Origin of the sequence: Granulicella aggregans (genome assembly GCF_014203275.1) — a bacterium.
Lineage (GTDB): Bacteria > Acidobacteriota > Terriglobia > Terriglobales > Acidobacteriaceae > Edaphobacter.
The window spans coordinates 229,670-286,871 of record NZ_JACHIP010000006.1; the positions used below are offsets into that span (position 1 = coordinate 229,670).

The 57,202-nt window shown below is 58.2% G+C and carries 51 protein-coding genes, 1 tRNA gene and 2 pseudogenes (2 of these 54 cut by a window edge); 28 read left to right on the forward strand and 26 right to left on the reverse strand.

Features of this window, described 5'->3' with window-relative positions; genetic code table 11:
• The 3 genes in view from HDF16_RS30290 to HDF16_RS20890 are tightly spaced (at most 47 nt apart) and all read right to left on the reverse strand, a layout consistent with a single transcriptional unit that may run on beyond the window.
• A protein-coding gene (locus HDF16_RS30290; protein WP_221312975.1) for a Gfo/Idh/MocA family protein crosses the window boundary here: on the reverse strand, window positions 1-56 show its beginning. 298 nt of this gene lie to the left of the window's left edge; 56 of the gene's 354 nt are visible here — the first part of the coding sequence; it begins with the start codon at window positions 54-56; its stop codon lies beyond the left edge, outside the window.
• A gap of 24 nt (window positions 57-80) precedes the next feature.
• The gene (locus HDF16_RS20885) at window positions 81-956 is read right to left on the reverse strand and encodes an NmrA family NAD(P)-binding protein (RefSeq protein ID WP_184221228.1); all 876 of its coding nucleotides are present in this window, start codon (window positions 954-956) and stop codon (window positions 81-83) included.
• A gap of 47 nt (window positions 957-1,003) precedes the next feature.
• Window positions 1,004-1,699: an alpha/beta fold hydrolase gene (locus tag HDF16_RS20890; RefSeq protein WP_184221230.1), complete on the reverse strand. Its 696-nt coding sequence runs from the start codon at window positions 1,697-1,699 to the stop codon at window positions 1,004-1,006.
• A gap of 449 nt (window positions 1,700-2,148) precedes the next feature.
• Between HDF16_RS20890 and HDF16_RS20895 the strand changes: the two genes are divergently transcribed.
• Together HDF16_RS20895 and HDF16_RS20900 are read left to right on the forward strand one after the other, a co-directional pair.
• Window positions 2,149-2,778, forward strand: a complete 630-nt coding sequence (locus tag HDF16_RS20895; protein ID WP_184221232.1) for a response regulator — start codon at window positions 2,149-2,151, stop codon at window positions 2,776-2,778.
• A 152-nt stretch (window positions 2,779-2,930) separates the two neighbouring features.
• The gene (locus HDF16_RS20900) at window positions 2,931-3,725 is read left to right on the forward strand and encodes an alpha/beta fold hydrolase (protein ID WP_184221234.1); all 795 of its coding nucleotides are present in this window, start codon (window positions 2,931-2,933) and stop codon (window positions 3,723-3,725) included.
• A gap of 157 nt (window positions 3,726-3,882) precedes the next feature.
• Here HDF16_RS20900 and HDF16_RS20905 read toward each other — a convergent pair whose 3' ends face one another.
• The 4 genes from HDF16_RS20905 to pncB all read right to left on the reverse strand — a co-directional run bounded on the left by HDF16_RS20905 (window position 3,883) and on the right by pncB (window position 7,941).
• Entirely contained in the window at window positions 3,883-5,214 is a 1,332-nt protein-coding gene (locus tag HDF16_RS20905; RefSeq protein ID WP_246409517.1) for a hypothetical protein, read from the reverse strand.
• Window positions 5,215-5,339: 125 nt separating this feature from the next.
• The gene (locus HDF16_RS20910; RefSeq protein WP_184221236.1) at window positions 5,340-5,774 is read right to left on the reverse strand and encodes a hypothetical protein; all 435 of its coding nucleotides are present in this window, start codon (window positions 5,772-5,774) and stop codon (window positions 5,340-5,342) included.
• Window positions 5,775-5,819: 45 nt separating this feature from the next.
• Entirely contained in the window at window positions 5,820-6,647 is an 828-nt protein-coding gene (eutC, locus tag HDF16_RS20915) for an ethanolamine ammonia-lyase subunit EutC (protein ID WP_184221238.1), read from the reverse strand.
• Window positions 6,625-7,941 (reverse strand): nicotinate phosphoribosyltransferase, encoded by a 1,317-nt coding sequence (gene pncB, locus HDF16_RS20920; protein WP_184221240.1) that lies wholly within the window; start codon window positions 7,939-7,941, stop codon window positions 6,625-6,627. The genes eutC and pncB overlap by 23 nt, the downstream gene beginning before the upstream one ends.
• Window positions 7,942-8,231: 290 nt before the next feature.
• Between pncB and HDF16_RS20925 the strand changes: the two genes are divergently transcribed.
• Together HDF16_RS20925 and HDF16_RS20930 are read left to right on the forward strand one after the other, a co-directional pair.
• Complete coding sequence (locus HDF16_RS20925) at window positions 8,232-10,550, forward strand: sodium-translocating pyrophosphatase (protein WP_184221242.1); 2,319 nt, start codon at window positions 8,232-8,234, stop codon at window positions 10,548-10,550.
• Between the two features lie 207 nt (window positions 10,551-10,757).
• Window positions 10,758-12,257, forward strand: a complete 1,500-nt coding sequence (locus tag HDF16_RS20930; RefSeq protein WP_184221244.1) for an NCS1 family nucleobase:cation symporter-1 — start codon at window positions 10,758-10,760, stop codon at window positions 12,255-12,257.
• Between the two features lie 38 nt (window positions 12,258-12,295).
• Here the strand turns inward: HDF16_RS20930 and HDF16_RS20935 are convergent, their stop codons facing one another.
• The 3 genes from HDF16_RS20935 to HDF16_RS20945 all read right to left on the reverse strand — a co-directional run bounded on the left by HDF16_RS20935 (window position 12,296) and on the right by HDF16_RS20945 (window position 14,726).
• The gene (locus HDF16_RS20935) at window positions 12,296-13,186 is read right to left on the reverse strand and encodes an IclR family transcriptional regulator domain-containing protein (RefSeq protein WP_184221246.1); all 891 of its coding nucleotides are present in this window, start codon (window positions 13,184-13,186) and stop codon (window positions 12,296-12,298) included.
• Between the two features lie 332 nt (window positions 13,187-13,518).
• Entirely contained in the window at window positions 13,519-14,043 is a 525-nt protein-coding gene (locus HDF16_RS20940; protein WP_184221249.1) for an SRPBCC family protein, read from the reverse strand.
• A gap of 131 nt (window positions 14,044-14,174) precedes the next feature.
• A complete protein-coding gene (locus tag HDF16_RS20945) occupies window positions 14,175-14,726 on the reverse strand; it encodes a fasciclin domain-containing protein (RefSeq protein ID WP_184221251.1) in 552 nt (183 codons plus the stop codon).
• Between the two features lie 277 nt (window positions 14,727-15,003).
• On the opposite strand from HDF16_RS20945, the gene HDF16_RS20950 reads away from it, so the two are divergent.
• The 6 genes from HDF16_RS20950 (at window position 15,004) to HDF16_RS20975 (ending at window position 21,968) form a co-directional block, all read left to right on the forward strand.
• A complete protein-coding gene (locus tag HDF16_RS20950; protein ID WP_184221253.1) occupies window positions 15,004-15,555 on the forward strand; it encodes a DUF2127 domain-containing protein in 552 nt (183 codons plus the stop codon).
• A gap of 315 nt (window positions 15,556-15,870) precedes the next feature.
• Complete coding sequence (locus tag HDF16_RS20955; RefSeq protein WP_184221255.1) at window positions 15,871-16,305, forward strand: division/cell wall cluster transcriptional repressor MraZ; 435 nt, start codon at window positions 15,871-15,873, stop codon at window positions 16,303-16,305.
• Window positions 16,306-16,353: 48 nt separating this feature from the next.
• Window positions 16,354-17,247: a 16S rRNA (cytosine(1402)-N(4))-methyltransferase RsmH gene (gene rsmH, locus HDF16_RS20960; protein ID WP_184221257.1), complete on the forward strand. Its 894-nt coding sequence runs from the start codon at window positions 16,354-16,356 to the stop codon at window positions 17,245-17,247.
• Window positions 17,248-17,431: 184 nt separating this feature from the next.
• On the forward strand, window positions 17,432-17,947 hold the full coding sequence (locus HDF16_RS20965) for a cell division protein FtsL (protein ID WP_184221259.1): 516 nt from the start codon (window positions 17,432-17,434) through the stop codon (window positions 17,945-17,947).
• A 48-nt stretch (window positions 17,948-17,995) separates the two neighbouring features.
• Window positions 17,996-20,323: a penicillin-binding transpeptidase domain-containing protein gene (locus tag HDF16_RS20970; RefSeq protein WP_184221264.1), complete on the forward strand. Its 2,328-nt coding sequence runs from the start codon at window positions 17,996-17,998 to the stop codon at window positions 20,321-20,323.
• 157 nt (window positions 20,324-20,480) lie between these two features.
• A complete protein-coding gene (locus HDF16_RS20975) occupies window positions 20,481-21,968 on the forward strand; it encodes a UDP-N-acetylmuramoyl-L-alanyl-D-glutamate--2,6-diaminopimelate ligase (protein WP_184221266.1) in 1,488 nt (495 codons plus the stop codon).
• A gap of 264 nt (window positions 21,969-22,232) precedes the next feature.
• Here the strand turns inward: HDF16_RS20975 and HDF16_RS20980 are convergent, their stop codons facing one another.
• A complete protein-coding gene (locus HDF16_RS20980; RefSeq protein WP_184221268.1) occupies window positions 22,233-22,634 on the reverse strand; it encodes a bleomycin resistance family protein in 402 nt (133 codons plus the stop codon).
• Window positions 22,635-22,785: 151 nt separating this feature from the next.
• On the opposite strand from HDF16_RS20980, the gene HDF16_RS20985 reads away from it, so the two are divergent.
• The 5 genes from HDF16_RS20985 (at window position 22,786) to HDF16_RS21005 (ending at window position 26,181) form a co-directional block, all read left to right on the forward strand.
• On the forward strand, window positions 22,786-23,040 hold the full coding sequence (locus tag HDF16_RS20985) for a glutaredoxin family protein (protein ID WP_184221270.1): 255 nt from the start codon (window positions 22,786-22,788) through the stop codon (window positions 23,038-23,040).
• A complete protein-coding gene (purB, locus tag HDF16_RS20990; RefSeq protein WP_184221272.1) occupies window positions 23,037-24,335 on the forward strand; it encodes an adenylosuccinate lyase in 1,299 nt (432 codons plus the stop codon). The genes HDF16_RS20985 and purB overlap by 4 nt, the downstream gene beginning before the upstream one ends.
• A gap of 157 nt (window positions 24,336-24,492) precedes the next feature.
• Complete coding sequence (locus tag HDF16_RS20995; RefSeq protein ID WP_221312977.1) at window positions 24,493-24,867, forward strand: hypothetical protein; 375 nt, start codon at window positions 24,493-24,495, stop codon at window positions 24,865-24,867.
• An 82-nt stretch (window positions 24,868-24,949) separates the two neighbouring features.
• Complete coding sequence (locus HDF16_RS21000) at window positions 24,950-25,519, forward strand: YkgJ family cysteine cluster protein (protein ID WP_246409519.1); 570 nt, start codon at window positions 24,950-24,952, stop codon at window positions 25,517-25,519.
• Between the two features lie 44 nt (window positions 25,520-25,563).
• Window positions 25,564-26,181, forward strand: a complete 618-nt coding sequence (locus HDF16_RS21005; protein WP_184221278.1) for a UbiX family flavin prenyltransferase — start codon at window positions 25,564-25,566, stop codon at window positions 26,179-26,181.
• Between the two features lie 53 nt (window positions 26,182-26,234).
• Here the strand turns inward: HDF16_RS21005 and HDF16_RS21010 are convergent, their stop codons facing one another.
• The 3 genes from HDF16_RS21010 to HDF16_RS21020 form a co-directional block, all read right to left on the reverse strand.
• A complete protein-coding gene (locus HDF16_RS21010; RefSeq protein WP_184221280.1) occupies window positions 26,235-27,185 on the reverse strand; it encodes an alpha/beta fold hydrolase in 951 nt (316 codons plus the stop codon).
• A 27-nt stretch (window positions 27,186-27,212) separates the two neighbouring features.
• Window positions 27,213-27,854 carry a nitroreductase family protein gene (locus HDF16_RS21015; RefSeq protein WP_184221282.1) on the reverse strand — a complete coding sequence of 214 codons (642 nt, stop codon included), beginning with the start codon at window positions 27,852-27,854 and terminating at the stop codon, window positions 27,213-27,215.
• A 105-nt stretch (window positions 27,855-27,959) separates the two neighbouring features.
• Window positions 27,960-29,078 (reverse strand): hypothetical protein, encoded by a 1,119-nt coding sequence (locus tag HDF16_RS21020; protein WP_184221284.1) that lies wholly within the window; start codon window positions 29,076-29,078, stop codon window positions 27,960-27,962.
• Window positions 29,079-29,337: 259 nt separating this feature from the next.
• Here HDF16_RS21020 and HDF16_RS21025 point away from each other — a divergent pair, with 259 nt between their 5' ends.
• The 4 genes from HDF16_RS21025 to HDF16_RS21040 all read left to right on the forward strand — a co-directional run bounded on the left by HDF16_RS21025 (window position 29,338) and on the right by HDF16_RS21040 (window position 34,904).
• Window positions 29,338-30,057: a hypothetical protein gene (locus HDF16_RS21025; RefSeq protein WP_221312979.1), complete on the forward strand. Its 720-nt coding sequence runs from the start codon at window positions 29,338-29,340 to the stop codon at window positions 30,055-30,057.
• 568 nt (window positions 30,058-30,625) lie between these two features.
• Window positions 30,626-33,688 carry an excinuclease ABC subunit UvrA gene (uvrA, locus tag HDF16_RS21030; protein WP_184221288.1) on the forward strand — a complete coding sequence of 1,021 codons (3,063 nt, stop codon included), beginning with the start codon at window positions 30,626-30,628 and terminating at the stop codon, window positions 33,686-33,688.
• Entirely contained in the window at window positions 33,685-34,674 is a 990-nt protein-coding gene (locus tag HDF16_RS21035) for a CPBP family intramembrane glutamic endopeptidase (RefSeq protein ID WP_184221289.1), read from the forward strand. Before uvrA ends, HDF16_RS21035 begins: the two co-directional genes overlap by 4 nt.
• Window positions 34,675-34,812: 138 nt before the next feature.
• Window positions 34,813-34,904, forward strand: a tRNA-Ser gene (locus tag HDF16_RS21040).
• A gap of 352 nt (window positions 34,905-35,256) precedes the next feature.
• Here HDF16_RS21040 and HDF16_RS21045 read toward each other — a convergent pair.
• Window positions 35,257-35,736 (reverse strand): annotated as a pseudogene (locus HDF16_RS21045) (IS66 family transposase); the annotation flags it as partial.
• Window positions 35,737-35,851: 115 nt separating this feature from the next.
• Here HDF16_RS21045 and HDF16_RS21050 point away from each other — a divergent pair.
• Both HDF16_RS21050 and HDF16_RS31940 read left to right on the forward strand, forming a co-directional pair.
• Window positions 35,852-35,999 (forward strand): annotated as a pseudogene (locus tag HDF16_RS21050) (transposase); the annotation flags it as partial.
• Between the two features lie 150 nt (window positions 36,000-36,149).
• The gene (locus tag HDF16_RS31940; RefSeq protein ID WP_432432260.1) at window positions 36,150-36,950 is read left to right on the forward strand and encodes a hypothetical protein; all 801 of its coding nucleotides are present in this window, start codon (window positions 36,150-36,152) and stop codon (window positions 36,948-36,950) included.
• A 221-nt stretch (window positions 36,951-37,171) separates the two neighbouring features.
• On the opposite strand, the gene HDF16_RS21055 is transcribed toward HDF16_RS31940, so the two are convergent.
• Together HDF16_RS21055 and HDF16_RS31605 are read right to left on the reverse strand one after the other, a co-directional pair.
• Window positions 37,172-38,995 carry an ABC transporter ATP-binding protein gene (locus tag HDF16_RS21055; protein WP_184221291.1) on the reverse strand — a complete coding sequence of 608 codons (1,824 nt, stop codon included), beginning with the start codon at window positions 38,993-38,995 and terminating at the stop codon, window positions 37,172-37,174.
• Window positions 38,996-39,206: 211 nt separating this feature from the next.
• Window positions 39,207-40,274, reverse strand: a complete 1,068-nt coding sequence (locus tag HDF16_RS31605; protein WP_221312980.1) for a glycosyltransferase — start codon at window positions 40,272-40,274, stop codon at window positions 39,207-39,209.
• 357 nt (window positions 40,275-40,631) lie between these two features.
• Here HDF16_RS31605 and HDF16_RS21065 point away from each other — a divergent pair, with 357 nt between their 5' ends.
• The 3 genes from HDF16_RS21065 to HDF16_RS21075 all read left to right on the forward strand — a co-directional run bounded on the left by HDF16_RS21065 (window position 40,632) and on the right by HDF16_RS21075 (window position 43,576).
• Window positions 40,632-41,222, forward strand: coding sequence for a phytanoyl-CoA dioxygenase family protein (locus tag HDF16_RS21065; RefSeq protein WP_184221295.1), 591 nt, complete (start codon window positions 40,632-40,634; stop codon window positions 41,220-41,222).
• Window positions 41,189-42,106, forward strand: coding sequence for a glycosyltransferase family 2 protein (locus HDF16_RS21070; RefSeq protein ID WP_184221297.1), 918 nt, complete (start codon window positions 41,189-41,191; stop codon window positions 42,104-42,106). The genes HDF16_RS21065 and HDF16_RS21070 overlap by 34 nt, the downstream gene beginning before the upstream one ends.
• Before the next feature lie 147 nt (window positions 42,107-42,253).
• On the forward strand, window positions 42,254-43,576 hold the full coding sequence (locus HDF16_RS21075; RefSeq protein WP_184221299.1) for a glycosyltransferase family 2 protein: 1,323 nt from the start codon (window positions 42,254-42,256) through the stop codon (window positions 43,574-43,576).
• 444 nt (window positions 43,577-44,020) lie between these two features.
• Here the strand turns inward: HDF16_RS21075 and HDF16_RS21080 are convergent, their stop codons facing one another.
• From HDF16_RS21080 to HDF16_RS21100, 5 genes are all read right to left on the reverse strand, one after another.
• Window positions 44,021-45,682, reverse strand: coding sequence for an ArnT family glycosyltransferase (locus tag HDF16_RS21080; protein WP_184221301.1), 1,662 nt, complete (start codon window positions 45,680-45,682; stop codon window positions 44,021-44,023).
• Window positions 45,683-45,999: 317 nt separating this feature from the next.
• On the reverse strand, window positions 46,000-47,562 hold the full coding sequence (locus HDF16_RS21085; RefSeq protein WP_184221303.1) for an MFS transporter: 1,563 nt from the start codon (window positions 47,560-47,562) through the stop codon (window positions 46,000-46,002).
• A gap of 55 nt (window positions 47,563-47,617) precedes the next feature.
• Window positions 47,618-48,307: a hypothetical protein gene (locus tag HDF16_RS21090; protein ID WP_184221305.1), complete on the reverse strand. Its 690-nt coding sequence runs from the start codon at window positions 48,305-48,307 to the stop codon at window positions 47,618-47,620.
• Window positions 48,308-48,385: 78 nt separating this feature from the next.
• Window positions 48,386-48,769 (reverse strand): YybH family protein, encoded by a 384-nt coding sequence (locus HDF16_RS21095; RefSeq protein WP_221312981.1) that lies wholly within the window; start codon window positions 48,767-48,769, stop codon window positions 48,386-48,388.
• A gap of 43 nt (window positions 48,770-48,812) precedes the next feature.
• The gene (locus HDF16_RS21100; RefSeq protein WP_184221309.1) at window positions 48,813-49,709 is read right to left on the reverse strand and encodes an NmrA family NAD(P)-binding protein; all 897 of its coding nucleotides are present in this window, start codon (window positions 49,707-49,709) and stop codon (window positions 48,813-48,815) included.
• Between the two features lie 232 nt (window positions 49,710-49,941).
• Between HDF16_RS21100 and HDF16_RS21105 the strand changes: the two genes are divergently transcribed.
• The 3 genes from HDF16_RS21105 (at window position 49,942) to HDF16_RS21115 (ending at window position 52,618) form a co-directional block, all read left to right on the forward strand.
• Entirely contained in the window at window positions 49,942-50,832 is an 891-nt protein-coding gene (locus HDF16_RS21105; protein WP_184221311.1) for an alpha/beta fold hydrolase, read from the forward strand.
• Window positions 50,833-50,928: 96 nt separating this feature from the next.
• Window positions 50,929-51,597: a hypothetical protein gene (locus HDF16_RS21110; protein ID WP_184221313.1), complete on the forward strand. Its 669-nt coding sequence runs from the start codon at window positions 50,929-50,931 to the stop codon at window positions 51,595-51,597.
• Between the two features lie 46 nt (window positions 51,598-51,643).
• Window positions 51,644-52,618 (forward strand): nitrilase-related carbon-nitrogen hydrolase, encoded by a 975-nt coding sequence (locus HDF16_RS21115; protein ID WP_184221315.1) that lies wholly within the window; start codon window positions 51,644-51,646, stop codon window positions 52,616-52,618.
• A gap of 72 nt (window positions 52,619-52,690) precedes the next feature.
• On the opposite strand, the gene HDF16_RS21120 is transcribed toward HDF16_RS21115, so the two are convergent.
• The 3 genes from HDF16_RS21120 to HDF16_RS21130 all read right to left on the reverse strand — a co-directional run bounded on the left by HDF16_RS21120 (window position 52,691) and on the right by HDF16_RS21130 (window position 55,362).
• A complete protein-coding gene (locus HDF16_RS21120; protein ID WP_184221317.1) occupies window positions 52,691-53,323 on the reverse strand; it encodes a response regulator in 633 nt (210 codons plus the stop codon).
• A gap of 185 nt (window positions 53,324-53,508) precedes the next feature.
• Window positions 53,509-53,796, reverse strand: coding sequence for a helix-turn-helix domain-containing protein (locus HDF16_RS21125; RefSeq protein ID WP_184221319.1), 288 nt, complete (start codon window positions 53,794-53,796; stop codon window positions 53,509-53,511).
• A gap of 813 nt (window positions 53,797-54,609) precedes the next feature.
• The gene (locus HDF16_RS21130) at window positions 54,610-55,362 is read right to left on the reverse strand and encodes an SDR family NAD(P)-dependent oxidoreductase (protein WP_184221321.1); all 753 of its coding nucleotides are present in this window, start codon (window positions 55,360-55,362) and stop codon (window positions 54,610-54,612) included.
• Window positions 55,363-56,000: 638 nt separating this feature from the next.
• On the opposite strand from HDF16_RS21130, the gene HDF16_RS21135 reads away from it, so the two are divergent.
• Window positions 56,001-56,822, forward strand: coding sequence for an alpha/beta fold hydrolase (locus HDF16_RS21135; protein ID WP_184221470.1), 822 nt, complete (start codon window positions 56,001-56,003; stop codon window positions 56,820-56,822).
• A gap of 111 nt (window positions 56,823-56,933) precedes the next feature.
• Here HDF16_RS21135 and HDF16_RS21140 read toward each other — a convergent pair whose 3' ends face one another.
• A protein-coding gene (locus tag HDF16_RS21140) for an NADPH-dependent FMN reductase (protein ID WP_184221323.1) crosses the window boundary here: on the reverse strand, window positions 56,934-57,202 show its final stretch. 292 nt of this gene lie beyond the right edge of the window; the window shows 269 of its 561 coding nt (coding positions 293-561); its start codon lies off the right edge, out of view; the stop codon is at window positions 56,934-56,936.

The following is a 57,202-nucleotide window of genomic DNA, read 5'->3' on the forward strand; positions in this document are numbered from 1 at the left end:
GTCGCCCAGTTGCCGACACCTACAAGTCCAACTCGAATGGGTCGCTGCTTTGACATAAGGCTTCCTGTTCTACCGCACAGCTAGTAGCGGAAATGGTCTGCATTTCGGCGAACGAACTCCGCGATCTTTAGTGGAGGCCTGCCGGTGATCTCTGGAAAGTTGTTGAATACTTCATCCGCCCTAAGATCAACTCCATTGGTAAGGTCGGCGTAGCTGTTGAAGACGCACTGCATGTATGCCGGTTCCGCGCCTGCAGCAAGGACGTTCTGCAGAAACTCCGATGGTGGTCGTGGCTCATAAGTAAACGGCTGCCCCATTACTTCGCTGAAGGTCTCGGCGAGCTCGTCGTAGGTCTTCGCCTCATACCCAAGTCGATACGTCTTGCCAGCGTGCTTGTCTGGATCGACAAGGCATGCAGCAGCGACTGCTGCAACATCGTCGCAATCGACCCAGCTCAGCCGCGCGCTGCCTACATAATGGCGGATCACACCTTCCTTCACGTAGCGCTCGCCACCATAGCCGAGTAGGTTCTGCATGAATATCTCCGGGCGAAGATGCGTGAACGTCATGCCGGACCACTCGATATAGCGTTCGATAAATTGGTGCCAGCCATAGTGCGCGACACGTGTGTCGTCATCACCACACGCCCCGAGATGCACAATCTGCTTAACGCCTGCGCGCTTCGCAGCGTTCACGAGGTCCTTGCTCTGGCGAAGCATGTCCACGGTGTACCCCGTGGCCATGAAGATGCGATCCACGCCTTCGAGCGCGGTCGCGAACGTTGAGAAATCGTCCAGGTCGAGATGCACAATGGGCACTCCGAGACTCGCAGCTTTCTCGCGATTGCGTGCGGCCGCGACCACCTCAACAGTATCGTTTGCGGCAAGTAGCGGGATCAGAGCTCCGCCAACCTGGCCGGTCGCTCCCATTACAAGCACTCGTGGTTTTCCGTTCATTTCTTCCTCCTGAATACCGATATGAAGTCGTGACACTGTGGTCAGCCTTAGTTGTTGAGAGACTCGGCTGCAAGGGCAATGATGTCAGCAACAGCCTCCGGATGAGACATGAACGGGCAGTGACTGGATGGCACCGATCGAACGGTTGCGTTCATTCGCTTCGCCAGGAACTCCTGAGCCGACGGAGGAATCATCTGATCCTCTGTGCAGACCAAATACCACGATGGAATCGTCTTCCATGCCGGTGCGCCTTCTTGTCCGATGAACGCCGCAACACTCAGAGGCTTTTGAACCGCAGCCATAACAGCAGCTTCATCCACTGTGGCACCACCCGCGAAGGAGTGGTGGAACTTCTCTCGATTGATCCAGAGGAAGCCGTAAGCGTCCGGCTCAATCGCCGTCGAGCCAGGCGAAGGCGGCCCTTGCTTCGATAGCGACTCGAGGCTTTCACGTTCATCGAGTCCAAATGCAGTGATGTACACGAGCGCCTTCACCTGAGGTGCTGCCGCCGCAGCGCCCGTGATGACCGCGCCACCATAGGAGTGGCCTACTAGCACTGTGGGCTCAGGTTGCTCCAAGAGAAGACGGCGGGTCACTTCCATGTCGTTTTCAAGGGACGTAAGCGGAATCTGGGCGGACGTGACGGTGAAGCCCTTTGCCTGCAAAAGCAGAATGACCTTGCTCCAGCAGGAGCCATCGGCCCAGGCTCCGTGTACCAGCATGACGTTTGCGCTTTTACTCATTTCACTCTCCTGTTTGATATCGGTTTTCGCGCCAGGTGCAACGCCGTATGCGGGGTAGTCCGTGGAGCGATGGGTTACACCCCGAATGTAGGGCTAGCGCAACGATTGTCAGAGACTACTTCGGGTGAGCGGGCATGGGCTCTTTAGAGCTACGCTTACGGAACTGCAGGTGAGCGAACGCTGGTGTTCCCTGGAGCGATCGGCGGCGAGTTCATCCAATCCGCTTCTCGGTAGCTCTTTCGGGCTAATCGGGTTCCTTCCCCCAGCGATACACTAAGGCTGCTACTACGAGTCCAGCACCCCATGATGAGTTGTCGCGCCTCTAGAAGATCGCAGGAGCTCTCGCTCGACGTACTCGCGAGTCCGCGCACCTTCTCAGGGCCATATGCCCAGCCTTTTAAGCTATCGTCTAGCGAATCGCCCCAAGAGAGATGTAGAGGTCATCAAAGATGACCGACGTCCAAGAGATTCGCGTAATGATCGTCGACGATCATCCTCTTATGCGTTCCGGCATAGCGGGCGAAATCAACTCGCAGCGAGACATGCAGGTAGTGGCTGAAGCCAGCAACGGCGTGGAAGCCATCGCCGCCTATCGGGTCCATCGCCCAGACGTGACGCTCATGGACATCCGGATGCCTGATATGGGTGGCATCGAAGCAATCACGCAGATCCGCGCGACATATCCCGCCGCGAAGTTCGTCGTCCTTACATCCTCTGCTGGCGACGTACAGGCGATGCGGGCCCTACAGGCAGGCGCTACCGGGTATCTTTTGAAGAACCTTCTAAGGACGGAACTCATCGATACGATTCGCGTCGTTCATTCTGGACGGCGGAAGATCCCGGCGGAGATAGCGCAGCAGATCGCGGAACATGCCATGGAAGACGTGGTTTCGGCGCGCGAGTTGGAAGTGCTTCGAGGAGTGTCTCAAGGCAAGGCCAACAAGATCATCGCCGATGATCTCTGCATCTCGGAACACACAGTCAAGAACCATATCAAGAGCATTCTCTCGAAGCTCGATGCGAGCGACCGCACCGACGCTGTAGTCATCGCCATCCGGCGCGGTTACATCGAGATGTAAACGGCGTACATGCTTGATGACTCCATTGGGCTATCCAGAAAGGAACCAAACGAGACTGTCGCTCCGGCGCAGGCGGCTCTACTTTGGTCCTGGGGACAAGCGCTTCGCAAGCATTGGCGTCGCGCGAGTCCTTCCATTCGAAAGGACACCCTATGACACTTGCTCGTTCTATCGCCACTACTGCGGCAAAGGCCACATTCATCTTTGGTTCTGTTTTCTCAGCGACGGCATTCTCGCAACAGCCAGCAACAGGGGCGATTCGAAACGTCGTGCTTGTACATGGCGCCTGGGCTGACGGCTCAAGCTGGTCAAAGATCATCCCGCTGCTGGAAGCGAAGGGTCTGCACGTTGTATGCGTGCAGAATCCTCTCACCTCGTTCGCTGACGACGTCGCGGCCACGAATCGCGCGATCGATGCCCAGGATGGTCCTGTGCTTCTTGTCGGACATTCCTATGGGGGCGCGGTCATCACGGAAGCGGGCAATAAGGAAAAGGTCGCAGGCCTTGTCTATGTGGCCGCCTTCGCTCCCGACAAGGGCGAATCAGCGGGAAGCCAGAGCAAGCCCTATGGGCCGACTCCTGGCATCGCGGAACTGCGTCCCCTTGAAGACGGTTTCCTGGTCTTGACTCCGAAAGGCATTGCGGAAGACTTCGCGCCAGACCTCTCCCCGACCGAACACTCAATCCTGACTGCGACGCAGACTCCCACGCAGGGCTCGGCTCTCGGCAGCCCCATCACCGAGCCAGCGTGGCGAACGAAGCCGACGTGGTTCATCGTCGCGGCAAATGACCGTATGATTTCGCCCAAGCAGGAGACAGATTCCGCCAAGAAGATGGGTGCCAGGACGTTGACCTTGCAAAGCAGTCACGTGCCCATGCTGTCGAAGCCATCCGAGGTAGCAGCATTCATTATCGAAGCGGCCCATGCGCAAAAGGTCGGCCACTAGCAAGCGACCGCTCCATCCCGCCTATGCCCTTCGTTCACTCTGATCGTTGCTACGAATGCCTCGGGAACGCCATGGATGCGCAAATCCCGAGACACACGCCGTAGATACGACCCACGTGACCGGACATTCGGAGGAGGCGGCACAATCGTGCCGCCTCCTATCGTTCTTTCCCCGAGAACGGACGCAGCCTCACAAACACCGACACGCCCACCGGATGCGAGCCGTAGATCGGCTGCAACGCTTCAGGTACGCCATAGGTCGTTACCTGTGCACCGAGCGCCGTCCGCACATGTGGCAGCACATCGACGTCGCGGTCGTACCCAAACGTATACGCCGCAACGTGGCCAATCGGCCCTTCCTGAAATCCCGCGGGCAAAGGATTTGCACCGTTCACAAGCTCATTCGATCGCCCCGCGTTCTCTATCCGCGTCCACGCATAGTTGCGTGTCTTGAAGCGCAGCAGCGACTCCAGCAGATAGCTGTTCTCTTTCGAATCGTCGGCGAGTGACCTCGTTCGTCCCCACACCAAAGTGTTCGACCAGTTGCCTTCGTGAAATGGCCGGTTGTACATGATCGAAGCCGTTGTCCGCGCCTGGTCTTCGCTGGGGAAGAGCTGCTCCGGGCTCTTCAGCCGCGCATAGGACAACTGCCCGCTCCAGTTCTGCGCAGGCTGTAGCGTCAGCCGCGTCGACCATGAGTCTATCTTTCCCTGGTCGATGTTCCAGCGAAACTCGTCCGGCTCACGTCCATGAAAGCCGCCAACCTCAACGCGCGCGATGCCATGCGTCACTCCGACTGTGACCACGTCGCTGGCAATATGCGTCGAATCTTCCTGATGATGCCCAAGACTGCCCACAGGATCTTCAGACGCCGATGCGCGGTGCGGATACGCCGTCGGTCCAATCGGCGGATCGCCGATAGGCGCGGCATAGAAGGACAGCAAGGTCTTCTCGCCCAGCTTCACATCGTAGAGCGCCGCAAGCTCCATGAAGAAGTCGTGCGGATGCTGTCCGTCCGCGATGGGCTTGCCGAACGCCGTCTCGCCTTGTTGGAAGAGCAGTGGATACTGTCGCTCCGATATGGTCGCGGGCTCCAGGCTGAACATAGCTCGCAACGTAAGCTGTCCAGGCCCAAGGCGGCGTTCCGCCATAGGCATAAACCAATTTGTCGAATAGAACTTGTCCGTGCCGCGCGGCCCGCTCTGCTGGGTATCCGTGATGAATGCGTTGGCGTGAAACATGAGCATCCACGGTCCTTTCATCGTCATCAGCATCGGCGCTGCGGTGGAGTTCGGCTCCGCGCTCGTTCCCGAGGAGGCGTGGTGCATGATCTCTTCGATAAAACTGTGCGGGTGCATGTTCTGCATCATCTCGTCCATGCCAGCATCCATTTTCATGCCCTGCATGGTGTCGGGAGATTTCACTTCCTGCGCCTGGAGCGAGAGGCATAGCGATAAGACAGCGATGGTTATTGCGTAAATCTGTTTCATGAAAAAGGTCCCTGCTTCGCACCTGGAGGTACGAGTCTGCTTTGCCGCTGAACGCAAGCATCGTGCAGAGCCGTACCCGTTACAGGGATCAGGTTTCTACCGATACGACGGAGCGATATGCGGGACTAGACGCGGAGAGTTACGAGCAGAGGATCTCCTACAGGGCGAAGCGGAGACGCCTTTGAATGAGCGACGAAACGATAAGCAGCGACCAAGGGCTGAATCGGTACTGGCTCTACAAAGATCCAGTGGACCGCGGCAACGCTTTCGCTCGTTGGGATGGAGCTCATCGTCGCGAGCGGCAAAGGATGCCGGCACAAGCCCGCATCCGAACTCTCAAATCGAAGGTTCGCTGCGGTGGATGCTGACGAGTGCGGACTGCTCATGCCAGAGCAGTGCATCCCAGCCATAGTCCCATCCGTCGATGCGGTGGCAGCGCCATGACACTGAACTCCGCCGCCGAGACCGCATGCAAGTTCGCACACAGCACTCTGCGTACTCGCGCCCAGCATGAGGCAGGCGAACAGCAATGTGAGCACGGACTGGAGGCGCTGTCTCATCTACTTGAGTTTAGCCGAAGAGGCCGATTGAAGTGTTGGAGCACTTCAATCGGCGCGTTGCGACTCCGCGAGCAGAGGTTGGTCGGTAGGATCTTTCAGCGATGTCCCAGTCGATTGCAGCCGCCGCGCTTCGATTGCGAAGTACGCAATTCGCCGCGCTGCATCCTTCGGCGAGAGGCCTTCGCTACGGATGTTCGAGATGCAGTTTCGTTCGGCGTTTGTGCGGCCCAGGCGCGGCTCCCACGTGATGTAAGCCCCCAGCGAATCTGCAGCGGAGAGACCGGGCCGTTCGCCGATTAGCATCACGGCAAGCTGTGCTCCCAAGGCTGCGCCTATCTCATCGCCGAGGGCGACACGCGCCTGCTCCGCTATCACGACCCGCGTGATGTTCCATTCCGCTTGAACCAGCGGCAACAGAAAATCGATGACTGCAATCGCGTTGCGATCCGCTGCCAGAGCAGAGAGCCCATCCGCGATGATGATCGTAAGCCGCGGCCTTGTTCCTTCACTCACGTCTGCATGGAGCGCGTTCTTCGCCGCCTCGCCCAGCGTGCGGCCAAGGTCTGGCCGTCGCAAGTACGTCGCACGATCTGGAGCCGCGCTTTTCACCGCGACTGCCTCAAGTCCGCGATCATGAAGCTCGCTCAGCAGCGTCGGCAGGCTCAGATGCGCGTGTACCGCATCGCGGGCCTGCGCATGGTCACGGGCAAAGGCGAGATTGTCGCGCGTGGTAATGCTGTTGCCAGTCCTTGCTAACGAGACGCGCGCCGGTGTCAATGCACGAAGGTCTGTCTCCGCGAGAGCGATGTCTCTTGGTTCATCGAGCGAAAGGGCTTCAGACGCCGCCTCTTCAGACAAGGATCGCCGATCCATCCCTCGCCTCGCTTCCGAATACCTTTCGATACCGCGCGATCTCTTCCGCCGGTCCCGTAGCCTTGCGCAGATTATCTGAAAGCTTTACTGCCGGCCTTCCCTCGACCGACTTCAGCTTGCAGACGAGGCTGATCGGTTCCAGCGCTGCATCGCCGCGAGGATGGCAGCCGCGGAAGTCGTTCGTCAGCAGCGTTCCCCATCCGGCGCTGAACCGTATGCGCTCGTTGAAGTACGCATGCAGCTCCAGGATCTGCTCCACATCCAAGCCATCGGAAGCGATGAAGCGCTTCTTCCGCGCATCCCTGCCATGCTTCGTCAGCCACGCAATGTACTCATCGCCCGCGATCAGTGGGTCTTTGCTGTCACAGCGTTGGCCGGTCCAGTCCGCGACCCACTCCGGCGCGCCTTCGAGGAACTGCGTTGTCCCAAAAGTGTCCGGAAGCATTACGAGCAGCTCACCGCCATAACTCTTCTGCCATAGCTCCAATACACGATACTGCGATGCATAGAGTTCTTCGTCGCTGTTCGCCAGCGCGGCAAGCGCCATAGGCAACTCGTGCGCGTTCGTGCCGATCGCTTCCAGGTCGTGCTTGTACGCGAGGTGGGTGTTCGAAGATCCGGTGAAGCTGCTGCCAAGCGACGTATGCAGTGCACCGACGACGTACTCCTGCCATAGAAACGAGTGCCGCCGCCGCGTGCCGAACTCGGAGAGCCGTACTCCCGGTACAGTCCGCAGTCGCTCGATCTTGTCCCAAAGCTTTGTCTTGGCGCGTGCATACAGCACATCCAGCTCCAGCTCTGAGAGCACAGCCAGAGCGGAACGAGTCCGCATCTCGCTCACCAGCGCCAGCGCATAGATCTCCCACATCGTCACCTCGGTCCAAAGACCAGAGAAGCGCAGCATCAGCTGGCCCTCCTGTTCTCCAGTTAGAGCAATGATTTCGTAGTCGGAGAGCTTGAAGCCGTGCTCGAGCCAGTCGAGAAACCCCGGCTCGAAGATGCTCCGTGTGCCGTAGAACGTATTACCCGCCAGCCATATCAGCTCCGACTTGCGAAAGCGCAGCCCACGCACAAACTCCATCTGCTGTCGCAGCAAGTCGATCGGAATGTGCTCGGCCAACTTCACCGACAGTGTTCTGTTGAAGACCTCCGAGGTTACGTGCACCTGCGGAAAGTTCTTCCAGATGAACTGCAGCATCAGCAGTTTGTAGAAGTCCGTATCCAGCAGCGACCGCACAATGGGGTCGAGCTTCCAGTTATGGTTATGGGCGCGCTCCGCGAAGTTAACCTGCATCTGTGGTTTATCTCGTCTCTTTCCGCAAGTTTAGATCATAAAGGCTGGATTTTGATCCGGCGGCGCGTTCGGAGAAGGAGACCGACGCGGTGCCTCTCCACTAACCCTTCGATACCCACAGTGTCGGGTCTAGATGATTGGTTTATAGAAGGGCGACGGTCTAGCTGCGAGGTGTGGGGACGGCTAAGTGGCGGCGGGTTTGACCCTTACGGTTCGCCGTGCTCTAATTGGCGCGCTTGTCTGGCTGGCACCTTCATCGGCCCCAATTAGTCCTATAGGAGCTCCTGTCTATGCAGGTGGTACCTCTTCTCGCACTCGCGCTGCAAGGATCGAACAACTTGTCCACACCACAGACCGGCGATGATGGCCGGTTTTACCTTTGGGTCGCTCTTGGGGTTGCGGTGGTGGCGCTTGGGCTGGCGTTGATGCTGGCACGGGCGGTGATTGCGTCCGACTCGGGGACGGCGGAGATGCAGGCTATCTCGAATGCCATTCGCGAAGGGGCGGAGGCGTTCTTGAAGCGGCAGTACCAGACGATCGGGGCGATTGCACTGGTGCTGGCAGTGGTGGTGTTTGTGGGATATCACCTATCCCCACGGACGGCACCTTATGCGGGCAAGACGGTGGTGAGCTTCCTGGTAGGAGCGGTGTGTTCCGGGTTGGCAGGGTTTACAGGGATGTACTGCTCGATACGAGCGAATATACGAGCGGCTTCGGCGGCGCGGTCAAGTCTCGATCGCGCATTGAAACTGGCGCTGCGGGGAGGAGCTGTGACGGGGTTGGTTGTCGTCGCACTGTCGCTGCTGGGAGTGGCTTCGCTGTTCCTGCTGTTTGGCGGGTTGGATCATCCGGAGCAGGTGCCGTTTCAGCTTGTAGGGTTCGGGTTCGGGGCTTCGCTGGTGGCTCTGTTTGCGCAGCTTGGTGGAGGGATTTATACGAAGGCAGCGGATGTTGGGGCTGACCTGGTGGGCAAGGTCGAGGCGGGAATTCCGGAGGACGATCCGCGGAATCCAGCGGTGATCGCGGACCTGGTGGGCGATAACGTGGGCGACTGCGCGGGGCGTGGCGCGGACATCTTTGAGTCCACAGCAGCGGAGAATGTGGGCGCGATGATTCTTGGCGCAGCCCTGTTTCCGGTCTTCGGGCTCAAGGGAATTCTGTTTCCGCTGATCGTGTTGGCGATCAATCTGATCGCTAGCATCGTCGGCGTGTTTGTGGTGAGCACAAACGAGACGGAAAACCCGATGAATGCGCTGAATCGTGGCTTTTATGTGACGTCGGCGCTGGCTCTAATTGGACTGGCTGGGGCAGTGTACTCGATGCTGAATGGGCCTGGGGTGCATCCGGAGTGGCTGCTGGCCTGCGGTGTTGTGGGGCTGGTGACGGCGTTCCTGTTTGTGTGGATTACGCAGTACTACACGGAGGCGCGGTATCGGCCGGTGCTGTCGATTGTGGAGGCTTCGCTGACCGGGCCGGCGACGAACATCATCAGCGGGCTCGCGGTGGGCATGGAGACTCCGGCGATGCCGGTGGTGGTGATCTCGGCGGCGCTGCTGCTGAGTTACTTCTTCGGCGTAAAGGGGCTTGAGGATGTGACGATCGTGAGCAATTATGCCAAGGGAATCTACGGCACAGCGATTGCGACGATGGGGATGTTGAGCTGTGCGGCGTACATCCTGGCGATGGATACGTTTGGCCCGATCACAGACAATGCGGGCGGGATCATTGAGATGTCGAACCAGCCGGAGAGCGTGCGCGAGCGGACGGACAAACTGGACTCGGCGGGTAATACGACCAAGGCTCTGACGAAGGGATATGCGATCGGTTCGGCTTCGCTGGCGGCGTTTTTGTTGTTCTCGGCTTACCTGGAGGAGATCAAGACACTGGTGGAACAGAAGCTGGCCGTGGCGCACGCGGCTGGACTTGCGACCTCGATGCCGGCGGGGTGGAGTTTTACGAACATTAACCTGGCGCAGATCCCGGTGTTTGTGGGAGCTCTGCTGGGGGCGATGCTGACGTATCTGTTCAGTTCGCTGGCGATCAAGGCGGTGGGGCGGACGGCGCAGATGGTGGTGAAGGACGTTCGTGATCAGTTCCGCGAGAACCCGGGGATCATGGCGGGAACGTCGAAGCCGGATTATGCGCGATGCGTGAATATCGTGACCAGCGCGGCGCTGAAGGAGATGGTGATTCCAGGGCTGCTGGCGGTGGGGTTGCCGGTGGCAGTTGGACTGATCTTCAAGCACTTCAGCTCGGTGTACCAGGCGAATGCGTCGTTCGATTCGGCGGGCGTGGCACTGGTGCCGACGATTGCGGGGCAGGTGGTGAACCTCGCCGGGGCGGAGTCGGTGGCCGGATTGCTGATGGTGGGCACGATTGCCGGCGTGCTGCTAGCGATGCTGATGAACAACGGTGGCGGCGCGTGGGACAACGCGAAGAAGTTTATCGAGACGGGCAAGTATGGCGGGAAGAAGTCCGATGCCCACAAGGCAGCGGTGGTGGGCGATACGGTGGGCGATCCGTTTAAGGACACGGCGGGACCGAGCCTGCATGTGCTGATCAAGTTGCTGGCTACGATTACGCTGGTGCTGGCTCCGCTGTTCGTATAAGAGACGGTTCTGTCCTGCCGGACGGGCCCGCTGCGCGCGGTGCGGTCACTTCGTGACTTGTATACCGCTTCGCGTGTGCTCGCGTTGGTCGCGACCCCAAGATATGTGACGAAGATATAAGCTGTAGCCAGATTGCCTGGTGTCTCGCAAGGGGGCCAATTTGGTCAGTGGCAGGTCGGATTCGGTTGGGCGTGGCGGTGCGGGACTATGAGTCAGGGGCCGAGGTTGCGGCTGCGGGTGCATGGCGTCTCGAATGGTCTGTGGAATGAGGATCTCGCGGCGATTCCGAAGGAAGATCGGACGTGGGGAGTCTATAACTACATCTCGCTGTGGACCGCGATGTCGGTCTGCATTCCGACCTATATGCTGGCGAGCGGATTGATCGCGGCAGGCATGACGTGGAAGGAGGCCCTGGGGACGATCCTGCTGGGGAATGTGATCGTCCTGGTGCCTATGATTTTGAACGCCCATGCCGGCGCGAAGTATGGCATTCCCTTCCCGGTTTATGTGAGGGCGAGCTTTGGCGTGCTCGGCGCGAATGTTCCGGCGATGCTGCGGGCTTTGGTGGCGTGCGGATGGTTTGGGATTCAGTGCTGGATCGGTGGTGAGGCGCTGTTTCGTGGGGCGAAGATTTTTTTGCCGGGGCTGGGCGAGGGTGCGATCTGGTGGTGCTTTGCGGTGTTCTGGCTGCTGAACATGGGCGTGGTATGGCGCGGGATTGAGACGATCAAGTCGCTGCAGGTGGTGGGCGCTCCGTTCATGCTCGTCGTAGGACTGTCTCTGCTGTTCTGGATGGTGGGACGGGCGGGCGGGTTTGGCGTGGTGCTCGCGGATGCGGGGGCGTTTCGCGGAATGGATGAACAAGCGGCCGGGTCGGATTTCTGGAAGATCTTCGTGCCGTCGCTGACCGGAATTGTGGGGTTCTGGGCTACGGTGGCTTTGAATATTCCGGACTTCACGCGGTATGCGCGGTCGCAGAAGGCGCAGATGGTGGGACAGGCGATTGGGCTGCCAATGGCGATGACGCTCTACTCGTTTATCGGGATTGCGGTGACGGCGGCGACGGTGATTGTAACCCCGGACCACAAGGCGATCTGGAACCCGATTGAGGTGATTGCCAGCTTTCATCAGCCGATGGTTGCGCTGGTCGGGCTTGCGGCGTTGTTGCTGGCTACTTTGAATACGAATCTTGCGGCGAACGTGGTGAGTCCTTCGAACGATTTTTCGAACCTGCGGCCGAATCTGATCTCGTTCCGGATGGGTGGGCTGATTACGGGCGTGCTGGGCGTGGCATGTATGCCTTGGCGGCTGGTGGCTGATCCAGAGCGGTATCTCAACGGATGGTTGGTGGGCTATTCAGGGCTGCTTGGGCCGATTGCTGGGATCATGATCGTGGACTACTTCGTGATTCGCGGGCAGGCGTTGAATCTGGATGAGCTTTATGTGCGGGGCGGGGCTTATGAGTACTGGGCTGGGTATAACCGGAGAGCTCTCGTAGCGTTGGCTTTGGGAGTGGCGGTGGCGCTGGTGGGGCTGTTTGTGCCTCGGCTGCACTGGCTTTATCAGTACGCATGGTTTGTGGGGTTTGCGGTAGCCGCGCTGGTTTACCTGATGCTGATGAGTGGGCCGGATGTAAGGGCGATGATTCCGCCGAACCCGTTGCTGCTTCCTGTGGATGGGTTTGAAGCGGAGTCGCCGATGGCTTGAGGGCAGGGTGTAGGGGATAGGGTTGAGGGTGTAGGGTCTTAGCGGAGGAGGGCGCCTAGTTCGTTTGCGGCGTTGCGGAGATGGGGGAGGAAGCGGGTCTGCATATCGTAGACGGGCATCCGGGGAGCGCTGCCGCTGAGATTGAGCGTCGCCACCATGCGGCCAGAGGGTGTGAAGACCGGGACGGCGAGGGACCGCAGGCCGACTTCGAGTTCCTGGTCGACGAGAGCGTAGCCGTTGCGCCGAGCGTTGCGCAGGAGGACCATCAGCTTGTCCGCTGTGGTGACGGTGCGGGTGGTGTGGGGCGTCAGAAGAACCCGAGCGAGATACTGCTCTATCCACTCGGCGGACTGATGGGCGAGGAGGACTCGGCCCATGCTGGTGCAATAAGCGGGAAGACGGCTGCCGATGTGGAGGTCGACGGCCATGACGCGCGATACGGTGGTGCGGGCGATGTAGACGATGTCGTCGCCGTCCAACGTGGCAACTGAGAAAGACTCATGGAAGGCCGCAGACATGCGCTCGAGGATGGGTTGGGCACTGGTGGAGAGCGCGTTGGAAGCGGTGTAGGTGTTCGAGAGCGAGAGCAGCTTGGGGCGAAGAGCGTAGCGGGTGCCGTCTTCGGCGCCGGCGAAGCCGAGCTTGGTGAGGGTGTAGAGGCAGCGGCGGACGGCGGCGCGGGAGAGGCCCGTCTTGAGCGAAAGCTGCGAGATGGTCATCTGCGGTGCCTGCTGGGTGAAGGCCTGGATGACGATGAGACCGCGGGCGAGCGAGGTCATGAAGTTGGGGTCGCCGGAGTAGATGTCGAGGGACGAGGCAGGGGTCTGGCGAACGGGCGCGGCCGGCTGAGCTTCTGCGGGCTTCTGAGCTTCGATCGGAGTGTCAGCTTGCGATTCTGAGGAAAAACCACGGCGTAACGGAAGACTCATCTGTGTCCTTGGCCGGCCAACCGTGTGCGCGAAATTCGCCCTAGTGCGATAGCCGGACTAGTATCACGATAAACGCACAGGCGTTGGGAAGGCAAGAGATCGAGGGTTGGGTTCAAATTCGCTAGCTGAAAGAGTGAGAGGTCTGTGGCAAGTCGAGGTTGAGGCAGGTGCTTCGACTACGTCGCTCGCGATGAAGCTACGAGTGACTTCGCTCAGGATGACGGGGTTTGTTGTCAGGAAAGAAGGCGGTTCGTGCTGCGCACGAATGACCCACCTTAGCGACGATAGAACTGTCGCGAAGATGGGGCACCCGATCTGATAGAGGAGCAGGGTCAGGTGCGGGCGAGGAGTTCGGTGGTGCGACGCTGGCGGTAGACGAAGATCTCGTAGATCTGGCGGCCGACGAAGAGCTTATTCGCGAGTTCCCCGAGGGCTCCGAGGCGAAGCTCGTACTCCACCTGATCGCGAACCAGGGTGCCGGGGATGCCGGAGCGGTTCAAGACTTCGAGGCGATGGCAGTGACGCCAGTAGGCGAAGGGGCCGCGGGCTAACTGGACGTCGCAGAAGTGGTCGTTCCAGACGAACTCGGTGATCTCGGCGTCCCAAGGGAGGCGGATGGGAAGGAAGGGTATGGCCTGGAAGGTTATGGTGAGGCGAGTTCCTTGCCCTGCGGCTGTGACTGGGGGTGAAGCGGGACCTCCCGGCCTAGGGGGAGGAGGCGCGAGGTCGGAACTAGTGATGCGGGCATGCTGCCACTCCGGCATCAGACGCGGCAGGTTTTCAGGGTTCGAGAAGAAGTCGAAGACGCTCTCGATGGGATACGGCAGCCACTGCTCGGCGTGATGTTTGTGTCGCATACGGAACCCATGCACAGGGTACATCCCGGAGTGCCGGGGTGGTTGTCCCAAATGAATCCATTTGGATGGGTTTGGCCAAAATGAAAAAGAGGCACCCGGAGAGGGTGCCTCTGGTTGTTGCATGAAAGTTCTTAGGAGGGCATCAGGACAGTGTCGATTACGTGGATGACACCGTTGGACTGCATGACGTCGGCTGTGGTGATGGTAGAGGTGCCGCCCTTGGCATCGGTCAGGATGATGTTCGATCCGGACATGCTGGCGGTGAGGTCTTCACCTTGCACGGTCTTGAGGGTGGCCTTGCCGCCGCCCTTCTTGATCATCTTGGCGAGTTGCTTGGAGGTGATCTTGCCGGCCACTACGTGGTAGGTGAGGATCTTGACGAGGGTGTCTTTGTTCTCCGGCTTGACGAGAGTGTCGACGGTGCCTGCGGGGAGCTTGGCGAAGGCATCATCGGTAGGAGCGAAGACGGTGAAGGGTCCGGGTCCGTTGAGGGTGTCGACCAGACCGCCCGCCTTGACAGCGGCGACGAGCGTCTTGTGGATGGGCGAGTTGACCGCGTTCGCGACGATGGTCTTGTTCGCGTACATAGCTGCGCCGCCGACGGTGGGATTCTCGGCCTTAGCGGTGAACGAGGTGACAGCGAGGACAGCGGCTGCCAATGCTACGAGGAATGTCTTCTTCATCTGAGTCGTCCCTTTCAAAGGAGTGTTCGTTGTTGAATCGTGCCCTTGTGGCACACATAGCATCTACGTCGAGCTTGTTGGAGTGGATTGGCTACAGAACTTAGGATGTGAGGAAAGCCTGACTTTGCGTGTGATATTTCGGCAATTGCGTTCTCGTAACGATCTAGACCCAAGTTGTTGATGCCGCGAAGCGGACGCGAATGGAACGAACGTCCGCTGCGTACCCCGAGCGTGCGTTGACAATTGGAACGTATCCCCGTCAACTAGAAGGAAGTTGATGGAAGCCACGCCTCACACATCGCCAGTAGCAACTCACGAAGAAGCGGCCACCGCGGAGAGCGGCGGGATCCATGACCGAGGATTGCTGGCCATTGCGATCTTCAAGATGGCAAAATCGGCGTTCTTCTTCTGCGTGGGGATGGGCGCGATTCACCTCCTGCATAAGGATCTTGGGGACGAAGTTCTGAAGCTCGCGAAGATATTGCATCGTGATCCTGAGAGCAAGATCGTTACGCTGGTGCTGGAGAAGGTCGACCTGGTCGATGCCCATCGGTTGAAGCAGTTGGGGATCGGGACGTTTGCGTACTCGGCGCTGGCTCTGACTGAAGGGATCGGTCTGCTGCTGGAGAGGACGTGGGCGGAGTTTCTGACGCTGGGACTTACCGTGTCGTTTCTGCCTTGGGAGATCTATGAACTGATCCGGCACGCGACGTGGGTTAAGGCTGGCCTGTTCGCGATCAATCTGGCAGTATTGGGATATCTGATATGGCTGCTGGAGCGAAAAGGAACGTTCGCGAAGGCAAGGCAGAAGTGGTTTCACGCACGATAGGCGAAACGTTTTCGCCTTTACTTCGCCTACCAGAGATGTCCGGTGCTTCGCAAGAGGCAAGTAACACCAAAGTGGACTGGAACCACAGCCGATAACACTATTGGCAGTAGGTTATAAGTACGACAACCCCATCCCTTGATTTTCCACAGAGGATTCGGGAATTTTTCCTCACACTTTCTAAATTTAGTTCTTTACATCGCCGAGCCGGTCGGTCACGATGTGGGTGGATGTGGGAGAAAGTGGTAAGAAATTAGGCTCTGAGAACGAAATTGAGCTCAACTTCACCCCTGAAGCCACCTCCAGGTAGAGGCTCTCATGTTCCGGGGAAGTTATGTCACTCAAATCGATGAGAAGTTCAGGCTGAAGGTGCCGGCAGACTTCAAGCGTCACATCGACGAAGAGTACGGAACGCAGTTTTTCATTACGAGCAAAGACGGCAAGCGGGCCGAGATCTTCCCGATGAAGGCGTGGCTGGAGAAGGAAGAGAAGATGAAAACCGTCTCCGACCTGAACCCCGCGAAGAAGCGGTACATGGAGATGACCAGCTACTACGGCCAGGTTGTAGAGATGGACGCAGCGGGAAGGTTGCTGATGCCGCAGAAGCTGCGGGAGGCCGCATCGCTGACCGAAGAGGTGGTTGTGATCGGGATGCAGACGACGCTGGCGGTCGAGAACCACGAGAAGCTGAAGCCGACGATCGTACCGATGACGGCTGAAGAGTTGAAGGCGTTGGAAGAGTTGGGACTGTAAGAAGTGCAGGACGAGGCCCCCAGGGGCAGCACAGAAGGCGGGAGAACGATGAATAAACCGCAGCATGTGCCGGTTCTTTTAGAAGCGAGTTTGGAGTACCTCAATGTGCGGCCGGGCGGCGTGATTGTCGATGCGACGCTGGGGCTGGGCGGGCACTCTTCCGAGATTGCGAAGAGGCTGGGACCGACGGGTAAGCTGATCTGTTTCGATCGCGACCCGGAGGCGATGGCCAAGGCGAAGGCAAGGCTGGAAGAAGTCGCGGCAGAGCTTGGCAGCGAGATGCCTGAAGTGGTCTACGAGCCACGGGCTTTCTCAGAGGCAGCCGAGGCGATCAAGCCGGGGAGTATCGACGGCCTGCTGGCGGACTTTGGAGTGAGCAGCCTGCAGTTGGACGAGGCGCACAGAGGATTCAGTTTCCGGTCAGATGGGCCTTTGGACATGCGGATGGATACGCGGTCCGGGGAGACGGCCGAACAAGTGGTAAATCAGGAGGACGAAAACGAACTCGCCGACCTGATTTACGAATTCGGAGAGGAAAGGAGATCGCGGAGAATCGCCAGAGCCATTGTGCGGGCACGGCCGATATCGACGACAGCAGAACTTGCTCAAGTGATATCGGCCGCTGCCCCATCAATGAAAGGCGACAAGATTCATCCGGCGACGAGAACTTTCCAGGCACTTCGGATTCGAGTGAATAACGAGTTGGGAGAGATTGAGACGCTGCTCAAGAGCGCGCCTTCTCTGTTGAAGCCGGGCGGAAGGCTGGTGTTGATCAGCTTCCACTCTCTGGAGGACCGGCGAGTGAAGGATTCGTTCCGTGAGTTGCACCGGGACAAGACGTTTGAAGTGCTCACGAAGAAGCCGGTTGTGGCTGAGGAGCAGGAGCAGCTGAGAAATCCGCGGAGTCGGAGCGCGAAGTTGAGGGCGGCGGAGAAGGTTTAGTAGTACAGGATTTTCAAGGATCGGGCCGGGGTTGTCCTGCCGTGCTTTCAGGCGAAAGACACCCTTGTAACAAACAGTCCCCTCCTCCATACAGCGATCCCGGCCCGGATCGTCTTTGGAAGGGCAGAGTTTTAGAGAAGCAGATTCCCTTCGGGAATGACAAAGAAGCGGTAAGGAGACGACGATGGCGACGATGACAACAGTAGCGGGGATGGACGTGATGGGCACGAGGTCACGGAGCCGTGTCGCGTCGGTATCAGAGCGGAATCGCTCTTTGTTCGAGGTACAGCGGCGCAACCGCCGTGGGCCCACGCCTGAGGTCTTCTTCACCAAGCACATCGATAACAGTCGCATTGTGAAGGCCGATGATCCCGAGCGCCGGCGCGAGATGCGGACGTTCGCGATGGTGATGGGCGTCCTGTTCATGCTGGTGATGGTGTATGTGTGGCAGCACTTCGCGGCGATCGAGGTTGGGTATCACGTCGAGGCGCAGAAGTCGCAGGTTGAGCAGTTTCGGGAGCAGAACCGGCAGCTTCGGCTGTCCGAGGCTCAGTTGTCTGATCCGGGCCGGATCGACAAGATTGCGAAGCAGCTCGGGCTGGATTCGCCGCAGCCGGGACAGGTTGTGCGGCCGGATGGAAGTGATGCGAATGCTCCGGTGCTGGCGCAGGCAGGTTCGGCTTCCCTGCCCTCTTATTGATTTCGCTCGACAGATTCTCCTAAAGAAGTTGGTGTACCGATGAGACAGATGCCCCGGCAGATGCCACGCCAGAGCCTGACCGCTCCTATACGGAGGGTCAGGTTCACTTACGTTGCGATGTTTTTTATTGTGTGGACGGCGGCGATTGGACTGCGGCTGTTCTGGCTGCAGGTGGTACGGCACCAGGACTTTGTGAAGCGTGCTGCCCTGCAGCAGCAGCGGACGTTTGAGGTTGCGCCACGGCGAGGAGTGCTGTACGACCGCAATCTGCGCGAGCTAGCAATGACGGTGCTGGTGGACTCGGTGTACGCGGTGCCGTCGGAGCTGGGAGAGAACCGCGAGAATGCGGCAGAGATCTTGGCGAAGATCGTTCATGCGGACGCGCAGGACAACTTCACCTCGCAGCCGCAGATCCTGGCGCGGTTCACGGCTTCGAAAAACTTTGCGTGGGTGGCTCGGCGGCTCGATCCGGAGACGGCGAACCGGGTGCGTGAGTTGAACCTGCATGGCATCTATCTGCAGAAGGAGTTCAAGCGGTTTTATCCGAACAATGATCTGGCGGCGCAGGTGCTGGGATATGTCGGCACGGACGACACGGGTCTGGGCGGGCTGGAACGGCAGTTCGATCAGGACATGCACGGCGAGCCGGGACATATGCTGACGGCGCTCGATGCGAAGCGGCATGTGTTGGGCAGCGAAGAGAGTCAGCCGCAGCCAGGCGAGAATCTTGTCCTGACGATTGATTCGAACATTCAGCACATGGCTGAGGCTGCGCTGGATGCGCAGATGGACAAGGTGAAGGCGCTGCACGGGACTGTGGTGGTGCAGGACCCGCACACCGGGCAGATCCTTGCGCTGGCGATCTCGCCGCGATTCGATCCGAACGATTCACGGCACATGCAGCCGGGGTCGTTGACGAACCTTGCTGTGAGCGATGTGTATGAGCCGGGGTCGACGTTCAAGCTGGTGGCGTATTCGGCAGCTATCGACGCGGCGGGGGTGCAGCCGACGGACATGGTGGACTGCCAGGGCGGCGCGATGACGATGTATGGCCGCACGCTGCATGATGACAAGACGGACCACTTTGGCGTGGTGACGGTGCAGTACGCGCTGGAGCACTCGAGCGACGTGGGTGCGGCGAAGATGGCGCTGAAGCTGGGCAACCAGAAGTTCTACGACTACATGCATAGCTACGGCTTTGGCGATCGCAGCGGCATTGAGCTGCCGAGCGAGACGCGTGGGCTGCTGAGGACACCGAAGCGATGGGGCGCGACTAGCATCCTCTCGATGGCGATTGGGCAGGAGGTCGGCGTGACTCCAGTCCAACTTGTAACCATGGTGAGCACAATTGCCAATGGCGGAGTGTATATGCCGCCGCACGTCCTGCTGCAATCGACTGACGAGATGAAGGGTGATCCGAGGCTGCAGCCGGCGGCGTTTCGTCCCTCGAACCAGTTGCCGGACAAGCTGCCAGACGGCGCGCATCGCGTGATCAAGGAGCTGACCTCCGCGAAGATGCGGATGATGATGGAAGGCATTGTCACGGAAGGCACGGGCAAAGAGGCTAGACTGAACGGCTATAGTTCTGCGGGCAAGACGGGGACGGCGCAGAAGATCGATGTGGCGACGCATACCTACTCGCACACGAAGCTGGTGGCGAGCTTTGCGGGGTTTGCTCCGGTGAGCGCTCCGGCGATTGCGGTGACGGTGGTGATCGATAACCCGACCGTGGGCGCGAGCAAGTATGGCGGCGCCGTGAGTGCTCCGGTGTTTGCGCAGGTGGCGCAGCAGGTGCTCGAGTATTTGGGAGTGCCGCATGACCGGCCGTTGACCCCGCAAAAGGGTGCGAAGGTTGCGAGCGATAAGGAAGTTGCCGATGATTCGCCGAATGAGAACACGGGCGATCTGGAGGCGATGTTCGCAGATGTGAACAATCTGCCGGCGGATGATCCGCTGCGGGCTTCGGCTACGCAGGAAGCAGCGCAGTCCCCTGCCCTGGCTCCGACGAGCGTTGCGGCGAACTCGAGTGTGAAGAGTAGCGTCATGCAGCTGTTGCCGAAGAAGGTAGCGGATGCGTTCCGCGCGAATGGTGGATCGGATACTCCGGCTCCTGACACCGCGAACGCTTCACTGGTCGCGCCGAAGATTGTGCCGGAGTCGCAGACTCGTGGCAACGGGACTGTTGTTGTCGATTCGGTGAAGCGGGTGGCGGTGCCTTCGTTTGAGGGCGCGGCTTTGCGGACGGTTGTTGAAGAGGCTGGACGTGCGGGGCTGCGGGTGCAACCGCTGGGCAGTGGGCTGGCTCGGCAGCAGGTTCCGGTGGCGGGAACGATGGTACCGGAGGGGACGCAGGTGGCGGTGCGGTTTAGCCGGTAAGAGCAGAGAAAAGCAGCAAAGAAGAGCACGAAGTAGCGAAAAGGCAGGGTAAAGTGGCGCTGCCTCTCTCCTGTTCTTTGCTGTCTTCCGCTGTAGTTCGCTGGCCTCAGCTGCTTCTCGCTGCCTCTCGCTTTCGTTCGCTATACGATTGTGGTCTATGAACTCTGAGCAATTATTTCCGGCCTTGAGCTCGGCCGAACGACGTGGCACGGGCGTTGAGGTGACGGGCGTTGAGTATGACTCGCGGCGGGTGAAGGCTGGCGATGTCTTTGTTGCTATGCGGGGTGAGACGACCGATGGCAACCGGTATATCGATGCGGCGTTGAGCAAAGGCGCGGCGGCCATTGTTACCGATTCGCTTTCGGCTTATGAAGCGTTAGGGCGGGAACGGTCGGATGTTGCTGCCGCTCTGGTGGAGCATGGGCGGCGAGCGCTGGCTGAGGTGAGCGCAGCGGTGATGGGGCATCCCGAGAAGAGGCTGGCGCTGACCGGCGTGACCGGGACAAATGGGAAGACGACGACGGCGTTTCTGGTGGAGTCGCTGCTGAAGAGTGTGGGGCGGACGTGCGTGCTGATTGGGACGATTGAGTACCATGTGGGCGATGAGGTGCGGGTGTCGGAGCATACGACGCCGGAGTCGCGGGATGTGCTGGCGGTGTTTGCTGATGGCGTGGCGGTCGGAGCGACCGAGGCAGTGATGGAGATGTCGTCGCACGCTCTGGAGCAGGAGCGGGTGTGGGGGTTACCGGTGGAGGTGGCGATCTTCACCAACCTGACGCAGGATCATCTGGACTATCACGGGACGATGGAGCGGTACTTCGCGGCAAAGCTTCGGCTGTTTGAGGGCGTGGGGACGGTGCCTCCTCGGGTCGCGGTGGTGAATCTCGACGATGAATATGGTCGGAGGATTGCGGAGATGGCGCGGCACTCTCAGGTTGTGACGTATGGGTTTGAGGAGGGTGCGGAGTTTCGGGCGATGGATGTCCGGATGAAGGCTGGAGAGACGCGATTCACGATGATGACGCCGAAGGGAGCGGTCGAGATGGTGTCGCCGCTGACGGGGCGGGTGAATGTCTACAACCTGCTGGCGGCTAGTGGGGCGGCGTATGAGCGCGGGTTGACGGTAGATGAGATTGTGGCTGGTGCGGCCCAGGTAGGGCAGGTGCCGGGGCGGTTTCAGGTGGTGCCTTCGGACAATGGTGTGACGGTGGTGGTGGACTATGCGCATACGGATGACGCTCTGCGAAGCCTGATTGCGCTGGCCCGGGAGTTGGTAGCTCCCCACGACGGACGCGTGATTACTCTGTTTGGGTGTGGTGGGGATCGCGATAAGACGAAGAGGCCGAAGATGGGACGGGCCGCAGGAGAAGGCAGCGATCTGGTGGTGCTGACCAGCGATAATCCGCGGACGGAGGAGCCTGGGGCGATCACTGCGGAAGCGCTGGCGGGAGTAGAGGCTACCGGGACTACTTGCATCGTTGAGGAAGACCGGCGCGGGGCGATCGAGATTGCCATTCGGGCGGCGAAGGCTGGGGATATTGTGCTGATCGCGGGGAAGGGGCACGAGAAAGTGCAGATACTCGCGGATGGAGTGGTCGCGTTTGATGATGCGGCGGTGGCCGGGTCAGTACTTCGGGAGTTGTAGCTTTTAGTGCGGAATCAAGCGGGGTGAAGGTTTACATCCCAACCATGGCCAAAGGCTAGCCATGGATGGGGCACCCCGAACCGAGGTGATGGGAAGATTGGATGGAACAGAGTTTACGTCCCACTCATCGCGATAACGCTGCGATGAATGGGGCACATGGATTTTCCGGTGGTTCGAAAGCAGGTCCTTCGACTCGCGTTGACAGTTCCATCAACCGCTTCACTGGACAGCAGTTCCATAAGCAGGACTGTTCGACCAGCAGGACTATTCTCCGCCTCCGAAGAAGGGCGACTCATTGGATTCGTCGAATGGGCCGGTGGCGTCTGAGCCCATGCGGAGGCGGTTGCCGTCGGGATCTTCGATGTTCATCTCGCGGGTGCCCCAGGGCATGTTGCGGGGTGGCTCGCGGATAATGGCTCCAGATTGCTGGTACTCGGCATAGAGGGCGTCTACGTCATCGAGGAAGAGGGACATCCAGTTGCCGCGCTGGCCCTGGCCGCCTTCACAGAAGAAGAGGGCGGCCTTGCCACGCTCGACGCAGCCGAAGGTGGGAGGAGTGCCCCAGTCCCACTTCTTGGTGAAGCCAAGTTTGGTGGTGTAGTAGTCCATGGAGGCGGCGAAGTCGCGGACGTTGAGGATGGGTATGACGCATTCGAAGTGGTTCATGGGTGGCTCCGAGCGGGGAGTTTCGATGGGAGGATTATCGCTGAAAACGACAAATGCGGGGGGCTCTCCACTCCGCTTCGCCCCGGTCGAGATGACGGTTCTTTTGGTGACAATGACGGCTCCTTATGGGCCGTGACGGTAAAATGGTGGGATGGACCTGACACTTTACTCCGCTTCGTGGTGCCGCGACTGTCGCGAGGCCAAGCGCTTTCTGGCCAAGCACAATATTCCTTTCAACGAGATTGATATCGAAGAAGTGCCGGGGGCGGCGGATGCTGTGGTCGCGAACGTAGGCAAGCGGGCGATTCCGCAATTTGTCATCGATGGCAAGTGGGTGCAGCCGTATAAGCCGGGGCAGGGATTTCTGCATGACGAGATGGCGGAGTTGTTTGGGGTGAGTGAGTGATTGCACGGTATACGCGGCCCGAGATGGGTCGCATCTGGTCGGATGAAAACAAGTACCGCTGCTGGTTGCGGGTGGAGATTGCGGCTTCGCAGGCGTTGGCCAAGGCAGGGATGGTGCCGCAGGAGGCTGCGGACGCGATTCGCGACAAGGGAGATTTTACCGTCGCGCGGATCAATGAGATCGAGGCGGAGGTTCGTCACGACGTGATCGCCTTTACGACAACCGTGGCCGAGTATATCGGGCCGGAGTCGCGGTGGCTTCACTATGGGCTGACCTCGACCGATGTCGTCGACACGGCGCAGGCGCTGCAGCTGAAGGAAGCTTCGGCGATCATTCGCGCGGGGATCGTGCGACTGGGCGAGGTGCTGAGGGCAAGGGCGCTGGAGTTCAAGCACACGCCTACGATTGGGCGAACGCATGGGGTCCATGCGGAACCGACCACGTTTGGGTTGAAGCTGCTGCTTTGGTACTCGGAGACGCAGCGGAATCTTGTGCGCTTCGATGCGGCTGCGGAAGAGCTTCGCGTCGGCAAGTTGTCGGGGGCTGTCGGGACGTTTGGACACCTGAAGCCGGAGCATGAAGAGGCGATCTGTGCGGAGTTGGGCCTTACGCCTGTCGCGATTGCTACACAGGTGGTTCAGAGGGACCGTCATGCGGCGTATGTGGCTACGCTGGCGGTGTTGGTTTCGACGCTGGATAAGATTGCTACCGAAGTGCGGCACTTGCAGCGGACCGAGGTTCGTGAAGCGGAGGAGTTCTTCTCGGAGAAGCAGAAGGGTTCAAGCGCGATGCCACACAAGCGCAACCCGATTGTGAGCGAGCAGATCAGTGGGCTGGCTCGTGTAGTACGGGGCAATGCGCAGACGGCGTTTGAGAATGTGGCGCTGTGGCATGAGCGGGACATCTCGCACTCGTCGGCGGAACGGGTGATTCTGCCGGACTCGACGATACTGGCGGATTATCTGCTGGCGAAGACGGCAACGCTGATCGAGAAGCTGATGGTGTATCCGGCTCGGATGATGAAGAACCTGGAGTCGACGGGTGGGCTGATCTTTTCGGGGCAGTTGCTGCTCGATCTGGCGGAGTCGGGGATGTTGCGCGAGGATGCGTACCGGCTGGTGCAGGGACACGCAATGCGGTCGTGGAAGGAAGAGCTGGTGTTCAAGGATGAGGTGGCGAAGGAGCCTGAGATTACGGGACGGTTGAGCCCGGAGAAGCTGGCTCGCGCGTTCGATTATTCGCGGCAACTGGCGAATGTGGATGCGATCTTTGCGCGCGTGTTGGGAGCTTCCTAAGAACAGCCGTTATTGCGGAGGATGAGCGCAGGCCAAGCGCGACCGTGTTAGGCTCACTTCTAAAAAAGAGGTGATGCACGTGTCAGGCGGCCTGAGCTTATCTTCTGCGGTTATGGTTTTTCCCTGCCCGAATTGCAATGAGACGATCAATACCTCCTTGTCGCAATGCACTTACTGCGGCACTCCTGTCGATCGCTCCGCTGCGCTGCTCTCTGCCGCGGAGACCAGCAGGATCAGCCAGGCGTGTAGCGATGCGAGCTATCTGAAGATCATCGCGTGGGCCCTTCTTGCGTGCCTTGGGCTGCTCTTTATTCCCTTCTTGAGCCTCGCGGGAGCTGTAGGTTTCTGGTTTCTCCGAATCGCAGTGCCCGTAATGGTAGTGAGATGGTGGATTAAATTTGGCGGTATCAAGACGGGTGATCCAGACTTCCCCGGTGCGAAGCGTGCTGCCGTAATTGTGAGCGTTGTGGCGGTGTTCGCTTTATTCGACACGTTGGTCGCAGTGATAGCCGCACTTCGACCGCACCCGTGAGTTTCGAAGGTGCGACGTATTCTAGTAGTGAATGCAAATACCTTATCAACCAGGCGATCTGATTCAAATCGTCACGACCGCGATGGCAGATTCTACCGCGCGTAGTGGCGCGTGGCTGAAGTGCGGGCCGGGGTGTTCGCAGTGTTGTGTGGGAGTGTTTCCGATTCGGTGGCAGGATGCTGATCGACTGCGGGATGGGTTGGTTGCGCTGAGTGAAGTTGATCCGGAGCGGGCAGAGCGGATCCGCGCTCGGGTGGCTTCGGCGTTGGGGAGGCTTGATCCGTGGTTTCCGGGCGATGTGGAAACGGGGGTGCTAGGCGAGTCGTATGAGGAGGTGATCTTGTTCGAGGAGTTCGCGAATAATGAGCCTTGTCCGGCGCTCAACATCGCAAACGGGCTGGAGCATGGGACTTGCGATTTGTATGAGGCGCGTCCGATTCTTTGCCGGACGTTTGGGCCTCCGATGAGGACCGAGGAAGACAACCTGGCGACGTGCGAGCTTTGCTACATCGAGGCGAGCACGGAGGAGATCGAGCGGTGTGAGCTTGATCCGGCGATTCCTGGATTGGAAGAAGAGAGCAATGCGGCTTATGAGGCGGCCACCGGCAAGCGGGGCGAGACGCTGATCGCGTATGCTCTGCGCGGATGTTGATGGTGCCAACGGACGCCAAACTGCTTCGGCGATAATCGATAGCGATGGGTGATGCAATGAAGCTGCGGAATTTGACGCTGGGGATTACGGGGGCCAGTGGGGCGATCTTCGCTGTCGAGATGCTGAAGATGCTCGAAGCGGATGAGCGCGTGGGTAAGGTGAATCTTGTGGTGTCGGATAGTGCTTTGCGGGTGATGGCGGAGGAGATGGAGATCGCAGGGCGGAACGATCTGGTCGAGCGAATTCTAGGTGCGGCTTCAAAGAAGATTCAGCATCATGTGGATGCGAATATCGGGGCGAATATTGCTAGTGGGAGCTATCCGTCGGATGGGATGGTTGTGCTTCCCTGCTCCATGGGGACTCTGGCGGGGATTGCAAATGGGCTGGCGGACAGCTTGATCGAGCGGGCTGCGGATGTTTGCTTGAAGGAGCAGAGGCCGCTGGTGCTGTGTGTGCGGGAGACTCCGTTCAATCGGATTCATCTGCGGAATATGCAGCTTGCGTCGGATGCGGGGGCAACGATCTTTCCAGTGATGCCAACGCTTTATAACAGGCCGCAGAGCACGGCTGAGATGGCGGTGCAGTTTGTGCAGCGAGTGCTGGCGCACATGGGGCTGCCGCAAGTCGGAGCTTATCAGTGGCAGGCGGACGAGACCGTTTGAGGGCTTACCTCCCACTCATCACGATGGCGCCATGATAAATGGGGCACGCGGGCCTAATTGCCGGGAAGCTTCTGTTCGACATCGCGCCAGGGTGGGTTGGACTTGAGGAAGTCCAGGGTTGCTGGCATCACGACGGGTGCGCACTGAACCGGGGCCAGATGACCGCAGGCTTCGGCGACGACAAAAGATGATCCTGCAATGAGGTGGTGCATGGACTGACCGACGGTGAGCGGGATCAAGGCGTCTTTGCCGCCCCAAACGACCAAGGTCGGTTTGCGGAGAGCATGCAGGCGGAAGTCGAGGAGATCGCGACCGCTGGTCATAGAGTTGATGGTGCGGCGGATGACCCAGTAGTTGGACTCGAGGCCGCGAAGCGCATCCTTCGCGGCGAACTCGGGAATCTTTGGCGGATAGGGTTGAAGCATCGCCGTCAGTCTCGCAAGTCCGGCGGTGTCGCTTGGAGTGAAGAGGCTGGTGTCGAAGGAGCCGAAGTAGATGCCTGCGCTGTCGTAGAGCACGAGACGGCTGACAAGATCTGGATGCTCGAGGGCGAGTTTAGCGGCGACCCATCCGCCCATCGACCATCCGGCGACATCGGCCTGGGGTAGGCCGACAGCGTTCATGAAGCTGGCGACCATCTTTTCCTGGGAAGAGATGGCGTAGTCGATGTCGGGATGGTCGGTGCGGCCGTAGCCGAGGAGGTCCGGAGCATAGACGTGGAAGCCATTGGCTGCGAACTGAGGGATCAAGGAAGCCCAGTCTTCGCCGCGTGAACCGAGGCCGTGAATCAGGACGAGAGGGATGCCGGGGCCGGTTGCCGGTTTCGCTTCGAAGTAGTGGACGCGGTATCCACCGGCTTCGATGTAGGTGCTCTTCACGCCGTGGTGCCAGAGGGCGAAGCGGGTGTGTTCGTCGTTGAACCAGACGGGATGGAGATAGAAAGCGAGAAGAAGAACGAGTAAGAGCAAAAGGCAGAGGCCGGAGAGTCGAAGCAAGTTTTTCACGATGTGCAACTCTCCAGATTCGCCGTCTCAGACCTTCAGCGGCTTGCCAAACTCTTCTCCGAAGACAGTGTGGGCGATGTTAAAGCGGCCTCCGTCGAACTTCTCGGGTCCCTTAACATGGCCGAGTGCGAGGAGCGCGACGACACGGTAGCTGAGGGGCAGCCGCAGGGTCTCGCGAACCTTTTCCTCCTCGAAGCCTTCCATGGGAGCGGTGTCATAGCCGAGGCTTTCGGCGGTAAGCATCATGAAGGCGTAGGCGAGCATGACATGCTTGTTGAGCCAGGCGTGCATCTTCTCGCTGGAGAAGCTGGAGAAGTAATTTGGGACGCTGATCTTTGCCTGTTCCGCGTAGCTTTCAGGCATGCCACCATCTCGGCCCTGCTGAAGCATCAAGTCAAGGTCGCGGCGCCATCCATCGGAGTCACCACACGCCACGATGACTGCAGAGGCTTCTTCGACCTTGGCCTGGTTGTAGCTCGCTGCGCGGAGGCGTTTTTTCTGCTCCGGCGACTGGACGACGATAAATCGCCATGGCTGCAGGTTGTATCCGCTGGGAGCGGCGAGGCCCGCCTCCAGGATCTTTTTCAGGTCGCCGGCGGGGATGGGGCGGCCATCGAAGCTTGGAGTGGCACGACGTCCGGCGATCGCCTGCGAGAGAGGCTTTTCCATGTTCTTCCTTGTGCTGCTTTGAGGTATCTCAGAGCAGGGGAGCCTGCTTTACCCTGGCGAGTCCCAAGATAGCATTTTTCACGACGGTTGCAGGGTGGCTGCGGCCTACCGAATCTCGGCCATCGGTTGTTCGGTCACAAAGGGGTTCTTGCCCGGGTTGTCGGCAAAGACCCAGACCCCGCCGAAGGTGGATTTGAGCTCAGGATACGCCGCCAGCAATGCGACCATGGCGCTGGCATTGCGATCCTTCGGAGATAGCGGTGCGGTTGCGGGAGCAGGCTTGGGAGTGGCTTTGGCGGGGGGCGTCCCCGGGGTTGTCGCGGGTTCCGGTTCCGGGTCCGGCGCAAGGTGGACGACGACGTAGAGCTTGTCGCCTCCGATGGAATCGTCCGTGGTGAGATTGGTGAAGCGGAACTCCGCGCCGGTCTGCCCTTTTACGACAAGGGGAGCCTCCGGGCTGATGCCTTCGGAGAGCGCTGGGGGTGCGGACGCGGATGCCTCCTTGTGCAGCTGTTCGAGGTGAGTGCTGCCGACGAAGCCTACGGGCTGGAGGAGAGACTGGGCCTCCTGATAGAGGAGGTATCCCGTCCAGAGGTGCTTGTTCTTGATTTGGTCGCGTGCCTGGGTCCAGTACCAGAGGCCATCGTGACTGGCAGCGGTGAGTGACCTAGGATAGAAGCCGGCCATAGCCCAGTTGCCGGATGCATCCTGTCGGAGGAGATAGGCGAGCCGCCAGGGAGATGTCGCGCTCGGGGCGAGGACCTGGGCGTAGGCGTAACGTCCGGGTGGCAGGGCGGGAATGAAGAAGGTCGCTTCCGCGATGGAGTTGTTGAGGGAGCAGAAGAACTGGGAGTCCTGGTTGGTTCCGTCGGCGAGCGTCTTAAGGTTGGTTGCGTCGAGGAGATAGATCTGATCGACGGCCAAGGGAGCGGCGGCGATCTTTGTAGAGGTTGCGGCGACGAGAGAGGTCATGGACGCGTAATCTTTTGCAATCTCGGGAACGCTCTGCGTGCGGAGACCGGCGATATCGTTGGTCTGGACTTTCGACGAGAGGATTTTAGCGGCACTGGCAATGACGTCCCGGTCGGCGGGCTTCATCTGCGATTGCGTGGTGCAGACCTCGCCATAGGAGTTGACTGCGGCAAAAAGAGCGATCACCAGGAGAAGCGCTCTGAACCGCGTTGCGGAGCTGCCATGCCCGTCATTGTTTTCGAGGATTTCCATAGCTCCTTCGATGCGACTCTTTCACTGTCTCAAAATGCGGCAGCGCGATGTTAGCCCTGACCTCCGCCGAAACGGCTGCGGGAGAGGGGCAAGAGAAGTTTAGTACAAGGACAAGGCCTGGCGGTGGCGCAACTCTTCCCGAGGCAGCAGGGAGGGTCTAGAATAAGGAGGGATTGTTGCTGCAGTCATAACGTTTGCATCGGTTCTGCGTCCCATCCATGGTATGAGCCGTTCACTGCCAATCCGGGAAGCTTCGTTCGTGCTGGCATCGATGCTGCTAGGTGCAGGGACAACTTCGGCTGTCGGACAGGTCGCAGCGAATGGGCAATCATCCGTTGCGGGATCCAGCCTTCCCGCGGCTCAGCCTACCGCGGCGCCCCCGACCGGAGCGGCATCGCAGACCTCCGGTTTTTCGAATGCCGCGGCGAGGCCTCAAACAAAGCTCGAAGTGACTTACGCTAACGGAATGCTGACAGTGAGTGCGGCTAATGCCAGCCTCGGCCAGATACTACAGCAGATATCGCAGAAGACTGGGATGAAGATCAGCGGATCGGCTGGAGAGGACAGCGTCTTCGGACAGTACGGACCGTCGCCGGTCTCCGAAGTGCTCGCTTCCCTGCTGGACGGCAGCGGCAGCAACATGTTGCTGGTGGATAACAAGAGTGGCCCAGCGGAGTTGATCCTCACTCCCCGGCGCGGGGGAGCGACGCCGCCCAGCGCAAATGCTGGAAATTACTCACGGAATGACGTTGAACCGCAGCAGCAGTATGTTCCGCCGGTGCGACCCTTCCAGCCTCCCACCAATACGGGCAGGGGCCCTGCAAGTGCGAACCCAGACGGCTCTCCGGCATTTGCGCCGCCGCCTGGCTTCGGGCCTGGTGGCACTTCAGGTGCCGGCGACCAGCAGAAGACTCCGCAACAGATCTATGAGCAGCTACAACTGCAAGGATCGCAGCAGCAGGCCGCTCCGCAGGAGTAGCTGCTGAGATAAATTTCGCTATGAAATGTCGGTGCGGATATTCACTTATGACTTCTACAGGCGGGCGTCGGCGCGTCCGAAAGAGCTTTCGAGGGGCTTAGCCCTGGACCACTCGGGGCGGAGCGACGGGGAGCGGTGCCTGCTCCGCTCTCTGTCTGGCCTGACTGTGGAACAGGGCGAAGAGTGCCTGACACAGGCCGTAGGAAAGAAGCACTCCGGCGGCCATTGAGGCTAATACTGCACAAACGAGAACAATGGAAGCACTCAAAACACACCCCTGGACCAACGATGGCCTAAACACCGACAAGATTGAACGGAACACTGGAGAACAAGCTACGGAGCCCGAATTACAAGTAATGCGATGTACTTCATTGTCTCAGAGTTTTGTGACCGTTCTGTATATGTACACCGAACGTGTTGCAACTTCTGATACCTGTGACGCGGCAAACGTTGCCCTGGGTGGTTGTGGGTATCGCTGATGCGATGTTGCTGCGCTTTGCCGCCGTTGCAATTGATTGAGACAAATGCCGTATCCTAGAGACTTGGCCCTGTAGCGGCCACTCTCGCTATGAGCATTACCCACATTACGGTTCGCGGTGCGCGCCAGCACAATCTTCGCAACGTCGACGTCAGCATTCCGCGCAACACGCTGACGGTCGTGACCGGCCTGTCCGGCTCCGGCAAGTCTTCCCTCGCCTTCGACACGATCTACGCCGAGGGGCAACGGCGGTATGTCGAGACGCTGTCGGCGTATGCGCGGCAGTTTCTTGACCAGATGGAGCGGCCGGACGTCGATGCGATCGATGGATTGTCACCGGCGATCTCGATCGAACAGAAGACGACCAGCCGCAGTCCGCGATCGACCGTGGGGACGATCACGGAGATTTACGACTATCTTCGACTGCTGTACGCGAGTGTGGGTCAGCCACATTGCCCGAATTGCGCGTTGCCGATATCGCGGCAGAGTGCGGATCAGATTGTGGAGCGGATTGTCGCGCTGGCACCGGGTGAGCGGATTACCGTCTACGCGCCGATTGTGCGCGGGCGTAAGGGTGAGTTCCGCGAAGAGCTGGAGGCGCTTGACCAGCAGGGATTCCGGGCACGCATCGATGGCGAGATGACGGAGCTGACCGAGGGGATGCGGCTGGAAAAGCGCAAGAACCATACGGTTGAGGCGGTGGTCGACCGGATCATTCTGAAGCTGAATCCCGATGCGGAGACGACGGGAAAGAAGTACGATACGCGGCGGCTGGAGACATCGGTGGCGAAGGCGCTGCAGATGGCGAACGGGCTGGTGCTGATCGGGATTCATGGCATGGAGGAGACGCTGTACTCGTCCTCGATGGCTTGCCCGGACTGCGGCATCAATGTGCCGAAGCTGGAGCCGAGGAGCTTCTCGTTCAACTCGAACTACGGGGCATGCCCGGAGTGCCATGGGCTGGGGAGCATCTACGACTTCGACCCTGGCAAGACGATCACGGACTGGTCGAAGCCGCTGCTGGATGGAGCGATGGGGCCGGGGTCGGGGTCGGCGTATCTGCTGCGTTTGATTAAGCTGGCGGGCGAGCGGTACAAGATCAACCTGAAGCTGCCGTTCGCGGAGTTGACGAAGGTTGAGCAGGATCTGCTGATGTATGGGCCGCCGAAGGGCGAGTCGACGCGGACGGGGTTCCATGGGATCTTTGCGTATCTGCGTGCGAACCTCGAGGACACGAAGAGCGAGGGCTATCGCGAGTACATGATGCAGTACATGTCGGCGACGACATGCCCTCAATGCCAGGGGCGGAGGCTAAGGCCTGAGTCACTGGCGGTGACGGTGCCGATCGGTGTTGCGGACGAGACGAAAGCAGCGTCGATTGCGGACTTTACGGCGCTGTCTCTGGAGCGGGCGCTGACGGGAGCGCGAAGTATGGCGTTCACCGGGCGCGACCGCATCATTGCGGACAGGCTGCAGCGGGAGATCATCGAGCGGTTGGAGTTCTTAAATGCAGTAGGGCTGGGGTATCTGTCGCTGGATCGTTCGGCGGCTACCTTGTCGGGTGGAGAGGGCCAGCGGATTCGACTGGCGACGCAGATTGGATCGAAGCTGCGCGGGGTGCTGTATGTGCTCGACGAGCCTTCGATTGGGCTGCATCAGCGGGACAATCAGCGCTTGATTACGGCGCTTGAGGCGCTGCGCGATCTGGGCAATACGGTGCTGGTGGTCGAGCACGATGAAGACACAATTCGCAAGGCGGATTATGTGCTGGATCTGGGGCCGGGCGCTGGGAAAAACGGCGGCTACCTGATCGCTAGCGGAACGCCGCAGGAGATCATGGACAACCCGGCTTCGATCACCGGGCAGTATCTTGCGGGCAAGATCGACATTGTGACGCGGCCTACTCCGGATAAAGCTCCGCGGCCGCTGACCGGCAAGTGGCTGACGGTGGAAGGCGCGCACTCGCATAATTTGAACGAGGTAACGGCTCACTTCCCTCTCGGCGTGATGACGGTAGTCACGGGTGTGAGTGGGTCGGGCAAGAGCACGCTGGTCAACGATATCCTCTATCGCGCGCTGGCGAAGGAGCTTTACGGATCGCGCGAGGAGCCAGGCAAGCATGGAGCGGTGCGTGGGATCGACCAGCTCGACAAAGTGATTCAGATCGACCAGTCGCCGATTGGGCGGACTCCGCGGTCGAATCCGGCCACGTACACAGGCGTGTTTACGGCGATGCGTGACTTATTCGCTATGCTGCCGGATTCGCGTGAGCGTGGCTACAAGCCGGGACGGTTCTCGTTCAACGTTCAGGGCGGACGCTGTGAGGCTTGCCAAGGCGAAGGGCAGCGGCGGATCGAGATGAACTTCCTGCCGGATGTCTACGTGCTCTGCGAAGTATGTAACGGTCGTCGTTACAATCAGGAGACGCTGGCGGTAAAGTTCAATGGCTACTCGATTGCGGATTTGCTCGATCTGCCGATTGAAGACGCCGTGCCGATCCTGAAGGACATTCCCACCGTCAATATCAAGTTGCAGACGCTGGTGGATGTGGGGCTGGGATACATTCACCTCGGGCAGTCGGCGACGACGCTTTCGGGCGGTGAGGCACAGCGCATGAAGCTCGCGCGGGAGCTCTCGAAGCGGCAGACGGGACGGACGCTTTATTTGCTGGACGAGCCGACGACGGGGCTGCACTTCGATGACGTGCGCAAACTGCTGGAGGTGCTGCATCGGCTGACGGACCTCGGCAACACAGTGGTCATCATCGAGCACAATCTCGACATCATTCGCAATGCGGACTACATCCTCGATATGGGCCCGGAGGGTGGCGAGGGCGGCGGCCGTGTGATCGCGCATGGGACACCGGAGCAGGTGTCGACTGTTGCGGGATCGCATACGGGCAGCTTTCTGGCCAGGTACTATGCTTCTCTGCCGGGCGGCGTGACGCTGAATGGTGCGCAGAGTCATGCGGGGCCACAGCCGCTGGATATTGTTGCGGCGGAGGACAGGAAGAAGGAGCCGCGTGGGAAGTTTGTGGCTCCGGAGAAGAAGACCGGGGTGCCGACGGCTCGCGCCATGCCTGAACCTACAGCGAAGAAGAAGGCCACAAGGAAAGCGGCGAAGAAGGCTGTGGGAAGGCCGAAGAAGGCATGAGCGGGGAGTTCAACGAGGACGCGCCGGTATCCGAAGATCTGAAGCGCGAAGCTTCGCAGGAGGGCCCCGATCTTTGGACGTCTTTCACAGACGACGGTCCTTCATCGAGGGTCCCGCACATTGGCCACGTTCTTCTGCTGCTGGCGATCACGGTGTTGCTGTTCTTTCTCGCGCAAGTGGTGCTGGCTGCATTTGCACACTCCGCGACGGGGGCCTCGGCAGCAACGCGGCTCATCCAGCCCAAGCGGCAACTTGTGGCGCAGGCAGGTGTCTACCTGGCTGCGCTGGGCGTGAGCTTTGCGGTCTTCCCGGTGTTCTTCGAGCGTGGGTTTCTTGCAGGGATCAATTGGGACGGGCGCACGGCGATGCGCCATGGCTTCCGCCTGGTTCCTCTCGGGCTCGCAGTGGGGCTGGCGGTGCAGGCGGTCTCCAGCCTGATCCCCATGCCGAAGTCGCTGCCCATGGACGACTTCTTTCGTACGCCTTCTGATGTGTGGATCGTGGCGTTCTTTGGCACGCTGCTGGCCCCGCTCTTCGAGGAGATTGTGTTTCGCGGATTTCTGCTTCCAGCCTTCGCCATCGGCTTCGACTGGATACATGCGACGTTACGATATTCGGCGACGATCTTCGCGGCGAAGCTTGCAGGAGCAGAGCCTCCACGGCATCTTGCCACGTTTCCGGAGGACGCGCACGCTGGGCTCGATGGAGAGACTGGCAACCTGTTCTTTCGCAGCCAGACGGCAGTGGTGACGGCCAGCGTCGCGAGCAGTGTGCTGTTCGCTTTGCTGCACGCGGAGCAGATCGCGCATGCGTGGGGCGGGGTCGCTGTCCTGTTCTTCGTGTCGCTGATATTGACGACGATCCGGGTACGGTCGAAGTCGGTAGCTTGTTCGACGATTGTGCACGCGAGTTACAACCTGTCGGTATTCATCACCATTTTCGTTGCGACAGGCGGATTTCGACATCTCGATCGGATGGCGAAATGAACTCCGCTCGCAACGGTTGCAGTGGACTTAGTTCCCTGTTCCCGGTATCTTTGGAGTAGATCGCGCGTTCTTAGCCAAGAGCCGAATGCATGGGGTTTCGCCACCGGAACGGCGACACCGACTATCGATCGACAGAGTGGAGAGGTGGCAGAGCCCGGTTGAATGCACCTGACTCGAAATCAGACATAGGCGTAAGTCTATCGGGGGTTCGAATCCCCCCCTCTCCGCCATAAACCTCTAAGTGTTCAATTTGAGCTAGTTACAAGGTTGCGAGCCGCTCTGCTAACAACCCTGCTACCAAATTTTCACGCATAATCGGGAAAGTCGGTTTGATTTGGGTATCAGCCTCCATGAGGGCGCGATACATGAAATCACCTGTCCGGCTTTACCTTCGGATCCGTCTCCCAGACGGCTCTTATCCATACGTTGCTGCCGCCTACGCCAATAACGGCCGTATTCGGCCCCGCACAGCAATGCATCAGGGAAGTCGCCACTGCCCTGCGTCAACCTATTACCTTCGCTACCAGCAGGACGGCCGCCGCGTCTGGGAGCCCGTCGGTGCCGATCCGACACTTGCGACTGTCAGTCTTCAGAAGAAGGCACATCAGCTGCAAGCAGCAGCCCTGGGGTTAGTTCAGCCTGCCCCGCCCGCAACAGTTCCGCGATGCGGTTGATGGGGTGATCTCCGATTCGGGTGAGGACATGGCGAAGATAGATCTCTGGGTTGAGCCCGTTGAGCTTGGCCGATCCGATGAGCGAGTAGAAGGCGGGGGCGCGTTCGCCTCCCCGGTTGGATCCCGCGAAGAGATAATTTTTCCGACCTACCGCGACGACGCGCAACTCGCGTTCGGCGGCATTGTTGTCGATCTCGACTTCTCCATCGTCGAGGTAGCGAGTGAGCGCGGTCCATCGCGAGATCGCATAGCGGATTGCTCCGGCCATGTCGCTCTTGGCCGAGAGGGTCTGAAGTGTCGCGTCGAACCAAGCTCGTAGAGCTTCCATCACCGGCCTGGCTCTGGCTTGGCGGATGGCGAGCCGTATCTCCGGCGGACTGCCGCGCAGTGGAGTGCCCGTCTTCTTTTGTACCAGTGGAGTTGATACAAACTGAGAACAAAGGAGCTGTGTATGGCACGAGGGAAGAAGCATAGTCCAGAGCAGGTCGTGAACCTGTTGCGCCAGATTGATGGGCTACCTTGGCCTGGTTCCGTCCGAGCACTCCAGCGGTGGAACCATCCGTCGCGGTGGCATCACCAAGACGGGCAACAGAGAGGCCAGACGTATGCTCATCGAGGCCCCCTTGGAGCTATCAGTATCCAGCGCGCATCGCGGAAGGAGAAGGCGGAGATCCAGTCTTTGAGTGCAAGACCTCTCGCGATGTCCGGGTATCCAATGCAGCAAGTGAGGCCGTAAGGCAATCTTCCGGGATTTGAATACAGCGCGACAAGAGGACTGGCTACGCCTTTTGCCCAAACTGCATCACCGAACAGCCCTATGTCCATGTCCGCTGGGAATGGGCCTTCCCTGCCCTGCTTCGTTGCCGCATCCACGAGTGTCCTCTCGGACACGGCTGTCCAATCTGCGGTGAAGACGATCCCCTTCCGTTCGGAACCGCGCCAGTCCGGGCGATCCTCTGCCAGAGCTGCGGCGAAAACCTGACCGGTGCCGAGATTGGCCGTCATGTCCGGCATCTTGAGGGGGCGCAGGTCTTTATCGAGAGGATCTATCTTGCCGCTTTACGTGGAGCCGCCCCGCGAGCTGCTTTATTGAGTCAAACCACCGGTATCGAGTTTCGTCGTTTCGTCGACGACCTTCTCCAGCTGCTCGCCTGGTATCCAGACCCGCAACTCTCTACGCGGTCCACGGACCCGCAGAACCAATATCTTCAGTTCCGAACGGAGATGCTTGCCCTTGTCGGAGCACTCGTTCGGAATGCAGCTCCAGAGTCGAAGCCAACCAGAATGCAGATCAGATATCGAGAAGGCCTAAGACTGTGGCTCAGCGTCTTATCCCTTCTCTCTCAGCGCGAGGAGGAATGGATCGAGGCAGCCAGCGAACACTGGCCGAGCGCTCTTCGCCGACGTCTCCGCGCAGCACTCGATCATCATGAACGCGCCAGCGCACAACGCTCACCATTCCGCAGCACGTTTTTTCGTCCGGGATTAAAGTACATCAACCGCTTCCAATTCCGGGATTTGAGTGCAGTCCGACAACAGCTCAGAGAGAAACGGAAATACAGCCAGACGCAGTGCTCTACTACTTCGATCGGAAAACGATGACGGCGATACCGCTCAGAGCTGCTCACCTCCTCAGCTTCTCACACACGTTAAGTTGACGATGCCGATCGATGCGCTTCGAGGCATGGCTTTGGTGCAAATAACCAGAGACATTGAAACTATATGAGCTGGAGCATAGCTGGCGTTCGACCATACAGGTTCCGACGCTAGTTTGTACGTGCAAGGAGCCTGACATGATTGCTTCCTTGCGGCTTTCCCGCGCTCTACTGATACGAGATATTGCCTCCGACCTGCGTTTCGGTGCTCCCCGCGAAGCTTCCGGACTGGCGCTGCCACATATCGCAATACAGTCCATCACTGGCCAGGAGAGCCTCATGCGTCCCCGACTCGACGATGCGGCCTTTTGCCAAAACGTAGATGCGATCAGCGCGGATTACGGTGGCGAGCCGATGCGAGATCACAATGGTGATGATCTGGTTGGCAGTGGCGAGATTGCGGATGGTTCCTCCAATCGCCTGCTCGGTGATGGAGTCAAGGGCCGAAGTTGCCTCATCGAATAGAATCAGTTGAGGCCTCCGCAGGAGAGCACGCGCGATTGCGAGGCGCTGGCGCTCTCCACCAGAGAGTTGCAATCCTCCTTCGCCGACCCTGCTGTTGAGACCGTCGCGGCCTCGCTCGAGTAGAGAGGTGACCGCTGCCTGCTGCAGCGCCGTCAGACATTCATCTTCAGTCGCGTCCGGGGCTGCAAATATCAGATTGTCGCGGATGGTACCGGAGAATAAATGCGTCTCCTGCGTGACCAGTCCGGTGTAGTTGCGGAGGCAATTCCAATCAACCTCAGAACTGGAAACTCCATTGAAGAGAATTCTGCCTTCGGATGGAGAGTACAGGCCGGAGAGAAGCTTGATGATCGTGGATTTGCCTGCACCGGATTGTCCAACAAAGGCGATCGTCTCGCCACGAGAGGCCCGGAAACTGATTGCTTGAGCTGCAGGGCCATGGCCGCATCCCGTGGGTCCATAACTGAAACTCACGCCATCGAACTCCAAAGTATCGAGGACGGAGATCGATACAGGCTCGACGGGCCTGGACTCCTTAGGGTGATCCATCAGTTCGCCGAATGCAATCAGGGACGCTTCTAACTCCCGATATTGGCTGATTACGTTGCCAAGATCCTGCATGGGGCCGAGGATGAAATACGAATAGAGAAAAAGCGAAAAGAATTGTCCTACCGTACCCTTGCCCACCGAAAAGAGATACAGGAGCAAGAGGAAAAGAGAGACTCGCACGATATGCACGCCCGCACCATGAAAGAAGCTATAGATGCGAGCCTGGCGAATGCGGCGCAATTCAAGCTCGAGTATCCGAGCGCTGCCGGTGCGAAAGCGCGACACTTCGTTTCCGGTCAGGCCGAGGCTCTTGACCAACTCCATATTTTTCAACGACTCTCCGGCGGACCCGGCAAGGACGCTGGACTGCTTCACGATCTCTTCCTGTGTTGACCGGACTTTGCGACTAAGCAGGATGCTGAAGAACATCACCATTGGCGCCGTTACAAGGAGAAAGAGGGGCACCGACCAATGAAGGCGCGACGCGTAGATGATGATGAATGCGAGACCGACGAGCGAGGTAAACAGAACGTTCACAGCTGAGGTCAGAAAGAGTTCTACTTCGCGGCGCGTTCTCTGCAACTGGCTCATGGTGTCGCCACTGCGTCTCTGCTCAAGCTCAGCGTAAGAAATCTCGAGAGAATGACTCATGCCATCGCTGTAAATCTGAGTGCTGACTCTCTGGGCCAGACTGCAGACGGACTGGGTCTGAAAACCGCGAGCTATCCATGCGATCAACGCTGCCGCTAGAATCAGCGTTAGCCAGAAAATGACACGGAGAAGAAACCCCTGCGGCGAAAAGTCGCTTCGACGCAATACGTAGTGATCCAGAACGTGGCGCAGGATCAGGGGATCGATCATCAGGAAGATCTGACTGACGAGGGCGAACAGAAGGGCACCAAACAATGCGCGCTCATGGCCTCTCAGATAGAAGCCGAGAAGCGCCAGAGGCTTACGGGACTGTTCGGTCTCATGCATGACTGACTCGTGATGGCGTCATCGTCCGGTCATCCTGGTGGACTGCGGAGGGGGCTGACTGATTCGACTGCTTTACCGAATCTTACAGGCCGAGATCTTCCGACTCTGAAATTGTGGTGCCTCCCGCATTAGTGATGAGTACTGGAAGTAGCGTTGCGTTCCGGGGTTGAGAGCCGCCTCGTGAGATTCAAGCTCGACAGCCCGCCTATCTTCACTTTTCAATAATGTCATGGAGAACGTGACAGAGCCGATCCAGATGATTCTTCGGAAGAAAGTGAGCAATGGCTCGCGGCGACGGTGAAAGCTGGCGCACTTTCAGAGCGTCATCGGAGTTGAGAAACTCGATCCACTCGGCGGGCGTATCCCGCAGAACGATCGCCGGATCTGAATCGATTGGGAGTCCACGCATGGCATACCGCGTCGCAATCACCGGAACTCCCCGGCAAACGGCTTCCACCAACTTGATTGAAACACCGCCGCCAGCAAAGACCGGGCAGATCATCAAGTGACAGGTGGACCACACGGTATCAAGCTCGGAAATGTAGCCATGTTTCACGACCCTTGGATGCTCTGTTGCGCTATCCTCGCTGCCCTTTCCGAACAGATGAAGGCGGATGTTGGCATGGAGCTGTGGAAAGACCTCGTCAAGAAACCACCGCACCCCCTGCTGAACTGGCCACCACCCGAAATTCGCCAGCATCCCGATTTCGAGTCTGGATGCAGTCTCTAAATCTGCCGGACGCGCGGCAGGCGTGCCGTCAAAAAGTGGCGGGATTGTGACGCAATTCACCTCAGGACATTCCCTGTGCACATAAGCCTCATCCTGAGTAGAAAGACACATCACATTGCCGACCGCACGCAATCCTTCAAGCTCATGATGACAAAGGCGTGCATGGTCACGCAGTAGCAATGTCTTCCGTAGACCCTGCCGGGGGTACATAACCTGAATCTGGTCAGCATAGAGAAGATGCTCGATGTTATGAGCAATAAGCAGCGTCGCTGTACCCTGCGGCAAGTGCGGAAGCATCCACAGCAGATCCGAACCATTCAGCAGAAGAAGATTGAAGTGCTGATCTGCAAGATGCCGCCGCACCGTGTCGAGCATCTGTCGCGAGTACTGAAATTGAAATTTTGCCGGCAACCCAGATACCAGTGACTGCGCCAGAGCCACATAACGCCTGGCGCGATGAGTCGTCCATGACATTTCAGATGGCATCACTGAAATGATTTCTGCATTCAACGGCGGTGCGCTGAGCAGCTTCATGATCCCGCGGGTCACGGTCCAGGCTCCGCCCAACTGTGATCTGGGATCGACAATGCTCGGCATAAGAATACGTATTGTCAGAAAGACGCACCCTAAAAACGGAACCCGGGGACAACCGTCCTGGCAAGTTTCCAGCAAGCCGGACTCTGTCGCCTGATGTTATCGGCGGGATTTTTCCATGCTACACTCTGCAAGATTCGGGCGAAGCGTTGCCGGAGACCTGATATAGAGACTGCAGACCAATACCGAGCACTGGGCTTTGTAGCGCAGGCCTGCCCTTTAGCAGACACATCCATTTTGCCCGCGCTCCTAGCGGACGAACCCGTCTTCACAAGCGCGTTGGCATCGTTACGCGCTGAGGGCCGGAATGCAGTGCCTTATCTTGAAACCGACGCGATCCGGCGCGTTGCCCAGGATTCTGCCATCGTGTCTGTCGTCGAGACCATTCTGGGAACGCAAGACCTGGTTATGTGGGGTGCCAACATTCGTCGATCCACTCCAAACCAGGCGAGCGCATGGCACGTCGATCTGGAGAGTCTGCTGTGGCCCACGGTCACGGTGGGCATCGGGTTGGAGGGATGCACGCAGGAGTCAGCGACCTGGTGCCTCCCCGGCACCCATAGGCTGCGACAAGCGCCGCCGTTGACAGATGCAGAGGTTCTCTCCCATGGAGAGCCAGAGCAGATCGCTGGCTTTGGCGATGGATACTTCTACACCTTCGACGCGCGTGTCTGGCATCGGGGCGATCCCACGACCTCGCAGGAACGGGTGATGCTATTCATTCACTATCAGCGAGCCAGTGCCCCTCGCATTCCGATGATGGAAGACTACATACTCCAGACGTTCTCAACAGATGCGGCCCCTTTCTTCACCCTCGCAACCCAGGAGGGTCTTAGCACCGGGGTCGCGAAGATCCCTTGGTGGTACCGATGGCAGCGTTGGACGAGCCGTATAAGAGCGTGAAAATCAGTTGCGTGATGGCAGCACACAATGCCGCCACGACCATCGCAGCCTCTGTCGAATCGGTACTGCGACAGAGTTTCCGCGACTTTGAACTGATTGTTGTAGACGACGGCTCGACAGACGAGACAGTCAAAGTACTTGCTGAAATCGATGATGGGCGGATAGTCGTTCTGCGCCAGCCGCTGCGCGGCCCGTCGGCGGCGCGCAACTTGGCTATAGCTCGCAGCCTCGGCGAGTTTGTGGCGTCCATCGACGCAGACGATATCTGGCTTCCGCGCAAGCTTGAGCTACAGATCGCAGCAATCGAAGGCTGCACCGATATCGCAGTCGTATACGGCTGGACCGATTTTATGGATGAGAAAATGCGGCCCTCCCATCCCGATGTCCGCGCTACCTTCGAAGGCAATGTGCAGGAAGCTCTTCTGCGGCAGAACTTTATCGCCTGCGGGTCGAATACACTTCTGCGCCGTTCGGCGGTAGAAGAGGTAGGGCGTTTCGATGAGACTCTCAATGCCGCCGAAGATTGGGAGTTACATACACGTCTTGCAGCCCGTTATCCGTTCGCGGTGGTGCCGGAGGTGGTGGTATTGTACCGCCAGTCACCTTTCTCGATCTCCAGCCACTTTCTCTTGATGGAACGTGATTTTCTTGCAGCATGTCGCAAGATTTTCGCCGCAGCTCCTGCTCAGTTTCGCTCTTTAGAGGTGCGCCAAAAATCCTCTTTCTACCGTTATCTAACGATGCGCACCGCGATGAGCAAGAGTACGAAAGGAAGATGGCGAGCCGTTCCGCGCTATTCCGTACTGGCAGCATGGCACGATCCCAGGATGTTCCTGAAAGAAGCGTGGCGCCGTACCTCTAAGCTAATGCGCGTGTGGTCGTAGGTGGCGAGGTTGTCGTCGAGTTCATCCATGACCACAGTACGATTGTCATTGATTAATAAACTTGCGCCGCGGCTGGGATGGTGGCAGGCTGGCTTATCACCAATTCATCACATCGAAGAAATCTGAAGGAACGATCCCTCCGGACTCATGGCTCAGTCGATCTCAGTGGTCATTCCGGCCCTCAATGCAGAACGCTATCTTGATCGATGCCTCGGTGCATTGCACGGGGGCACCGTCCGCCCCCACGAAACGATTGTCGTCGACGATGGCTCCGTCGACGGCACAAGACAACTAGCCCTTAATTATGGCGCAATCGTTCTCAGTACCGGCAAATCCATGGGCCCTTCATTTGCCCGCAACCTCGGTTCTAAGATGGCGACCGGCAAAGTCCTCCTCTTCATTGACTCCGACGTCCTGGTCGCGGCCGACACCTTGGAGAAGTTCGGAAACCGATTCGAAAAAGACGCTTCGCTCGACGCTTTGATCGGGGCCTACGACACCGAACCTTACTGCTGGGGTTTTCTCTCGCAATACAAAAATCTGATGCACTCGTTTGTACACCAGACCGGATCGAAGCACGCCTCGACGTTCTGGAGCGGCTGCGGAGCGATTCGCACCGAGATCTTCCAGGAGCACGGCGGCTTTGATGAAACCTTCGAGCGCCCGGCAATAGAGGACATAGAACTCGGATACCGCATGGTGCATGCAAATCGGAAAATCGCGCTCGATGGCTCCATCCAGGTGAAGCACCTGAAATGCTGGACGTTGAAATCGATCATCGAGACCGACATCTTTCACCGCGGCATTCCCTGGACAAGACTGATCCTGCGCGACCACTTCATGCCCAACGACCTAAATCTGCGAATGGGCCAGCGGGTGAGCGTCTTCCTGGTCTTCGTCCTGCTCGCGCTGGGGTTCCGGATGGCTGCCGTGCATGGTCTGCCGCTCATGTTTCCGCTGTTCGCCATCGTCTTCTGGATGCTCGCTCGATGGTGGGGCGAACTGGTCTTCTACTCAAAACCGCGGAGAGCCCATCTGTTGATGGCTGCGTTGCTGACGGGCCTTGCCGCGACCGCATACTTCTTCAAGATGTATGGCCTGATCGTCCCTTTGCTTCTGACTCCAGCACTGCTGCTCGTTCGACATCGATACAGAAAGAACGACTCCATCCAGGATTGGCACCGGCTGGTTGCTCTCGCTTATATCGCAGTTTCATTGGGTATCTCGATATTTTATATCCGGTCCAGTCCTCTTCTCTACGCCTGTGTTGGCGTCTCAGCAGCACTCATTATCTTGAATCTCAGGTTCTATGCCTTCTTGTTTGATAACCGTGGTATCGCCTTTATGCTTTCGGCTATCCTCTTCAACTTTCTTTATCATTTCTACAGTGGTATTTCATTCATCATCGGGATCACCAATCACTTCTGGGACCTTCAATCAAGAAAACAATCCAACCAATCGTCCGCATAGCTTCGTCTGAAAGTGATCTCCCACAATGATCTGGGCGCAACAACTGAAGGCACCGGGCATCACGCACCTCCCCCTCTCCACCTATCCGCCTAGAGTGGATCGCGGGCCGCGCAATGGATTGCCTTTGTCGATGCAGATGATCTGTGGGCGCGATCAAAGATTGAACGCCAGTTACAACTTATTGCGAATGCCGGCGAAAGAGTCGGTCTCGTCTACACGTGGTACTCCCATATTGACGATCAGAGCAGGATCCTACCGCGCGTTGCCCAGCGAAACGTTCGTGGCAATGTACTCGTGTCAGGATGCAATTGTGTTCAATCAGGGTCGGGTCGTCAGCGCAGGCCCCATCTCCTCTGTCTCTGAACTGGGCGACATAACTGCTTAAGTCAGGCTGGCAGACTAGATCTCGCATCAAATGGCAGCTTCCTGATGAATCTACTCCACTCACTTCCAGCGATACTCCAGGATGCGCCGTCCGCCAATAGATCCGAGCCTCGTTTGCACCACGTCTGGATGGCGGTCCCGCCCCGCCGGATTCTCATAAATCCGTAGCTCGTGCAGGATCGTGCCGGAAGGCCTTACCACGATTGGGACTTGAGCCACTAGATGGAAGTCCTGGGGATCGCCCGCGACTGCTGCGTCGATCAGTGCCTGAAACGAATATTGATAGGGCGGACTGCTCAGCACAACAAATCGCACCGGCATTTGCAGCAGATAGTTCCGGACGGCGTCGGCGCTGTCGAAGAGCGGTTCCTCTCCCATCTCCTCCAGGCTAAGGTCGGCAAGCACATGAGAGCCGCGCAGAATGACATCCTTGTGCGCCCTATCGTGCGACAGCCGCTCAGAAATCAGTTCTTCCTCACCGCCCCATTTGTTGGTAGCAACCAGGATTAGAGCTCCATCCGAGGGATATGGCATAGCATCCGCTGCCCGGCGAAACCCATCCACGCGATAGGTTCCGGCTGAGAGCGAGCCAGCCAGGATAATTCCGCCGAGAATCGCGGGAACAACCGCCGCAAACACTGGTTCCTGCCGTACCACACGCTGCAGCGAACGCATCGTCCCAGCCGCGAGCACAGCCAGAGGAGCCAGCGCAGGGAGCATCACTCGTGGCTCGCGAGTCATGGGGAGAATCGCAAGAAAAACGATCTGCGAAGCCACCCAGGCTGCTGCCACAAGTGACAGGCTTGTCCGGTGCGTCTGGTCGTTCAGCCACCATCGCGCATGGATCGCAATCAGCGCTCCGATGACCCCGATCACAAGCATCGAGGCCGGGGCAAAGGCAAGCACCTGTTCGACGGTCAACCATCGCGTTTTTATCCCGAGGCTTAGGAAATAGGAAAGGAACATCGGGTAGCCAATCCCAAGTCTCGCCGCAAACAGATAAAATGCGGAGCCAAAGAGAACCACAATCACGATTGTGCCCATGAACCAGCGGCTTCGGAAGAAGCCAGCGCGCCGGGAGAGAATCGGAGCAAACAGGAAGAATGGCGCGAGCGCCCACGCCGAACCTTTGCTAAGAATGGCCGCTACCGCATAAGCAGCGAAAGCAAGTGCCGACATCTTGTTGCCCGGCGCATCGAGCACCTTCGCAAACGCGGCGATGGCCAGATAAACAAACAGTCCGGTCAGAAGGTCCGACATCACCTGCCAAGCAGCTCCCTGCATAAGTGGAGCAGCGAGAAACACGCCCGCAGCGATCAACGCAACTCTGACACCAACATCCGCCTTTAGTCCTAGAAATATCAGCGACGCGAAAGTTACAGCCATTAGAGCACTTAGCACCTGGGCGCTCCGAATAAAGGGTCCTGCCACAAAGTAGAAGACCGCTTGGATCGCGTAATACATCGGTGGCCACTGCCCGATGGCGACAAGCGGATAGCGCACCTCAAATTGTTCCGCGAAAGGAATAGGCTTCAAGGTAAAACCCGAACGAAGGTAATCGTAGACCATTACTCCACTGGTAAAGTGTTTCGCCTCATCGCCCTGGAGGCTGCTGCCGAGAAGCAGCGAAGCGGCGTGCCATTGCAGTGCAACAACTCCGATCAACACAAGCAAAGTCGTTGTCCACGCAAGTCGTAGCGCCGTCGCTCCATTGCTGGGCATGAGTTTGTTCGTATCCTGAGGTGCCATCTTTTTGGGCCAGTTTTAAGGATACATAACCGCCTGTCTGATCGCGCCTAAAAACGCCGTCCCGAGGAGGGTATCTCTAAAGACAGCATTCATGACTGATCCTATTCGTTCCATGGCGAATCGCTCGATTCGTCGGCCACGCACTCAGAGATGACATGACTGCCAAACTTGGGCCACGAAGCTCTCGACTGCAAGCCGCAACTCTGATAAACACGACATCAGCACGCAAGCGGTCATAGTCCTTCGCTCTGTGATGAAGGCACAGTCATGAGATTCCTTCATGGACGCTCTTAGTGTCGTTGAGGAGCACCCATTGACGTTTGCCTGCTTTCGAGCATCGCGAAACCGATCAATGAGCCTGCCAGGGCGCACCCCATAGCGGTCAGCAGAACAGCCCTGAAGCCGGACGAGAACGCATCGTCAAGCGCTCGGCGAACTTGTGGGGTCGATGCTTCCGCAGCGGCCAATCGTGGGCGCTGCTCGTTCACTTGATAGCGTTGATCCGGCGACAGTGAAAAGCCTTGCAGCTCACGGTCCAGTACAGTGTTGAATCTCACATACAAGATCAGCCCAAAGATCGCGATCGCCATCAGGCCGGCCACTCGCGACACAGCGTTGTTTACGCCCGAGGCAACACCCGCCTCACTGACAGGTACGGAATTCATTACGGTCGTGGTAAGCGGAGCAACGCTTATAGCCATGCCAAGACCGAGAACAACAACCGCAGGAAAAAGCGTGATCCAATAGGAGCCTCCCGACCCAACCCTCAGAAACAGTCCAAAGCCTAGTCCCGCCACGCAAGAGCCTATGACGAGCGGCATTCTTGAACCATACCGAGCAATAAGGCCACCCGACCATCGCGATAGAAGAAAGATGATGAGAATCAGCGGCAACAGAGCCGATCCTGCAGCCGTGGCCGAGTAATGTTGCACTTGAATCAGATCGAGGGGAAGGAAGAAGAGCATACCGCCAAACGCTGCGTAGAGAAAGAACGTGATGAGATTTGCCGCTGTGAAGTCTCGTGAGCGAAAGAGCTTCGGCGAGACCATCGGGGATGAGGAATGTGCCTCTACAAATGGAAAGCAGATCAGGGCGAGCACGCCCGCTACCGTTGCTAGCTTTACGGGTAGTCCGCCATGCGGCGCTTCGATTAGCGCAAATGTGACTGCGCACAGACCAATGGTGGCGAGAGCGGCTCCGGGCCAGTCCAGCGTCCTTCCTACGGCCTCATTTCGAGACTCTGGAACTCGCCAGAGACTGAGGACAACTACAACGACCGCGATTGGCACATTAACAAAGAACACCCACCGCCAGGACCTGTGATCCACAAGCCACCCACCGAAGACAGGACCAATGGCCGTTGTAATCGCAGTGAACCCGGACCACGTCCCGATTGCCTTCCCCCGCTCGGCGCTTGAGAAGGAGGCGCTGATGAGGGCGAGGCTTCCTGGGATCAGCATGGCTCCTCCAAGACCCTGCACGCCACGAGCAAGGATCAAGGACGTGATGGAATGCGAAAGTCCGCACCAAGTGGACCCCGCCGCGAACACAACGACGCCCCAGACGAAGATCCTGCGACGCCCGTAGATGTCCCCCATCGCTCCACCGACCAGAAGTAGGGCCGCGAGAATTAAGGCATAGGACTCAACGATCCACTGGGCATCGCTGACCGTCGCGTGCAGTGAGACTTGCATGGCTGGTATCGCGACGTTCACTACGGTGCCGTCGATGAACGCCATGCTTGTGCCAAGGATCGTGCAGACCAATACCCATGTTCCACCTCGCTGACCATGTGTCGCAGTTGTGCTGCTCAGAATGGCTGCTTCGTCGCAAGGCGGCTTGAGCGTAAACATAGGCAGTCAGTTCCAGGGATTGGTTGCGGTTTGAACGGAATCAGGTTCAAGGGGATCAGGCACCCGCTGCTCCCTCTGGAGATGAGCCCCGCGACCAAAGCTGTCGCAGAGAGAGGATGTGGGCGGTATAGGCGATCGGGACAAGCACTGCCGGCAGATAGATAAACGGAAAGTGCGTTAGAAGCGTGTTCGCGGGGCCGTCGGTGAAGTAACGGAGTTTGCCCGGCATCGACAGGATCGCGACTACAACTATATTCCCAAGTAGACCCAGGCCTGCGACATTCCAAAGAGTGGCGAGCAGTCGACTCTTGCTGCGTTGATAGAGCCATCCGGCGATCGGAGCCGTCAGGCCCGCGATGATGTCGAAATTCCTGCCCTCGAAGGTCATCTGAACTGGAATGTTGCCCATCTTGTACGCCCGAAATAGAAGGACCTCAACAACAACCCGAAATACCTGGAGATAGATCAGTACAGCGATGGGTGTCGCAGCGAGGGACTCTCTCAGAGAGTTGCTCCGGATGACTATGGCAAGTGCGACGGCCGGGGTCACCAGGGCGAGGAGGAGGCGGGGAGGCGTTACGGCAAAGTTGCTGAAGAAGCCCGCCTCCGCCAACATTCCAGTGACAGCGAACCAAGCTACGGCCATGACCGTAAGAAGGATGGCTTGCCTGATCGAACGGTGGAGGATGACGATCAGAATTGCCGCACAAACGACAGCCAGGGCGCTTATGAGAAAGGCAGGCATCACGTTAACCTCGTCTTGCGGAAAGGGCTTCTATTCAGCTTCGCACGCGTAGAAAATGGTCCGTAGTCCCAACCGAGGTTATGAAGTCTTCTCCAGGACGCTCACGCCCCATGCGTTATCGATCGCGATGAGCCACGATCCATCCGCCTGCTTCCGCAAGACATCTGTGGTGATGCCTCCGAGTTCCTGCGCTTGCCCTGCCTCATCCACGCTGCTGCTCGTCCAGGCGGAATAATGAAGCGCGATGGTGTCGCTCTCTATGACATCTCGCGTTGTGAACACCACTGGAAGGCTCATTGCGAATTGTATGAAGTCGCGGAGGGCTTGTTGTCCGACCCCGATCTTGCCTGGTCCAAAGACTATGCTGGCCTCATCTTCGTAGCAACCCAGGGCGGTCTCTATATCGCCGTGCTTCCGTGCCTCAACCAAGGTCAACATTGTGTGTAGCGGTGTGTCTTTCATGTCTGCGACCTCTGTTCATCTTGCAATCGTTCACCGTATCTGTTTAAGACGCTGATACTTCGAACGACGCCTGGTGTTTCTGTACGAACTCCTGGATCGTCATCCCCGGTCGGCCGGTCAGATCTTCCATTGCGCTACTTGTTCCGCCCGTGATGCCGTTCTGTGCATCCAGGGCTACCGCTCCAATGTGTTGCAGGAAGAATGGTGAAGAGAACTGCGGCATCTTAGCCAGACTCGCCACAAACTCATCGACGCTGACCGGAGTATAGGTGATCGTGCGCTCGAGAACTTCGCTCATTGCGGCGGCGATGCCATACCAGTCGAGTTCAGCCGGACCGAGTAGCTTGTAAAGTTTGCCTGCATGCTTTGCTGGCTCTGAAAGGACGGACGCGATTGCGTGCCCCTGATCTTCGGCGGCAATGAGGCCAACCTTTCCATTTCCAAATGGGAGCGCAAGCGTGTCTCTCCTGGCATAGTCTTTCCATGCAAACGGGTAGAGGAGCCACTCCGCGAAAAGAGTCGGGCGCAGAATCGTCACCGGGACGCCACACCATTGAAGTACCTGCTCTGCGAGCCAATGATCCTTCGCCGCGTGGCTGAGAGAGTCGCGGCGAGCCGTCATCTGTGACAGGTTGACGATCGCACTCACCGCCGCTTCCTTTGCAGCCTGAGCAAAATTTACAGTCCCAGCTAAAAGTCCTGGTCCGAGTGGGTAGACGAAGTACGCCGCACTCACGCCTTCCATGGCAGACCGGACACTGTCGATGTCGAGAAGATCGCCTGTGACGACTTCAACCCCGGATGCCCTCAGTGCTTCCGAACGCTTGTCTTCTTCGTGAACAAGCGCACGTACCTGATGCCCACGTGCAACAAGGGAAGAAACCGCGCTGCCACCAGTCGCCCCTGAAGCGCCTGTCACCAGAATGATGGAATTTGTCATAGGAAACTCCGACCCGCTCTGCGGATAGATCTGACGTTACGAGCAACGGAATGATCAGGTATTGGCCGAAAACACTCTCGTTTCACATTTTCCGCCTGATGCAGCGTGACGCTGATTTCAGTCAAAGTGCGCACGTTTGGGTCCAGACTCGAGCGCGTGCTCCCCAATAGCCTGAGAGTCTGATTCATTGGCGAAGCGCAGACGACCGCTGCCAGCTACTCAGGAGGCAATCTTGTCAGAGACTTCGCACAACCAGGCAATATCGTTTCGTGAGCTTTCGATTCCGCGAGAGGGAAACCACCTCTACGCTAGAGAGTACCCCGGTGCAGGTCCAACGTTTGTGTTGCTCCATGGCTTTCCCGACAACCTGCAAATCTATGACCTCCTCATACCCTTCCTGGTCAAAGCTGGGCGCCACGTCGTGGCGTTCGACTTCCTCGGTTTTGGGGCTTCGGATAAACCTGCAGGCTTCGACTACAACTTTCAACAGCAGCTTGGAGATCTTGAAGCCGTTGCCTCATTTCTTCACCTCGAAAAGATCGCCTGCGTTGGCCACGATGCAGGCGGTGTTACTGCAATCGACTGTGCGCTCGCGCACCCGGAGCTCGTCAGCAATCTCTTTCTGCTCAATATGTTCTACGGCAACAGTCCAACGCTGCGATTTCCCGAACTCGTAGAGCTATTTGCCGTCCCCGAACTGACAGAATTGGCTATGGCGATGGCAATGTCTGCCGAGCAGTTTGGATTTCTATTGTCCTTTCAACAAGGCCAGCTGAAGAAGGGCGTGTCGGCTGCACAGCGCGACATCATCGACAGTGTCGTCCGCCCGATCCTTGTGGCGAACTTCACGCAAGTGCCGAGTGCCGGACCAGCCTTTGCAGGTCTTGCCTCGAAGCTGAGAGATCAGATGGAACGCAACAATGCTCACCTACTTTTATTGAAAGGGCTGTCTGCGACCTCTACGCTTGTTTGGGGCGAGAGTGACGCGTACCTCAACGTAGGCGTCGCAAAGGATATTGCGGCTCACCTCGGGGACGCATCCTTGCATGTGTTGGACGCTGGGCATTGGCCCCAGCTTGACTTGCCAGAGGAAGTCGCTGCCATCTTGCTGGCGGCGATGTGATCTTCCGTTACGCCACTACGCTACGAGGAAAGCTGGCGCGACTTTGGAGCGGTAGCGTCCGAGAGAAGAACTTGAGACGGTTTCAAGGAGACAGTCTTGTCCACACGCAGAGGATTCATTGCATCATCGCTCGCTGCAGCGGCCACACTCAACAGTTCAATGGCCTTTGGATCGAGCATCGTTCTCGAGGAGGAAGTAGATTACATGGACAGTCAAAGCAGGGGAGATAAAGCAGAAGACCCTAGGATCACTCGGGCCCGCCTTTCCGGTCCTGAACAAGTGACCAAAGATGCGACCGTCGCCATCCTGGGGCACGACGGCACGATGACCGTTCTGTCTAAAGGAACCAACGATTGGGTTTGTGTTCCTGGCGATGAAAACAAAATTGGGCAGCCTCCCATGTGCATGAACCCAATGGGAATGAAATGGATGATGGATGCCATGCAGGGGAAGGCTAGGCCCACCAACACCGAGCCCGGAACGATCTATATGCTGTGCGGCGCTACTCAGCGCAGCAATACCGACCCCTCCGACATGACAAGTCGGGCGATCCCAATCGGTCCTCACTGGATGGTGACGTGGCCTTTTGACGCGGCCGCGACCGGCCTGCCCACAACGGTGCGGGACAAAGGAGCCTGGGTCATGTTCGCTGGAACGCCATACTCCTATCTGCACGTTTGCGGATCTCCATGGGAAGGGAATGAGTATCACGAAGGCGACAAGGCGGTATGGACAATGAATTACGTTTCCCCTGCGCACTCATAAGTTAGGCGTTATCACCCATCTGTCCCTCACCAGGAGGACTTCGAACATGCACATCGTCAAGGCTGCGGCAGTACAGTTTCGCCCTGTGCTCTACAACCGCGAAGCTACCGTTGAGAAGGTCTGTCAGCAGATCCTCAGCCTCGGCGAACAGGGTGTTCAATATGCCGTGTTCCCGGAGACGGTCATCCCAAACTACCCCTACTATTCCTTCGTACAGTCCCCCTACTTAATGGGCAAAGAGCACTACAAGCAGCTTGATCAGTCCGTTACCATCCCATCTTCCGCAACTCAAGCCATCGGAGAAGCCTGCAAGCAGGCACGCATGGTTGTTTCGATCGGCGTCAACGAACGGGATGGCGGAACGATCTACAACGCTCAGTTGCTCTTCGATTCGGATGGCACCTTGATTCAGCATCGCCGGAAGATATCTCCTACCTACCACGAACGAATGGTGTGGGGACAAGGCGACGGCTCTGGCTTGAGAGCGGTCGACAGTGCTGTGGGCCGCATCGGTTCGCTCGCTTGCTGGGAACACTACAATCCGCTCGCTCGTTATGCCCTGATTGCGGATGGAGAACAAATCCATGCCGCAATGTATCCCGGCTCTTTCGCCGGCGACACGTTCTCGGAACAGATCTCGGTGAACATCCGGCAGCACGCGCTCGAATCTGGCGCATTCGTGGTGAACGCAACTGCTTGGCTGGACCCTGACCAGCAGGCCCAAATTATGAAGGACACCGGGTGCGACCTCGTGCCGATCTCTAGCGGCTGCTACACCGCGATTATCTCTCCTGAAGGTGAGCTGATGGGCGAAGCCCTACGGTCTGGAGAAGGAGTCGTCATCGCGGACCTGGATTTTGGAATGATCGACAAGCGAAAGAGGATGATGGACGCCGTGGGCCACTACAGTCGGCCGGAGTTGCTTAGCCTGCTGATCGACCGGAGGGCAACCTCACACTTTCATGAACGAAAGACACATCCGATGTCTGTGGTAACGGAGCAGTTCGACATCGTTAGTTAGCTCTAAACCTGTAATCGCATCCCGAGGCCAACTCTCAAATTAGCTCGCCAGGTAACCAAAGAGTCTGGCGAGCTACTTGTCTAGAAATCCTCTACTGATTGCCAATGTGACGGCGTGAGTTCGGTCATTAGCACCAAGCTTAGCCATGATGCTGCTCATGTGGTTCTTGACCGTATCCTCTGCGATTGAAAGCTGCTGGCCGGCAATCTTGTTCGAAAATCCGTTCGAGATCAATCGAAGCACCTCAAGTTCCCGGCCTGTCAGTTCATCCGCGTCATAATGCTCCATGATCCGAGCCGTGATCTCCGGCGGCACGTAACGCTTTCCAGCATGGACCATTCTGATGGTCTCGAGAAGTTCCTGTCGCGGCGTGCTCTTGAGCAGATAACCGGAGGCGCCTGCTCGCAAAGCTCTCACCGCCTGCACGTCGCCCCCGTAAGTTGTGAGCACGATGAAAAGCGCCGACGGGAATTCTTTGCGGATCGCAACGATTGCATCGGTTCCACTCATACCTTTCATTTGAAGGTCCATGATCGTTACGTCAGGGCGCAGGGACTTCCAGGCGAGGATCGCTTCTTCTCCGCTCGCGGCCTCTCCCACAAGGGTCATATCCGTTTCTTCGCGGATTGCGCCTGCGATGCCCTCGCGAACGATCGGATGGTCGTCGACGCAAAGAACCTTGATCATGGCTGGCTTATCGTTCATCGTCTCCGAATCAATCTGACAGGGAAGAGTGCCTGAGTAGGGCCTCTGACTTCTCGGTTGAAAGAGATGCGTCCTGGGCAATACGCCGGTCGATAAGTCGGGGTGTCGACATCGCTCACCTCCGTAAAACTGGCCCCTCTTAGAGTATCTGTTTAGAGCCTTGGACAGAAGCAAACCGGAGAGACTCAAGCTTGGTAGAGACGCCGCCACGCGCCGGGGCTGGTGCCAACTTCGCGCTTGAATGTACGACTGAAGGTCGCTTGCTCAGAAAATCCGCACTCAAGAGCGATATCGGCAAGAGCCAGCTCTCTTTTGCTCAAAAGGACCTTCGATCTCCCCACTCGTTGCTCGATCAACCAACGATGGGGAGATTTTCCTGTACTCCCTTTGAACGCCCGCGCAAAATGACTAGCGGAAAGTTGACACTCGGCTGCGAGTTCAGCGAGTGAGATGTCTCCGTCGATGTTCGCCATGAGCAACTCAGTCGCTCGCCGAACCTGCCATGGCGCAAGCCGTCCTCGGACAGAATCATGAGACAAGGCCACACCCCCGTAAGCTCTAGACAGGTGCCATGCAAGGGCCACCAGCAGTGATTCGCGGAGGATCTTGCACCCGCTGGCTCCTGTGCCGAGTGCGTTGAGTAACATATTCCCCATGCAGTTCACGGTTTCGTCAACTGTCCCCCGAGGACACTTCATCGTTTGAACCCGCGACGCGTTTTGCTGATGAGCGAACGCATCAATTGCCTTTCGAGATAGATAGAAATGGACGCAATCGAAGGGCGTGTCTAGGTCAGCCACCGGGTCACATTCTAGATTGACTACGTTTAACGTTCCCTGACGGGCATAAGAAGTCGGCCGTGTTGATCCACGTGATCGCAGCTCGTGCCCTGAATGAGGCCCAAGCTGCCACTCAAACACGAAGGCCCTTTCCTGAGGAATGATCGTCGTTTGGTGGCCGGGCGCAGTTCTCGAAACCAGCCGCGTGATCGCAATCGGTGACTCCGGGACCGCCTCTGTGACAAATGAAGGCACGTCGGCCAAATGAAAGTGGCCGGCCATTTTCGTACCGAATGCTCCGCCTGGTATCACGCTATCCTCCGATCTCAGGTCGAAGCGCGACAACTGGGTTGAAGGCGCTTCCTACCTATCGCGAGGTTAGGGTTGGAAACGAGCGAGCGCTAGCCCCGAACCGGCCAGCTTCGAGTAGGAATTTTAGGGGGTGGGTTAGAGCAGTCACCTGCTGAGGCATCGCGTCATAGATTGCTGGAGTATTCAATGGTTGAACTACCGCAAGCCGCCTGACGCCTGGATGTGCTGGCCAGTGACCCAACGAGCACTGTCTGTAGCAAGGAAGACAACCACGTCGGCGATGTCCTCCGGATTTCCTATCCTGCCGAGCGGTGTCCTCCCGGTCAGGTTCACGACAAAGTCCGTCTCCGTAGTCATGCCCATCGACGTGACACCTTCAGTGAAGGCGATGCCTGCGTTGACCGAATTCACGCGAATCTTTTTCGGCCCCAGCTCGTTTGCCAATACTCGTGTGATCGAATCGAGCGCTCCCTTCGTCGCGGTGTAAAGGACAGTTCCCGACAGGTTCAGAGTAGTGCCCGCCGTCCCAATATTGATCACGGTCCCGCCACCTTCTCCAAGGAGTGGAAGACACGCCCGCGTTACAAGAAGGCAGCCCAAGACATTCGTACTGAACTGGCGATGGAACTCCGATTCCTCAAACTCCTCGAGCGGGCCGAAGGTATAGACGCCGGCATTGTTCACTAAGATGTCGAGTTTTTCAAACGATGACGCGACAACCTCTATAAGACGCTTCACGTCGTTTGTATTGCTCACAGAAGCTTGGACTGCGACTGCTCTGCCACCGACCCCTGTGATCTCAGCGACGGTCCTATCAGCTCCCGCCTTGTCCGAGGAATAGTTCACAACAACCGCTGCGCCCTCGGCTGCGAGCCCCTTCGCAATCGCCGCCCCAAATCCCTTGGAGGCACCTGTAACCAACGCCACTCTTCCAGCCAGCTTGCTCATTGAGTTGTCTCCTCACAGACGAAGCCTACAGAACAGAGCCTCAGCCCATCTTTGCTTTTCACGCGATCAATTGGCGAAAACGGCTTCAGTTCTCGCAACCATCGGGTCGTACAGCTTCGAGCTGATAAGCCGATCGGTTTGATCAAAAAATCACTTCTTCAGCCAAGCAATCCGACACAACCACCGCTACTCTCGCAGTGGATCATGATCTCTTCAGCGCATCGCAGCTCCCGCTGCATGTGCATGTTGGCTGGCCTCACTGCAATCCGCCTGAGGCTCGCGGAATGAGACTCACTGAACGGTTTTCGATCCTTGCTCCCATTCGTCGTTTCAGCTCGTGGCCACAATCCACGCTGAAGTTGATGCCTTCGCGACAACGCCAGCGCCACTTGTAGCCTCCCGTGTCTCTCTAAATCAATTCCGAAAGGATCATTATGAAGCAGGTAAGCAGCAGGTCACACGAAGAGCAATCACCGCAACCGGGCGTAGTAAACCCCCAAGCGACTTACACACGCCGGAATGCTCTATACGGGAGCGCAGCTCTGATCGCGGCGGTTGCGTTGCCCTCTGAATCATTCGCAACACCGCCGGGAGCTGGCGACAAACACTCCGGAGTAGAACCGGCAAAAGGGAAAGCCATGAACACGATTACGGTCAAGGACGGAACTTCTATCTACTTTAAGGACTGGGGAACCGGACAGCCGATCGTATTCTGCCACGGATGGCCACTCAGCGCCGACGCATGGGACGCTCAGATGCTGTTCTTCGGTCAACACGGCTATCGCGTCATTGCCCATGACCGTCGCGGCCATGGACGTTCAGGGCAGCCGTGGACTGGCAACGACATGGATACCTACGCGGATGATCTCGCAGAAATCTTTGAAAAACTCGATCTAAAGAACGTCGTCCTTGTCGGACATTCGACGGGTGGAGGAGAGGTCGCCCGCTATATAGGCCGTCACGGGACCAAGCGTGTTAGCAAAGCTGTACTGATCTCAGCTGTTACCCCATTCATGCTCCAGACCGAAACGAATCCTCACGGCGCACCCATGTCTGTTTTTGATGGCCTTCGCGCTGGTGTCTCCAGCAACCGGGCCCAGTTCTACAAAGATCTCTCCATGCCGTTCTACGGTTACAACAAGCCTGATGCCAAGGTTTCGGAAGGCATCCGAGATGCCTTCTTTCTCGAAGGAATGGAGGGATCACTCCAAGGCCAGTACGAGTGCATCAAAGCGTTCTCTGAAACTGACTTTCGCGGCGACCTGAAGAAATTCGACGTGCCCACACTCATCCTTCAGGGCGAAGCAGATCAGATAGTCCCTTTAGGGATCTCGTCTCCAATCACGGCCACACTGGTAAAGAACTCAACGCTGAAGACCTACCCCGGTCAACCACACGGTCTTTGCACGACGTTCGCCGACACTATCAACTCCGACCTCTTAGCGTTCATTAAGAGGTAGATGCCATGAGGAGTGGGGCCACGAAGTTCTGGAGCCCACTCCTTCACTTCGAAAAGCATAAGCCGAGCTAATCAGGCACCGGCGAAGATGGCAGATAGAGGCTTCAACTCCCTACAAGTGATTTGCGAGCATCGTCGCCATCTCCCGAAGCGCCTCGTCTACGTCTGCTTCGTGGTCTTTCAAAGCTACGTGCGGATCGCGGAGCAGGCCGCCCGGGGTGTGCATCATGGCCGATATCATGATCTTGGGCTGCAGCGTCAACGGCTTCATCCCTAAACGCTTCAACACGGGAGCCAGCTGGGCGGCTGACTTCTGACCGCCGTGATAACCATAGCTGATGGTCAATGCAGGCTTCCCGCTCCATTCGCGAAAGAGATGGT

Coding starts and splice junctions, on each gene's coding strand:
- HDF16_RS21035 (WP_184221289.1), top strand. CDS start 33,685: ATGAGCGGGGAGTTCAACGAGGACGCGCCGGTATCCGAAGATCTGAAG.
- HDF16_RS20905 (WP_246409517.1), bottom strand. CDS start 5,214: ATGAAACAGATTTACGCAATAACCATCGCTGTCTTATCGCTATGCCTC.
- HDF16_RS21080 (WP_184221301.1), bottom strand. CDS start 45,682: ATGCCCAGCAATGGAGCGACGGCGCTACGACTTGCGTGGACAACGACT.
- HDF16_RS21005 (WP_184221278.1), top strand. CDS start 25,564: ATGGGTGATGCAATGAAGCTGCGGAATTTGACGCTGGGGATTACGGGG.
- HDF16_RS21020 (WP_184221284.1), bottom strand. CDS start 29,078: ATGGAAATCCTCGAAAACAATGACGGGCATGGCAGCTCCGCAACGCGG.
- HDF16_RS20910 (WP_184221236.1), bottom strand. CDS start 5,774: ATGAGACAGCGCCTCCAGTCCGTGCTCACATTGCTGTTCGCCTGCCTC.
- HDF16_RS20980 (WP_184221268.1), bottom strand. CDS start 22,634: ATGAACCACTTCGAATGCGTCATACCCATCCTCAACGTCCGCGACTTC.
- HDF16_RS21000 (WP_246409519.1), top strand. CDS start 24,950: ATGGCAGATTCTACCGCGCGTAGTGGCGCGTGGCTGAAGTGCGGGCCG.
- HDF16_RS20930 (WP_184221244.1), top strand. CDS start 10,758: ATGAGTCAGGGGCCGAGGTTGCGGCTGCGGGTGCATGGCGTCTCGAAT.
- HDF16_RS20965 (WP_184221259.1), top strand. CDS start 17,432: ATGGCGACGATGACAACAGTAGCGGGGATGGACGTGATGGGCACGAGG.
- HDF16_RS20900 (WP_184221234.1), top strand. CDS start 2,931: ATGACACTTGCTCGTTCTATCGCCACTACTGCGGCAAAGGCCACATTC.
- HDF16_RS20885 (WP_184221228.1), bottom strand. CDS start 956: ATGAACGGAAAACCACGAGTGCTTGTAATGGGAGCGACCGGCCAGGTT.
- eutC (WP_184221238.1), bottom strand. CDS start 6,647: ATGGATCGGCGATCCTTGTCTGAAGAGGCGGCGTCTGAAGCCCTTTCG.
- HDF16_RS21135 (WP_184221470.1), top strand. CDS start 56,001: ATGAACACGATTACGGTCAAGGACGGAACTTCTATCTACTTTAAGGAC.
- HDF16_RS20985 (WP_184221270.1), top strand. CDS start 22,786: ATGGACCTGACACTTTACTCCGCTTCGTGGTGCCGCGACTGTCGCGAG.
- HDF16_RS20925 (WP_184221242.1), top strand. CDS start 8,232: ATGCAGGTGGTACCTCTTCTCGCACTCGCGCTGCAAGGATCGAACAAC.
- HDF16_RS21075 (WP_184221299.1), top strand. CDS start 42,254: ATGGCTCAGTCGATCTCAGTGGTCATTCCGGCCCTCAATGCAGAACGC.
- HDF16_RS21115 (WP_184221315.1), top strand. CDS start 51,644: ATGCACATCGTCAAGGCTGCGGCAGTACAGTTTCGCCCTGTGCTCTAC.
- HDF16_RS20945 (WP_184221251.1), bottom strand. CDS start 14,726: ATGAAGAAGACATTCCTCGTAGCATTGGCAGCCGCTGTCCTCGCTGTC.
- HDF16_RS21130 (WP_184221321.1), bottom strand. CDS start 55,362: ATGAGCAAGCTGGCTGGAAGAGTGGCGTTGGTTACAGGTGCCTCCAAG.
- HDF16_RS21090 (WP_184221305.1), bottom strand. CDS start 48,307: ATGCCTGCCTTTCTCATAAGCGCCCTGGCTGTCGTTTGTGCGGCAATT.
- HDF16_RS21070 (WP_184221297.1), top strand. CDS start 41,189: ATGGCAGCGTTGGACGAGCCGTATAAGAGCGTGAAAATCAGTTGCGTG.
- HDF16_RS21120 (WP_184221317.1), bottom strand. CDS start 53,323: ATGAACGATAAGCCAGCCATGATCAAGGTTCTTTGCGTCGACGACCAT.
- HDF16_RS20955 (WP_184221255.1), top strand. CDS start 15,871: ATGTTCCGGGGAAGTTATGTCACTCAAATCGATGAGAAGTTCAGGCTG.
- HDF16_RS20940 (WP_184221249.1), bottom strand. CDS start 14,043: ATGCGACACAAACATCACGCCGAGCAGTGGCTGCCGTATCCCATCGAG.
- HDF16_RS20935 (WP_184221246.1), bottom strand. CDS start 13,186: ATGAGTCTTCCGTTACGCCGTGGTTTTTCCTCAGAATCGCAAGCTGAC.
- rsmH (WP_184221257.1), top strand. CDS start 16,354: ATGAATAAACCGCAGCATGTGCCGGTTCTTTTAGAAGCGAGTTTGGAG.
- HDF16_RS20970 (WP_184221264.1), top strand. CDS start 17,996: ATGCCCCGGCAGATGCCACGCCAGAGCCTGACCGCTCCTATACGGAGG.
- HDF16_RS21015 (WP_184221282.1), bottom strand. CDS start 27,854: ATGGAAAAGCCTCTCTCGCAGGCGATCGCCGGACGTCGTGCCACTCCA.
- HDF16_RS21095 (WP_221312981.1), bottom strand. CDS start 48,769: ATGAAAGACACACCGCTACACACAATGTTGACCTTGGTTGAGGCACGG.
- HDF16_RS21055 (WP_184221291.1), bottom strand. CDS start 38,995: ATGCATGAGACCGAACAGTCCCGTAAGCCTCTGGCGCTTCTCGGCTTC.
- HDF16_RS20975 (WP_184221266.1), top strand. CDS start 20,481: ATGAACTCTGAGCAATTATTTCCGGCCTTGAGCTCGGCCGAACGACGT.
- HDF16_RS20890 (WP_184221230.1), bottom strand. CDS start 1,699: ATGAGTAAAAGCGCAAACGTCATGCTGGTACACGGAGCCTGGGCCGAT.
- HDF16_RS20950 (WP_184221253.1), top strand. CDS start 15,004: ATGGAAGCCACGCCTCACACATCGCCAGTAGCAACTCACGAAGAAGCG.
- HDF16_RS21125 (WP_184221319.1), bottom strand. CDS start 53,796: ATGGCGAACATCGACGGAGACATCTCACTCGCTGAACTCGCAGCCGAG.
- pncB (WP_184221240.1), bottom strand. CDS start 7,941: ATGCAGGTTAACTTCGCGGAGCGCGCCCATAACCATAACTGGAAGCTC.
- HDF16_RS21100 (WP_184221309.1), bottom strand. CDS start 49,709: ATGACAAATTCCATCATTCTGGTGACAGGCGCTTCAGGGGCGACTGGT.
- HDF16_RS21085 (WP_184221303.1), bottom strand. CDS start 47,562: ATGTTTACGCTCAAGCCGCCTTGCGACGAAGCAGCCATTCTGAGCAGC.
- HDF16_RS20895 (WP_184221232.1), top strand. CDS start 2,149: ATGACCGACGTCCAAGAGATTCGCGTAATGATCGTCGACGATCATCCT.
- uvrA (WP_184221288.1), top strand. CDS start 30,626: ATGAGCATTACCCACATTACGGTTCGCGGTGCGCGCCAGCACAATCTT.